The sequence below is a fragment of the Dyella sp. SG562 genome (assembly GCF_011759495.1).
Taxonomy (GTDB): Bacteria; Pseudomonadota; Gammaproteobacteria; order Xanthomonadales; family Rhodanobacteraceae; genus Dyella_D; species Dyella_D marensis.
Window position 1 is genome coordinate 115,343 of record NZ_JAAOYS010000009.1, and the last position, 56,883, is coordinate 172,225.

51 protein-coding genes (2 of these 51 only partly in view) are annotated in these 56,883 nt (G+C 67.1%); 14 read left to right on the forward strand and 37 right to left on the reverse strand.

Translation table 11 applies throughout. From position 1 onward, the window contains the following. Window positions 1–943, forward strand: partial view of a PilT/PilU family type 4a pilus ATPase gene (locus tag FHW84_RS16600; RefSeq protein ID WP_167257090.1) — the 3' portion only. Its footprint begins 173 nt before the window's first position; 943 of the gene's 1,116 nt are visible here — the last part of the coding sequence; its start codon lies beyond the left edge, outside the window; the stop codon is at window positions 941–943. 64 nt (window positions 944–1,007) lie between these two features. Here FHW84_RS16600 and maiA read toward each other — a convergent pair whose 3' ends face one another. Beyond that, entirely contained in the window at window positions 1,008–1,673 is a 666-nt protein-coding gene (maiA, locus tag FHW84_RS16605) for a maleylacetoacetate isomerase (RefSeq protein ID WP_167257091.1), read from the reverse strand. Window positions 1,674–1,831: 158 nt separating this feature from the next. On the opposite strand from maiA, the gene FHW84_RS16610 reads away from it, so the two are divergent. Then, entirely contained in the window at window positions 1,832–2,995 is a 1,164-nt protein-coding gene (locus FHW84_RS16610) for a phosphoglycerate kinase (protein WP_167257216.1), read from the forward strand. 11 nt (window positions 2,996–3,006) lie between these two features. Continuing rightward, window positions 3,007–3,639: an HAD hydrolase-like protein gene (locus FHW84_RS16615; RefSeq protein WP_167257217.1), complete on the forward strand. Its 633-nt coding sequence runs from the start codon at window positions 3,007–3,009 to the stop codon at window positions 3,637–3,639. Between the two features lie 93 nt (window positions 3,640–3,732). On the opposite strand, the gene tkt is transcribed toward FHW84_RS16615, so the two are convergent. After that, window positions 3,733–5,742: a transketolase gene (gene tkt / locus FHW84_RS16620; protein ID WP_167257092.1), complete on the reverse strand. Its 2,010-nt coding sequence runs from the start codon at window positions 5,740–5,742 to the stop codon at window positions 3,733–3,735. A gap of 253 nt (window positions 5,743–5,995) precedes the next feature. On the opposite strand from tkt, the gene FHW84_RS16625 reads away from it, so the two are divergent. Beyond that, entirely contained in the window at window positions 5,996–6,742 is a 747-nt protein-coding gene (locus FHW84_RS16625) for a porin family protein (protein ID WP_167257093.1), read from the forward strand. A gap of 250 nt (window positions 6,743–6,992) precedes the next feature. Then, entirely contained in the window at window positions 6,993–7,583 is a 591-nt protein-coding gene (locus FHW84_RS16630; protein ID WP_167257094.1) for a porin family protein, read from the forward strand. A 136-nt stretch (window positions 7,584–7,719) separates the two neighbouring features. Here the strand turns inward: FHW84_RS16630 and FHW84_RS16635 are convergent, their stop codons facing one another. The 5 genes from FHW84_RS16635 to FHW84_RS16655 form a co-directional block, all read right to left on the reverse strand. After that, on the reverse strand, window positions 7,720–8,724 hold the full coding sequence (locus FHW84_RS16635) for a class I fructose-bisphosphate aldolase (RefSeq protein ID WP_167257095.1): 1,005 nt from the start codon (window positions 8,722–8,724) through the stop codon (window positions 7,720–7,722). A 174-nt stretch (window positions 8,725–8,898) separates the two neighbouring features. Continuing rightward, a complete protein-coding gene (locus tag FHW84_RS16640; RefSeq protein ID WP_167257096.1) occupies window positions 8,899–9,354 on the reverse strand; it encodes an energy transducer TonB in 456 nt (151 codons plus the stop codon). Between the two features lie 78 nt (window positions 9,355–9,432). Further along, window positions 9,433–10,908, reverse strand: coding sequence for a pyruvate kinase (pyk, locus tag FHW84_RS16645; RefSeq protein ID WP_167257097.1), 1,476 nt, complete (start codon window positions 10,906–10,908; stop codon window positions 9,433–9,435). Window positions 10,909–11,235: 327 nt separating this feature from the next. Next, window positions 11,236–12,045, reverse strand: a complete 810-nt coding sequence (locus tag FHW84_RS16650) for a S1/P1 nuclease (RefSeq protein WP_167257098.1) — start codon at window positions 12,043–12,045, stop codon at window positions 11,236–11,238. Window positions 12,046–12,187: 142 nt separating this feature from the next. After that, window positions 12,188–12,658, reverse strand: coding sequence for an OsmC family protein (locus tag FHW84_RS16655; RefSeq protein WP_167257099.1), 471 nt, complete (start codon window positions 12,656–12,658; stop codon window positions 12,188–12,190). Between the two features lie 175 nt (window positions 12,659–12,833). Here FHW84_RS16655 and gap point away from each other — a divergent pair, with 175 nt between their 5' ends. Continuing rightward, entirely contained in the window at window positions 12,834–13,847 is a 1,014-nt protein-coding gene (gap, locus tag FHW84_RS16660) for a type I glyceraldehyde-3-phosphate dehydrogenase (RefSeq protein ID WP_167257100.1), read from the forward strand. A 96-nt stretch (window positions 13,848–13,943) separates the two neighbouring features. Beyond that, on the forward strand, window positions 13,944–14,363 hold the full coding sequence (locus FHW84_RS16665) for a group III truncated hemoglobin (protein ID WP_343203614.1): 420 nt from the start codon (window positions 13,944–13,946) through the stop codon (window positions 14,361–14,363). A 58-nt stretch (window positions 14,364–14,421) separates the two neighbouring features. Here FHW84_RS16665 and tpx read toward each other — a convergent pair whose 3' ends face one another. From tpx to FHW84_RS16695, 6 genes are all read right to left on the reverse strand, one after another. Continuing rightward, complete coding sequence (gene tpx / locus FHW84_RS16670; protein ID WP_167257101.1) at window positions 14,422–14,919, reverse strand: thiol peroxidase; 498 nt, start codon at window positions 14,917–14,919, stop codon at window positions 14,422–14,424. A gap of 77 nt (window positions 14,920–14,996) precedes the next feature. Further along, on the reverse strand, window positions 14,997–17,165 hold the full coding sequence (locus FHW84_RS16675) for a YjbH domain-containing protein (RefSeq protein WP_243868153.1): 2,169 nt from the start codon (window positions 17,163–17,165) through the stop codon (window positions 14,997–14,999). Continuing rightward, window positions 17,162–17,950: a capsule biosynthesis GfcC family protein gene (locus FHW84_RS16680; protein WP_343203615.1), complete on the reverse strand. Its 789-nt coding sequence runs from the start codon at window positions 17,948–17,950 to the stop codon at window positions 17,162–17,164. The genes FHW84_RS16675 and FHW84_RS16680 overlap by 4 nt, the downstream gene beginning before the upstream one ends. Next, a complete protein-coding gene (locus FHW84_RS16685) occupies window positions 17,947–18,528 on the reverse strand; it encodes a YjbF family lipoprotein (RefSeq protein WP_167257102.1) in 582 nt (193 codons plus the stop codon). The genes FHW84_RS16680 and FHW84_RS16685 overlap by 4 nt, the downstream gene beginning before the upstream one ends. Before the next feature lie 107 nt (window positions 18,529–18,635). After that, on the reverse strand, window positions 18,636–19,658 hold the full coding sequence (locus FHW84_RS16690) for a polysaccharide biosynthesis/export family protein (protein WP_167257103.1): 1,023 nt from the start codon (window positions 19,656–19,658) through the stop codon (window positions 18,636–18,638). Window positions 19,659–19,890: 232 nt separating this feature from the next. Then, the gene (locus FHW84_RS16695) at window positions 19,891–20,211 is read right to left on the reverse strand and encodes a hypothetical protein (protein WP_167257005.1); all 321 of its coding nucleotides are present in this window, start codon (window positions 20,209–20,211) and stop codon (window positions 19,891–19,893) included. A 349-nt stretch (window positions 20,212–20,560) separates the two neighbouring features. Here FHW84_RS16695 and FHW84_RS16700 point away from each other — a divergent pair, with 349 nt between their 5' ends. After that, entirely contained in the window at window positions 20,561–21,610 is a 1,050-nt protein-coding gene (locus FHW84_RS16700) for an undecaprenyl/decaprenyl-phosphate alpha-N-acetylglucosaminyl 1-phosphate transferase (protein ID WP_243868155.1), read from the forward strand. A 31-nt stretch (window positions 21,611–21,641) separates the two neighbouring features. Continuing rightward, entirely contained in the window at window positions 21,642–22,385 is a 744-nt protein-coding gene (locus FHW84_RS16705; protein ID WP_167257104.1) for a YdcF family protein, read from the forward strand. Window positions 22,386–22,456: 71 nt separating this feature from the next. On the opposite strand, the gene FHW84_RS16710 is transcribed toward FHW84_RS16705, so the two are convergent. From FHW84_RS16710 to hppD, 19 genes are all read right to left on the reverse strand, one after another. Then, window positions 22,457–23,893 carry a right-handed parallel beta-helix repeat-containing protein gene (locus FHW84_RS16710; RefSeq protein ID WP_167257105.1) on the reverse strand — a complete coding sequence of 479 codons (1,437 nt, stop codon included), beginning with the start codon at window positions 23,891–23,893 and terminating at the stop codon, window positions 22,457–22,459. Window positions 23,894–24,303: 410 nt separating this feature from the next. Beyond that, the gene (locus FHW84_RS16715; protein WP_167257106.1) at window positions 24,304–25,476 is read right to left on the reverse strand and encodes a glycosyltransferase family 4 protein; all 1,173 of its coding nucleotides are present in this window, start codon (window positions 25,474–25,476) and stop codon (window positions 24,304–24,306) included. Window positions 25,477–25,560: 84 nt separating this feature from the next. Then, a complete protein-coding gene (gene asnB / locus FHW84_RS16720) occupies window positions 25,561–27,528 on the reverse strand; it encodes an asparagine synthase (glutamine-hydrolyzing) (protein ID WP_167257107.1) in 1,968 nt (655 codons plus the stop codon). After that, window positions 27,528–28,613, reverse strand: coding sequence for a glycosyltransferase family 4 protein (locus FHW84_RS16725; protein WP_208399832.1), 1,086 nt, complete (start codon window positions 28,611–28,613; stop codon window positions 27,528–27,530). The genes asnB and FHW84_RS16725 overlap by 1 nt, the downstream gene beginning before the upstream one ends. Then, the gene (locus FHW84_RS16730; protein ID WP_167257108.1) at window positions 28,610–29,917 is read right to left on the reverse strand and encodes a hypothetical protein; all 1,308 of its coding nucleotides are present in this window, start codon (window positions 29,915–29,917) and stop codon (window positions 28,610–28,612) included. Before FHW84_RS16730 ends, FHW84_RS16725 begins: the two co-directional genes overlap by 4 nt. Next, window positions 29,914–31,176: a glycosyltransferase family 4 protein gene (locus FHW84_RS16735; protein ID WP_167257109.1), complete on the reverse strand. Its 1,263-nt coding sequence runs from the start codon at window positions 31,174–31,176 to the stop codon at window positions 29,914–29,916. Before FHW84_RS16735 ends, FHW84_RS16730 begins: the two co-directional genes overlap by 4 nt. After that, entirely contained in the window at window positions 31,173–32,642 is a 1,470-nt protein-coding gene (locus tag FHW84_RS16740) for a lipopolysaccharide biosynthesis protein (protein WP_167257110.1), read from the reverse strand. The genes FHW84_RS16735 and FHW84_RS16740 overlap by 4 nt, the downstream gene beginning before the upstream one ends. Beyond that, entirely contained in the window at window positions 32,639–33,889 is a 1,251-nt protein-coding gene (locus tag FHW84_RS16745; protein WP_167257111.1) for a glycosyltransferase, read from the reverse strand. The genes FHW84_RS16740 and FHW84_RS16745 overlap by 4 nt, the downstream gene beginning before the upstream one ends. 4 nt (window positions 33,890–33,893) lie before the next feature. Continuing rightward, a complete protein-coding gene (locus FHW84_RS16750; RefSeq protein WP_167257112.1) occupies window positions 33,894–34,385 on the reverse strand; it encodes an acyltransferase in 492 nt (163 codons plus the stop codon). A gap of 5 nt (window positions 34,386–34,390) precedes the next feature. Then, on the reverse strand, window positions 34,391–35,482 hold the full coding sequence (locus FHW84_RS16755; protein ID WP_167257113.1) for a DegT/DnrJ/EryC1/StrS family aminotransferase: 1,092 nt from the start codon (window positions 35,480–35,482) through the stop codon (window positions 34,391–34,393). Further along, window positions 35,479–36,066, reverse strand: a complete 588-nt coding sequence (gene wbpD / locus FHW84_RS16760) for a UDP-2-acetamido-3-amino-2,3-dideoxy-D-glucuronate N-acetyltransferase (RefSeq protein ID WP_167257114.1) — start codon at window positions 36,064–36,066, stop codon at window positions 35,479–35,481. Before wbpD ends, FHW84_RS16755 begins: the two co-directional genes overlap by 4 nt. Window positions 36,067–36,073: 7 nt before the next feature. Next, window positions 36,074–37,027, reverse strand: a complete 954-nt coding sequence (locus FHW84_RS16765) for a Gfo/Idh/MocA family oxidoreductase (protein ID WP_167257115.1) — start codon at window positions 37,025–37,027, stop codon at window positions 36,074–36,076. Next, on the reverse strand, window positions 37,024–38,070 hold the full coding sequence (locus FHW84_RS16770; RefSeq protein WP_167257116.1) for an NAD-dependent epimerase: 1,047 nt from the start codon (window positions 38,068–38,070) through the stop codon (window positions 37,024–37,026). Before FHW84_RS16770 ends, FHW84_RS16765 begins: the two co-directional genes overlap by 4 nt. Further along, a complete protein-coding gene (tviB, locus tag FHW84_RS16775; protein WP_167257117.1) occupies window positions 38,070–39,347 on the reverse strand; it encodes a Vi polysaccharide biosynthesis UDP-N-acetylglucosamine C-6 dehydrogenase TviB in 1,278 nt (425 codons plus the stop codon). The genes FHW84_RS16770 and tviB overlap by 1 nt, the downstream gene beginning before the upstream one ends. A 339-nt stretch (window positions 39,348–39,686) precedes the next feature. After that, the gene (locus tag FHW84_RS16780; RefSeq protein WP_167257118.1) at window positions 39,687–41,891 is read right to left on the reverse strand and encodes a polysaccharide biosynthesis tyrosine autokinase; all 2,205 of its coding nucleotides are present in this window, start codon (window positions 41,889–41,891) and stop codon (window positions 39,687–39,689) included. Continuing rightward, window positions 41,888–42,352, reverse strand: coding sequence for a low molecular weight protein-tyrosine-phosphatase (locus tag FHW84_RS16785; RefSeq protein ID WP_343203616.1), 465 nt, complete (start codon window positions 42,350–42,352; stop codon window positions 41,888–41,890). The genes FHW84_RS16780 and FHW84_RS16785 overlap by 4 nt, the downstream gene beginning before the upstream one ends. A 299-nt stretch (window positions 42,353–42,651) precedes the next feature. Next, on the reverse strand, window positions 42,652–43,638 hold the full coding sequence (locus FHW84_RS16790) for a fumarylacetoacetate hydrolase family protein (protein WP_167257120.1): 987 nt from the start codon (window positions 43,636–43,638) through the stop codon (window positions 42,652–42,654). 106 nt (window positions 43,639–43,744) lie between these two features. Next, a complete protein-coding gene (gene hmgA, locus FHW84_RS16795; RefSeq protein ID WP_167257121.1) occupies window positions 43,745–45,037 on the reverse strand; it encodes a homogentisate 1,2-dioxygenase in 1,293 nt (430 codons plus the stop codon). A gap of 63 nt (window positions 45,038–45,100) precedes the next feature. Then, window positions 45,101–46,195, reverse strand: coding sequence for a 4-hydroxyphenylpyruvate dioxygenase (gene hppD, locus FHW84_RS16800; protein WP_167257122.1), 1,095 nt, complete (start codon window positions 46,193–46,195; stop codon window positions 45,101–45,103). Between the two features lie 137 nt (window positions 46,196–46,332). On the opposite strand from hppD, the gene FHW84_RS16805 reads away from it, so the two are divergent. After that, a complete protein-coding gene (locus FHW84_RS16805; RefSeq protein ID WP_167257123.1) occupies window positions 46,333–46,860 on the forward strand; it encodes a MarR family winged helix-turn-helix transcriptional regulator in 528 nt (175 codons plus the stop codon). Window positions 46,861–46,927: 67 nt separating this feature from the next. On the opposite strand, the gene FHW84_RS16810 is transcribed toward FHW84_RS16805, so the two are convergent. Both FHW84_RS16810 and FHW84_RS16815 read right to left on the reverse strand, forming a co-directional pair. Beyond that, window positions 46,928–48,448: an oligopeptide:H+ symporter gene (locus tag FHW84_RS16810; protein ID WP_167257124.1), complete on the reverse strand. Its 1,521-nt coding sequence runs from the start codon at window positions 48,446–48,448 to the stop codon at window positions 46,928–46,930. Between the two features lie 219 nt (window positions 48,449–48,667). Then, complete coding sequence (locus FHW84_RS16815) at window positions 48,668–49,516, reverse strand: tryptophan 2,3-dioxygenase family protein (RefSeq protein WP_167257125.1); 849 nt, start codon at window positions 49,514–49,516, stop codon at window positions 48,668–48,670. Between the two features lie 222 nt (window positions 49,517–49,738). Between FHW84_RS16815 and pdhA the strand changes: the two genes are divergently transcribed. From pdhA to FHW84_RS16835, 4 genes are all read left to right on the forward strand, one after another. Continuing rightward, window positions 49,739–50,824: a pyruvate dehydrogenase (acetyl-transferring) E1 component subunit alpha gene (pdhA, locus tag FHW84_RS16820; protein ID WP_167257126.1), complete on the forward strand. Its 1,086-nt coding sequence runs from the start codon at window positions 49,739–49,741 to the stop codon at window positions 50,822–50,824. A 3-nt stretch (window positions 50,825–50,827) separates the two neighbouring features. Further along, window positions 50,828–51,808 carry an alpha-ketoacid dehydrogenase subunit beta gene (locus tag FHW84_RS16825; RefSeq protein ID WP_167257127.1) on the forward strand — a complete coding sequence of 327 codons (981 nt, stop codon included), beginning with the start codon at window positions 50,828–50,830 and terminating at the stop codon, window positions 51,806–51,808. Window positions 51,809–51,962: 154 nt separating this feature from the next. Further along, window positions 51,963–53,348, forward strand: coding sequence for a dihydrolipoamide acetyltransferase family protein (locus FHW84_RS16830; RefSeq protein WP_167257128.1), 1,386 nt, complete (start codon window positions 51,963–51,965; stop codon window positions 53,346–53,348). Window positions 53,349–53,460: 112 nt separating this feature from the next. Continuing rightward, entirely contained in the window at window positions 53,461–53,844 is a 384-nt protein-coding gene (locus FHW84_RS16835; RefSeq protein WP_167257129.1) for a VOC family protein, read from the forward strand. Window positions 53,845–54,266: 422 nt separating this feature from the next. Here FHW84_RS16835 and FHW84_RS16840 read toward each other — a convergent pair whose 3' ends face one another. The 3 genes in view from FHW84_RS16840 to rocF are tightly spaced (at most 53 nt apart) and all read right to left on the reverse strand, a layout consistent with a single transcriptional unit that may run on beyond the window. After that, entirely contained in the window at window positions 54,267–54,596 is a 330-nt protein-coding gene (locus tag FHW84_RS16840; RefSeq protein ID WP_167257130.1) for a hypothetical protein, read from the reverse strand. 53 nt (window positions 54,597–54,649) lie between these two features. Next, a complete protein-coding gene (locus FHW84_RS16845) occupies window positions 54,650–56,020 on the reverse strand; it encodes a tryptophan--tRNA ligase (RefSeq protein ID WP_167257131.1) in 1,371 nt (456 codons plus the stop codon). Window positions 56,021–56,063: 43 nt separating this feature from the next. Then, window positions 56,064–56,883: the 3' portion of an arginase gene (rocF, locus tag FHW84_RS16850; protein WP_167257132.1), read on the reverse strand. The gene runs 95 nt beyond the window's last position; only the last 820 of its 915 coding nucleotides appear in the window; its start codon lies beyond the right edge, outside the window; the stop codon is at window positions 56,064–56,066.

Consider the following 56,883-nt stretch of genomic DNA (forward strand, 5'->3'; position numbering starts at 1 on the left):
CCAGGTGCCCCAGTTCGAGCGCGACCTCGAGCTCAACATGGCGCTGGCGGTGAAGGAAGCCGGCCGTTTCCGCATCAACGTGTTCAAGCAGCGCGGCGAAGTGGGCATGGTGATCCGCGCGATCAAGAGCGAGATCCCGAGCATCGACCAGCTGCAGCTCCCGGGTATTTTCCGCGACCTGATCCTGGAACCGCGCGGCCTGATCCTGGTGGTCGGCGCCACCGGCTCGGGCAAGTCCACCACCCTGGCGGCGATGCTCGACCACCGCAACCAGAACACCTCCGGGCACATCCTCACCATCGAGGACCCGATCGAATACCTGCACCGCCACAAGAAGTCGATCGTGAACCAGCGCGAAGTCGGCCTGGACACGCACAGCTATCACGAGGCGCTGAAGAACGCGATGCGCGAGGCGCCGGACGTGATCATGATCGGCGAGATCCGCGACACCGACACCATGGAAGCGGCCATCTCGTTCTCCGAAACCGGCCACCTCTGCCTGGCCACCCTGCACTCCAACAACGCCGACCAGACGCTGGAGCGCATCCTCAACTTCTTCCCGGAATCGGCGCACAAGAACGTGCTGATGAACCTCGCCCTGAACCTGCGCGCGGTGATCAGCCAGCGCCTGGTGATCGGCAAGGACGGCCGCCGCCTGCCGGCCACCGAAGTGCTGCTCAACACCCCGTTCATCCGCGACATGATCCGCCGCGGCCAGATCCACGAGGTGAAGGAAGCGATGGACCGCAGCCTGCAGGAAGGCATGCAGACCTTCGACCAGTCGCTGTACCGCCTGTACAAGGAAGGCCGCATCGAGCTGGACGAGGCGCTGGCCAAGGCCGACTCGCGCGACGGCCTGGCGCTGAAGATCCGCCTGTCCGAAGGCGGCGGCTCCGAGAGCGCGGAGCTGGTGGGCAACGACCCCTACGGGCTCGGCTTCTAAGCCCTTCCGCGGAACACCGCCATCACCCCGGCGCACGCCGGGGTGATGCGTTTCAGGGTTCGGATCAATCGACCGCCGGCGCGTCCGGCTGAGCTTCCGGCGCGGCACGCTGGAACGCCTCCAGCGCCTGGCAGGCCTCCACGATGCGCCGGATGGTCGGGAACGCCTCCATCGGCAGCTTCCAGCGCACCGCGTTGTAGTGCTGCGGCACCAGGCAGGCGTCGGCCAGGCCGGGCTGGTCGCCGTGGCAGAAGCGCCCGGTCGCCGGGCTGTCCGCCAGTATCGCTTCCAGCGCGCGGAAACCCTCGCCGATCCAATGCCGCGACCAGCTGCCGCGCATCGATTCCTCCACATGCATCTCGCTGCCCAGGTACTGCAGCACGCGCAGGTTGCCCAGCGGGTGCACGTCGCAGGCCAGCAATTGCGCCAGCGAGCGCACGCGGGCGCGGCCGGCGGCATCGGCGGGCAGCAGCGGCGGCGCGGGATGCGTTTCGTCGAGGTATTCCATGATCGCCATGGATTGGGTCAGCACCTGCACGCCGTCCACCAGGCAGGGCACCAGTTCCTGCGGATTGAGCGCGCGGTAGGCCTGCTGGTGCTGCTCGCCGCCGTCGCGCACCAGGTGCACGGGGCGGTTGTCGTAGGCCAGCCCCTTCAGGTTCAGCGCGATGCGCACGCGGTAGGCGGCGCTGGAGCGCCAATAGCCGTACAGCACCCGGTCCGAGCTCATGGATTGGCGTCCTTCCGCTGTCTCAAGGCGGGCCAGGATAACCGCACCGCGGTTTGCATCGTCACCGGACGGGCGGGACAATACGGGGTTCGCGCTCGCCAGGGCGCCCTCTTTCCCACCTTCCAACCAGGAGTTGCGCCGTGTCGTCCTTCCTCCGCATGAGCGATCTTGATCTGCGCGGCAAGCGCGTGCTGATCCGCGAAGACCTGAACGTGCCGATCGAGGACGGGCGGATCACCTCCACCCAGCGCCTGGACGCCTCCCTGCCCACCATCAAGGCCGCCCGCGACGCCGGCGCCCGCGTCATGGTGATGTCGCACCTGGGCCGCCCGAAGGAAGGCCAGTTCGACGCCGAGTCCTCGCTGGCGCCGGTGGCCAAGTGGCTGGGCGACAAGCTGGGCACGCCGGTGCGGCTGGTGTCCGACTACCTCGGCGGCGTCGACGTCGCCGATGGCGAGGTGGTGGTGCTGGAGAACTGCCGCATGAACGTCGGCGAAGGCAAGGACGACGAAGCCCTGTCGAAGAAGTACGCAGCGCTGTGCGACATCTTCGTGATGGACGCGTTCGGCACCGCGCACCGCGCGCAGGCTTCCACCCATGGCGTGATCAAGTACGCCCCCGTCGCCGCCGCCGGCCCGCTGCTGTCGGCCGAGCTGGACGCGCTGGGCAAGGCGCTGGAGCACCCGGCGCAGCCGCTGCTGGCGATCGTGGCCGGCTCCAAGGTCTCCACCAAGCTCACCCTGCTGGAGAACCTGATCGGCAAGGTCGACCAGCTGATCGTCGGCGGCGGCATCGCCAACACCTTTATCGCCGCCGCCGGCTACGGCGTCGGCAACTCGCTGTACGAAGCGGACCTGCTCGACGCCGCCAAGAAGGTGATCGCCGACGCCAAGCGCCGCGGCGCCGAGGTGCCGATGCCGGTGGACGTGGTGGTGGCGCCGGAGTTCTCCGCGCATGCGCCGGCCACCGTCAAGCCGGTGGACCAGGTGAAGGACGGCGAGATGATCCTCGACATCGGCCCGCAGACCGCCAAGAACTACGCCGCGCTGATCGCCAAGGCCGGCACGGTGGTGTGGAACGGCCCGGTCGGCGTGTTCGAGTTCGACGCCTTCGGCAAGGGCACCGAAACGCTGGCGCGCGCGGTCGCCGCGTCCGACGCGTTCTCCATCGCCGGCGGCGGCGACACGCTGGCCGCGGTCGAAAAGTACGACATCGAAAAAGATGTCTCGTACATCTCGACCGGCGGCGGCGCGTTCCTGGAGTTCCTGGAAGGCAAGGAACTGCCGGCCGTGGCCGCGCTCAAGGCGCGCGCAGCCAAGTGAGTTCGCCGCGCATGCTTTGCCTGTTCGACCTGGACGGCACCCTGATCGATTCGGAACTGGGCATCGTCAGCTGCGTGCGGCACGCCTTCGAGCAACTGGGCGTGCCGGCGCCGGCGGAACTGCGCCACTGGATCGGCCCGCCGCTGCGGCACAGCTTCGCGCCGCTGCTGGACCACGACCCGGCCCTGGTGGAAGCGGCGGTGGAGCATTACCACCAGCGCTTCCATGCCATCGGCTGGCGCGAGCACACCGTATATCCGGGCATCGAGGCGATGATCCAGCGGCTGCGCGATGCCGGCCACGAACTGGCCATCGTCACCAGCAAGCCGGAGCGGCATGCGACGCCGATCGTCGAATCGTTCGCGTTCGCCGATGCGTTCACCCGCCTGTACGGCCCGGATCCGAGCAGCCCGCACAGCGAGAAGGCTTCGATGATTGCCGCGGCGCTGGCGGATTTCGGTGCGGACCCCGAGCAGACCGTGATGATCGGCGACCGCCATTTCGATATCGACGGCGCGGTGGCCAACCGCGTACGCGGCATCGGCGTGCTGTGGGGCTTCGGCAGCCAGGAAGAACTGGAACAGGCCGGCGCGCACGTACTGGTGAATGAGCCGTCGCAACTGGGCGACCTGCTGGCGGCGTGACGCTGCCGCGGCGGACATAAAAAAACGCCGCGGCATGCGGCGTTTTTTAATCGCTCACCGGGAAGGCCGCGGCCTTCCCGGTGCATCGATGGCTCAGCGGATCGTGCGCTTCACCGCGTCCACCACGTGCGACACGGTGAACCCGAAATGCTCGAACAGCTGGCCCGCCGGCGCCGACGCGCCGAAGGTGGTCATGCCCACCACTTCGCCGTCCAGGCCCACGTACTTGCGCCAGAAGTCGGCGGTCGCCGCTTCCACCGCCACGCGCGCACGGCACCAGCCCGGCAGCACGCCTTCGCGGTATTCCAGCGGCTGCTCGTCGAACAGCTCGGTGCAGGGCATCGACACCACGCGCACCGCGATGTCCTGCTGCGCCAGCGTGCGCGCCGCTTCCATCGCCAGCTCCACTTCCGAGCCGGTGGCGATCAGGATCGCCTTGAACTTCGTGTCCTGCGGGTCGGACAGCACGTAGCCGCCGCGCGCGATCTCGGCCACCTGCTGCGCGCTGCGCTGCTGGTGCTTGAGGTTCTGGCGCGAGAACACCAGGCACGACGGCGCGCCCTTGCGCTCGATCGCCAGCTTCCACGACACCGCCGATTCCACCGCGTCGCAGGGACGCCACAGCTGGTTGTTCGGGATGTAGCGCAGGCTGGCCAGGTGCTCCACCGGCTGGTGGGTCGGGCCGTCTTCGCCCAGGCCGATCGAGTCGTGGGTGTAGACGTGGATGGCGTGCGCCGGGATCAGCGCGCTCATGCGCACGGCGTTGCGCGCGTAGTCGGAGAACACCAGGAAGGTGGCGTCGTAGGGAATGAAGCCGCCATGCAGGGCCAGGCCGTTGGCGATGGCGGTCATGCCGAACTCGCGCACGCCGTAGTACACGTAGTTGCCCTTGCCGTCGGCACTGTTGCCGTTGCCGGCATCCAGGCTGCCCTTCCACTTGGTGAGGTTGGAGCCGGCCAGGTCCGCGGAGCCGCCGATCAGTTCCGGCAGCAGCGGGCCGAACGCATCGAGCGCCATCTGCGACGCCTTGCGGCTGGCCACTTCCGGACCTTCCGCCTGCAGCTTGGCGACATAGGCGGCGGACTTCTCCGCCCAGTCGGCCGGCAGCTCGCCGGCGAGGCGGCGCTTGAACTCGGCGGCCAGTTCCGGATGCGCGGCGGCGTAGGCGTCGAACGCGGCGTTCCACACCTTCTCGCGCTCGGCGCCGGCGGCCTTGTGGTCCCAGCCGGCGTAGATGTCGGCGGGGATCTCGAACGGCGCGTAGTGCCAGCCGAGCTGCTCGCGTGCGGCGGCGATTTCGTCCTTGCCCAGCGGCGCGCCGTGGCTTTCTTCCTTGCCCTGCTTGTGCGGGGCGCCGAAGCCGATGATGGTCTTGGCGCAGATCAGGGTGGGCTTGTCGGACTGCGCAACGGCCTGCTCGATCGCGCGCTTGATGTCGTCGGCGTTGTGGCCGTCGATGTGGCGGATCACGTTCCAGCCGTAGGCCTCGAAGCGCTTGGGCGTGTCGTCGGTGAACCAGCCGTGCACTTCGCCATCGATGGAAATGCCGTTGTCGTCGTACACCGCCACCAGCTTGCCCAGGCCCCAGGTGCCGGCGAGCGAAGCCACTTCGTGCGAGATCCCTTCCATCAGGCAGCCGTCGCCGAGGAAGACGAAGGTGCGGTGATCGACGATCTCGTGGCCCGGACGGTTGAAGTGCGCAGCCAGCACCTTCTCGGCCAGCGCGAAGCCCACCGCATTGGCCAGGCCCTGGCCCAGCGGGCCGGTGGTGGTTTCCACGCCAGGGGTTTCGCTGGCTTCCGGATGGCCGGCGGTCTTCGAATGCAGCTGGCGGAAGCGCTTGAGCTCGGCCATCGGCAGGTCGTAGCCGGTGAGGTGCAGCAGGGCGTACTGCAGCATCGAACCGTGGCCGTTGGACAGCACGAAGCGGTCGCGGTTGAACCACTTCGGGTTGGCCGGGTTATGGCGCAGGAAGTCGTTCCACAAGACCTCGGCCAGGTCGGCCATGCCCATGGGCATGCCCGGGTGGCCGGACTTGGCGGCCTCCACGGCGTCCATGGCGAGGGCGCGGACGGCGTTGGCGAGTTCGCGGCGGGTGGTCATCGGGGGGTCTCCGGAGGGAAGGCGGCGGCGAAAAACGGTGATTGTCGCCGATCCATGCAGGGCTGTCGCCCGCTTCACCCCGTTCCAACGGTCTTAACTCGGCCTTAATTTATGCGGTCGCAATACGGAAACCCTTCAGTCCCGGGCCGCTCTAATCCGGGGCATGGCTGGCAAGGCCATGTGCGGTCGCAGGCGCCCCCCTTCCCCCCTGTCGGCGATCGCTCCCTAAGAAAGGAAGAAGAGGAGTATTCCCATGAAAAAGTCCCTACTTGCCCTCGCTTTCACCAGCGCCAGCATCATCGGCGCCCCTGTCCTGGCTCAGGACAGCACCAGCACCACCTCGGCCGCCCCGGCGGGCGGCAACTACCTGCCCAGCCAGCCGGTCGGCAGCGGCAACTGGTTCATCGGCGCCAACGTCGGCCGCACCAATGGCGGCGATAACGGCGGCTTCGGCAGCGGCAACGGCAGCGGCTTCAATTTCTTCAAGGGCGAAAAAGGCCGCCGCACCGGTTACGGCGTGCTCGGCGGCTACCGCTGGAAGGCCGGCCAGGATCTGGGCCTGGGCCTTGAGGCCGGCTACGCGGACCTCGGCAACTACCGGGTGAAGAACGTCTTCAATTCGCAGGACGTCAACCAGCGCAGCACCACCAACGCCCTGCGCGGCTGGCTGCTGGGCGTGAACGGCCGCATCAACCTGCTGCCGCAGTGGTACATCAGCGCCCACGGCGGCTATTTCCGCGCCAATGACAACGGCAACAACTACAACAACAGCATCGGCCAGGACCTGGGCCTGACCAGCGGCGGCCGTCCGGGCCGCGGCAGCTGGTACGGCGGCGTCGGCACCGGCTGGGACATCACCGAGCAGGTCAGCCTGGGCGTGAACTACGACTACTTCCACGCCAACGCCGGCAAGATCAAGAACACGGCCACCGGCGAGGTCACCCAGGGCCTGAAACGCTCCACCGGCATCGTGTCGCTGAGCGGCGAATACCGCTTCTGATATCTGGGATCACCGCAAGCCCGGTTGAAAACGGGCGCCTCTGGCGCCCGTTTTCTTTTGTCATCAATAAGTTAAATGTGCCCGAACTCAGCCATAAATCTTAACTTTGCCTTAATACTGAACTCATCGGTATTGAATCTTTTTGGGGCGATTCCCATCTAAGCCTTGTGAAGCCGAGACCCCTCGGCCACGCGGTGCCCGGCCCTTCCCCCAACGGCCGCCACCGTTCTTCCATAACAGGAGACTCTCCATGAAGAAGACGCTGCTCGCCCTCGCTTTCGCCACCGCCGGCCTGATGGCCGTTCCCGCCTTCGCGCAGAACGCGCCGTCCGACAACGGCGGCTGGTTCATCAACGGCAATGTGGGCCGCACTTCGATCAACAAGGGCCCGTACGACGACCACGACACCGGCTACGCCCTCAACGGCGGCTACCGCTGGTCGCTGGCCCCTAACTTCGCGCTGGGCGCCGAGGTCGGCTACAACGACCTGGGCAACATCCACCCGAAGAACCTGTTCAACAGCAACCCGGTAGTGGACAAGGGCAAGACCCAGCTGCACGGCTGGACCGCCGGTGTGAACGGCCGCTTCAACATCGACCAGAACTGGTATGTCGGCGCGCGCGCCGGCGTGTACAGCTGGAAGGGCCACGGCCTGAGCAATGACGTGAACCCGGTCCGCAAGAGCCTGGACGACACCAGCTGGTACGCCGGCGCGGGCTTTGGCTACAACTTCAGCAACAACATGAGCGTCGGCCTGAACTACGACTACTTCGACGCCAAGAAGAACAAGGTGGACCTGAGCACCGACATGGTGTCGGTGAGCGCGGAATACCGCTTCTGAGTAAGGCAAGTCGCACGTCTTCGGACTGGCGAGCGTAACAGCGGGAGGGCGCCGGAAGGCGCCCTCTTCGCTTGTCGGAACCATGAAAAAAGGCGCCCTCGGGCGCCTTTTTTCTTTATCGCATTGGCCCGGAAACTCAGCCGTTCCACTGGCCCAGCGCGGCCAGGCCGTTGTCCCTGGCGCGGGCAAGCACGGTCTTCTGCGCTTCGCCGTAGTTGGCCTTCATGTCCTTGGCCCACAGCTTGAGCGCGGCCTGCTGCATGGCGCGGCCGTAGGAGAACGACAGCGGCCACGGATGCGGACCCATGCGGTTCATGGCGTTGAGGTGCGCGGTGGACTGCTCGTCGGTCTGGCCGCCGGACAGGAACACGATGCCCGGCAGCGTCGCCGGCACGGTGGTCTTCAGCACGCGCACGGTGGCGTCGGCGACTTCCTCGACCTCGGCCTGCTCTTCCGCGTCCTTGCCCGGAATGACCATGCTGACCTTCAGGATGGTGCCTTCCAGCAGCACGTTCTGCTCGTACAGCGCGTTGAACAGGCTGCGCAGCACGGCTTCGTGCACTTCGTAGCTGACTTCGATGCTGTGGTCGCCGTCCATGATCACTTCCGGCTCGACCATCGGCACCAGGCCCGCCTCCTGGCACAGCGCGGCATAGCGCGCCAGCGCGTGGCAGTTGGCTTCGATCGCGGTGGAGCTGGGGTTGTCCTCGGTGATGTTGATCACCGCGCGCCACTTGCAGAACTGCGCGCCGAGCCTGGCGTATTCCTGCAGGCGCTCGCGCAGGCCGTCCAGGCCCTCGGTCACCACGTCGCCCGGGAAGCCGGCCAGCGGCACCGGACCCTTGTCCACCTTGATGCCGGGGATGATGCCGTTCTTCTTCATCACCTCGGTGAACGGCACGCCGTCTTTGGTGGACTGGCGCAGGGTTTCGTCATAGAGGATGGCGCCGGAGATGTGCTCGCTCAGGCCCGGAGTGGTGAGCAGCAGTTCGCGGTAGGCGCGGCGGTTCTCTTCGTTGTTCTCGATGCCGACCGCTTCGAAACGCTTCTTGATGGTGTTGGTCGACTCGTCGATGGCGATGATGCCCTTGCCGGGCGCGACCATCGCCAGGGCGATGCTTTCAAGATCTTCGATGCTCATGACGACTCCGTGGAACGCGGGGACGGCCCTTGGCCGCGTTGGTAATGGAGACCATCCCGTCGCCGGGCGGCCAAGCCTAAAGGGCGCGAGTATAGCCGGATCGGCGCACGGGAACGCCCCGCCTCCGGTGGAGACGGGGCGTTTGGGGGCTTCGCAGCGTGGCGAAAACCGCTTTTAGGCCTGGTCGTAGCCGGGCAGTCGGCAGGCGTCGGTGACTTTCTTGGCCGCGGCCTTGTCCTCGGGCAGGTTGAAGCCCACCACGTAGTAGGTCGACACAGGTTCCTTCTTGCTGCCGTTGTTGAGCGAGGGGCCGTATTCGAAACGCTTGACCACGCTGAGCGCGGCCGAACCGAGATCGCTCTTGGGTTCCACCTTCTTGATCGCCGCGTCCTGCGGCTTGCCGTCGGTGCCGATCTCATAGGTCACGGCCACGCAGCCGGGCTTGTCCAGGTTCTGCCCGCTGTTGGGCACGTCGGCCTGCACCGAGCCGAAATTCAGCAGGATCCAATACGTGGGAAGCTGCTCGGGGCCGACCCTGCGCGCCTGCGACTGGGCCAGCGCCGGCATGGCGGCGGCCAGTGCCAGCGCCGTCGCGGCAGCCAGCGACAGGGAACGAAGCATCGTGTTCATGGAGCCGACTCCTTGGGGACGTGGGTGTGGCTGGCAGTGTAGCCCTGGCGCCGCGCGGCGGTGCAGCCGCGCCCTGCGTCAGAGATCCTGCAGGCTCTCCACCACGCCGTCGGCGCCGACCGACAGCAGCTTCAGCGTATTGGTGCCGCCGCCACGGCCGATATGGTCGCCATGGGTCATCACCACGCGGTCGCCTTCGGCCAGCTTGCCCTGGCTGAAGAGCAGGCGCACCGCTTCGCGCGCCGAGGCCGCGGTGGTCTGCGAGCTGGCGTGGGTGAATTCCACCGGCTGCACGTCGCGCAGCATCAGCATGCGGCGGCGCGCGTCGGCGAACGGCGACAGCGCATAGATCGGCACCGCGCTGCGATAGCGCGACAGCCACTGCGCCGTGGCGCCGGATTCGGTCAGCGCCACCAGCGCGCGCACGCCGACCTGGCTGGCCAGCAGCATCGCGGCCAGCGCGATGGCCTGGTCGGTGCGGTCCAGGCGATGGCCGGCGGTGGCGAGATCTTCCTTCGGCTCGAACTGGCGCTCGGCGCCCAGGCAGATGCGGCGCAGCGCGGCCACGGCTTTATCCGGATGCGCACCGGCGGCAGATTCTTCCGAGAGCATCACCGCGTCGGTGCCGTCGATCACCGCATTGGCCACGTCCAGCACTTCGGCGCGGGTCGGAATGGGCGAGCGCACCATCGACTGCAGCATCTGCGTGGCGGTGATCACCGCGCGATTGCGCTGCACGGATTCGCGGATGATCTTCTTCTGCAGGCCCGGCAGCTCGGCATCGCCGATCTCCACGCCCAGGTCGCCGCGCGCCACCATCACCACGTCGGACGCGTCGATGATTTCGCCCAGCACGGGGATGGCATCCGCGCGCTCGATCTTGGCCACCAGCGAGGCCTTGCCACCGGCTTCTTCCAGCAGGCGGCGCGCCAGTTCCATGTCGGCGGCGGAACGCACGAAGGACACGGCGAGAAAGTCCGCGCCGATTTCGGCAGCGAGCTTGATGTCCGCCTTGTCCTTGTCCGACAGCGCGGACACCGACAGGCCGCCGCCCTGGCGATTCAGACCCTTGCGGTCGGACAGGCGCCCGGCCACCAGCACGCGGCAGCGCACTTCGGCGCCGACCACGCTTTCCACCGTCAAAGCCACCAGGCCGTCGTCGAGCAGCAGCACGTCGCCGGCGCTCACGTCCCTGGGCAGGTCGTGGTAGCTGACGCCCACGCGGCTGTTGTCGCCGGCCGGCGCGCCGGGGCTGCAATCGAGCACGAACTCGTCGCCCACCTTCAGCTCGATCGGGCCGTTGGCGAATTTCTCGATGCGGATCTTCGGGCCCTGCAGGTCGGCCAGCACGCCGACTTCGCGGCCCAGCTTCTCGGCCGCCACGCGGACCGCATTGGCGCGGGCGCGATGGTCGTCGGGCTGTCCGTGGGACAGGTTGAGGCGGACGACGTTGACGCCCTCCGCGAGGATTTTCTCGAGCATCCCGGGCACGTCGGTGGCGGGGCCGAGGGTGGCGACGATCTTGGTGCGGCGCAGCGGAGTTTCGTTGGTCATCGTTCGAGGCTAGCAGAACTGCCTCGTTGCGCCAGAGGGTCGAAGGGCCAGTTTCAGAAGGCTGCAGGACGTCCTGCCCGGAGCACCCTTGGCGTGGTCTACCACTGTCTAAAGTGGTATCACGAGCCGGAGACCACATGAGTCCTCAGCCATACAACTGGTATGCCATATGGACGTCCAGATGGCCCCCGGGTGGAATGCGCCGAAGCGTACCGCGAACCTGTTCGCGAGGACGTCCGAACGCCCCATCCGGGCACCCTTTGCAAGCCCTCAAACCGCCGCAACGCGATGCGGAAATCGATTCTGCATCGCAACAAAAAAGACCGGTCAGCGCGCCAGCGCGCGGTTCAACACCTCGGCCAGCCGCACGCCGGCCACACGCAACTGGCGCTCCGCCAGCGGCAGCTCGGCGGCCACGTAGGCGTCGTCGATCTTGTGCCCGTCGGGATAGATGTCGCGGCTGGCCGCGCAGGATTGCTCGGCCCACTGCGCATAGACGTTGTCCTGCGGCGCGATCGCCGCCGGCATGGCCTCCGCCGGGCGCGCGTCCAGTTCCTGCGCATACGCCCGCCAGTCCTTGCCGTGGGTGCCGAGCAGGCCGGAATCCCACACGCTGTGCAGGTTGGTGCCCTTGCCCTGGAACTGCACCTGGTAGGCATTGCCGCCCTTGTCGTCGCGGTTGCCGGCATGCAGCGGCTGGTGCACGTCGCCGACGAAATGCACCACGAACTTCAGTGCTTCCAGGCGCGCGGCATCCGGCTGCGTGCGGTCGGCCAGCACCGCCACGTAGCGATCGAGGCCGCCGACCACGCACTGCCCGTTCGCGCAATCGCGCGGCGGCACGTAGACACAGTCGTCCGCGCGGAAGTTGATGTAGTGCAGCTTGCTGGTGGCCTTGGCCAGGTCGGCGCGCGTGTCGTCGCCGCGCAGTTCGTCGGCCCAGCTGGCGATATCGGCCAGCGACCTGGTGTTTTCCGGCGCCAGCAGGCGCTCGACTTCGGCCTCGGCGGCCGGGCTCAGGCGCCGCTGCGCCAGCTCGGCCACGATGGCGTGGCCCTGGCGCCCCCAGGCGTGGACGGCGGGTGCAACGGCGAGCGCGGCCAGGAGGCCGGCGAGGAAGCGTCGGGAAGTCTGCATGTCGTTCAATTTGAGTTGATGGGAATCGATGGGCGCGCAGGCCGGAGCGGACCGCGCAAATAATTCAATTTGAGTTGAAGAAATCGCCCGGACCGTGCGCGATGGCGCGGCGAGCGGCAAGGAACCCGCCGCGCAACGCGCCTCAGCCCGTCGCGGCCTTGTGCAGCAAGGTGCCCGCGGCATCGCGCACGCTCACGTCGACGGCGATGCCCTGCCGCACGCTCTCGGTCACCGTGCAGAAGTCCTCGAACTGCGCGAGCGCGCGGTCGACGTGGGCCAGGTCCGCCTCGGCCTGGCCCAGGTCCAGGTCCACCGCGATGCGCGCCACGCGCCAGCGCCCATGCTCGTTGCGCGCCAGCGTGGCGCGGGCCTTGGCGGCGAGCTGGCCCGGCTCGTTCTTGTACTTGCGCAGGGCGAACAGCAGGCTGGCGGCTAGGCAGTTGGCCACCGACACGGCCAGCATGCGGGTGGGATTGGGGCCGGCGCCCTGGCCCAGCGGCGGCAGCTCGTCGGTGAGCAGGTCCGGTGCGGAGGTGTTGTCGAAACGCACGCGGAATTCGTAGCCGGACATCTGTTCCAGGCTGATCTCGATGGTCTGCTGTTCGTCGCTCATGGCCTGGCCCCCGGGTGCTTCGACATCTTGGATAAGGCTCGCGAGCCTACCCCACATGCACGCCCTATGAACCGTGCCGGATGAGATGGCCCCGCTTTCCAGCTAACATTAGGGTTCTTTGGCGGCCGGGTCCGGCCGCCGCTGCCCCGCCATCATCTCCGGAGGACGCTGTCCCATGGCCATCAAGGTCGCCATCAACGGTTACGGTCGCATCGGCCGCAATGTACTGCGCGCGCTGTACGAGTCCGGTCGCACCGACGAATTCCAGATCGTCGCGATCAACGACCTCGGCGACGCCGAGACCAACGCCCACCTGACCCAGTACGACACGGCGCACGGCCGTTTCCCGGGCACCGTGTCGGTGGACGGCGGCGACCTGATCGTCAACGGCGACCGCATCAAGGTCTGCGCCGAGCGCGACCCGTCCAAGCTGCCGTGGGGCGACCTGGGTGTCGACGTGGTGCTGGAATGCACCGGCCTGTTCACCTCCAAGGCCAAGGCTGGCGCGCACATCGCCGCCGGCGCCAAGAAGGTGATCATCTCCGCCCCGGGCGAGAAGGACGTGGACGGCACCTTCGTGTTCGGCGTCAACGACGACACGCTCACCGCCGCGCACCAGGTCATCTCCAACGCCTCGTGCACCACCAACTGCCTGGCGCCGCTGGCCAAGGTGCTGCACGAGAAGATCGGCATCGTGCACGGCCTGATGACCACCATCCACGCCTACACCAACGACCAGGTCCTGACCGACGTCTATCACAAGGACCTGCGCCGCGCCCGCTCGGCCACCATGAGCCAGATCCCGACCAAGACCGGCGCCGCCGCCGCGGTAGGCCTGGTGCTGCCGGAACTCAACGGCAAGCTGGACGGCTTCGCCATGCGCGTGCCGACCATCAACGTGTCGGTGGTCGACCTGACCTTCGTGGCCAAGCGCGCGACCAGCCACGAAGAGATCGACGCCATCGTCAACGAAGCCGCCAACGGCAAGCTCAAGGGCATCCTGGCGGTGAACAACAAGCCGCTGGTGTCGGTGGACTTCAACCACAACCCGGCCTCGTCCACCTACGACTCCACCCAGACCCGCGTGATGGAAGGCACCCTGGTCAAGGTGCTGAGCTGGTACGACAACGAGTGGGGTTTCTCCAACCGCATGCTCGACATGACCAAGGCGCTGATGGCCGCGAAGTAAGCGCCAGTGCCCTGTTGAACGGAAAAAGCCGGGCCTTGCCCGGCTTTTTCTTTGCGTCGACTTGCCGCACGGCTGCCGCCAAGGCGGCGATTTATCATGCCAGGCATGGAACGCCACGCCTCCATCGACGAACGCAGCCTCGCCACCCTGATCGACCGCTTCTACGACAAGGTGCGCGCCGACCCGGCGCTGGGCCCGGTCTTCAACGCCGCCGTGCACGACTGGGACGATCACAAGCGCATCCTGGTGTCGTTCTGGTCGTCGGTCACCTTAGGCACGCAGACCTATCGCGGCTCGCCGATGTCGGTGCATCGCCAGCAAGCCGGCATCCGCGGCGAGCATTTCGAGCGCTGGCTGGAACTGTGGCGGGAGACGGTGCGCGAGCTGTTCGAGGATGCCCCCGCCGCGCGGATCATCGGCAATGCGGAACGCATCGGCAGCAGCCTGCGCATGGGGCTGGGACTGCAGGAACGCCGAGGGGCCAAGCCGCTCGGGATTCCCATCGTCAATCAATAAACGATCGGCGTAGGTTGGGGTTCGCCTGCGGCTCACCCCAACCTACGGGTTGCGTACGTCAGAGCACCTTCAACGCCGCATCGTAATCCGGCTCGTGCGCAATCTCGCTCACCAGCTCGGCATGCAGCACCTTGTCGTTCTGGTCCAGCACCACCACCGCGCGCGCGGCCAGGCCGGCCAGCGGGCCCGAAGCCAGCGCCACGCCGTAGTCGCGCAGGAATTCCGCGCCGCGCAGGGTGGACAGCGTCACCACGTTCTCCAGGCCTTCCGCGCCGCAGAAGCGCGCCTGCGCGAACGGCAGGTCGGCCGAGATGCACAGCACCACCGCGTCCTGCAGCGTGGCGGCCTGCTCGTTGAAGCGGCGCACCGAGGTGGCGCAAGTCGGCGTGTCGATGCTGGGAAAAATATTCAGTACCTTGCGCTTGCCGGCGAACGAGGACAGCGCCACGTTCGACAGATCCTTGGCAACCAGCGTAAATGCCGGCGCCTTGTCGCCAGTCTTAAGAAAGCGGCCATCGACCTGGACCGGATTGCCTTTGAGCGTAACCGTGGACATATGAATCTCCTGGATGAAAGGGCCGCCCAGTAAACCACGCGGCGGCGCCTTCCATCCATGCCCGGCCGTCCGGCCCGTCAGTCCAGCGACTTCTCCAGGTTCTTCTCGAACAGATCCGGGTCGCGGTCGCTGGTCATGTCGTAAAGGTTATAGCGCCGGTACAAGCGCGCGCCGCCGTCGCGCAGCAGCGGCTCCCACATGAAGCTGGCGCGCGAGCGGCTGGAGTGCGGCAGCAGCAGGTCGAACGGGATCGAGAAATAAATGCCCTTGTCGAAACTGCCCTCGCCCGTCTGCGTGCCGGACTTGTTGGTGATGGTGGCGTAGGCGCCCATGCGCACGCCGTTGTCGAACTCGCGCGACACGTCGACGGTGACGCCATAGTCCTTGGCCAGATAGCGGCCCACGCTGGCGGCGATGGTGACGTCGTGGAAGCCGGTATTGAAGTACAGCGTGGCGTTGCCCGTCACCGTCTTGTAGCCGCGCAGCGCGAAGTCCTGGCGGAAGCCGCGCTGGCGCACCCAGTTCATATCGACGCCGAACGCCCAGCGCTCGCCATACGGCCGGTACAGCACTTCGCCGCCCACGCCCGCGTACATGGATTCCAGCATGCCGCCATACGCCATGCCGAACAGATCCGGCCCCAGCACCTTGGTGCCGGTGAGCTGGAAGTTCGGCATGGTCACGTCGGAGGTGGTGAGGTACTGGCGGATATTGGTGCGCACGCGCGGCAGCAGGCTGGGCGCGGTGTAGGTGAACTTGTCGTAGTTGTTGAGCAGGTTCGCGCTCACCACGCCGTCCCACCACAGATTGCGCGAGAAGCGATACGTCGCGTTGCCGTTGGCGGTGAACTGGTACAGCACGAACGCGTTCGGCCCGCCCAGGCTCTGCTGGTAGCCCAGCGACACGCCGCCGTCGAAACGCTTCGGCGGCTTGGTGTAGAGCGTCACCTCGTCCTGCTGCCCCGGCGGATTCTGCTCCGCGCTGCGGCGCAGCTCCTGCATGTCGATGCGGTGATCCAGCGCGTCGATAAAGCGCGGGCGATGGATGCTCTGCTCCGCCAGCGGCATGCCGTAGTTCTCTTCGCCCACGGTGAACCAGTCGATGCTCTGGTCCACGCGGTTGTCGAGAATGCGCGCGGTGCGGCCCAGCGTGCGGCTGGGATAGAAATACGCACGCGGCTCGCCATGCACCACCAGTTCGGAACCGCGCCGGCCGATGCTGGTGACGTCGATGCCCGCGTTCTGGCCCAGCGCCTTGGCCAGTTCGTCCCAGTCCAGCTGCTCCGGCGCCTTGCGCTCCATGGCCGCCGCGCCCTGCGGTGGATCGGGCGTGGTGGCCAGTCCGCGCACCGGCTCGGGCGCGGGATCGTCGGTCTTGCGCGGCTCGAAATGTTTAGCCAGGTTGGTATGCAGCGTAAGCGTGGCCATGACCTTGTCGCCGCGCTCGAAACCGAGCGACAGATCGACGTTGTCGTTGACCCGGTACATCGCCGCGACATTGATCGGCGAGCGCTGCTTGAACTTGTTGCCCAGCCCTTCGTGCTTGTAGTTGTTGCCGTCCAGCTCGACCTTCAGGCGCAGCTTGTCCAGCGGCGTCTGGTATTCGATGCCGCCGATAAATGCCGCCGGTCCGCGGAAGTAACGCAGCGTATTGAATTCGCCGCCCTGCTGATTGGTATTGCCGGCGCGGTTGTCGAAACCGCTCCAGGCCCAGCCGAGCGGGCTCTTGATATCGCCGCGCGCACCCATGTTGCCCCAGGCCAGGCCGGCGGTGACGTCGACCGGCCCGAAGCGCTTGCTCGCCACCACGTATTCGCTGCCGAACAGGCCGGTACCGCCGATATCGCGTCCGCCCACCGCCACCGCGGGGCGCCAGCGCGTCTCGTCCCACAGGCGCAGCTTCAGGTCGATCGATTTGTCTTTGTAGCTCTGGTGTCCGCTCAGGCCCACCGGGCCGTACAGGCGGTTGCTCACCGACGAGTAGCGGAACGTGCCTTCGATCCACGGCAGCGGCTGCAGCGAGAGGTTGTAGTGCGTGTACGGATACGTGCGCGATGCGGTGAAGGCCAGGTCGCCTTCGTCCGCCATGCGCGCCGTTGGCGTCTGGATCAGGCCGACTTCGCCGTAATCGTTGCGCGTATAGCCCGGTGCCGACTGCGCATGCAAGGCGCCGACGATGCATTGCGACAGCAGCAGGCTGGCCGGCAACATCACGCATCCGCTGCGCCAGCTGAGGCGAGCGGTCATGGCAGCACCCCGCCATCCAGCGGCTGGGTGGCGATGAAGTCCGCCATCTCGCGGCCGAACACGGCATCGGCCGCGCCGGCGGTGAGGCGGCTGTCGAGCGGCACGTAGACGATGGCGCCGGGCGCCAGCACCATCGGCGCGCTTTCGTTCCACAGCGCGATGCCCAGCTCGAACACCTTGCCGTCCGGCTGGATCACATAGAGGAAATCGCGATCGGCCATCTGCGTGGCGCAGGCCTTGACGTACTTACGCGCATCCTGCAGCGCCACGTGCGGCAGCTCGCAGGATTTCCGTACCGCGCCAACCACGCGTACCGTCGAAGGACGTTGCGGATAGTTAAGCGTGTCGCCGTCTTCCAGCGGCAGGTCGTCCGCATCGTCCGCATAGAGCGCGCCGGGATCGAGCGTGCGCACCACGCGGCGTCCGGTCACCGGCATCGCCTGCAGCCACTGCCGCAGCTTCGCGCTCAATTCAGCGAGCGGCGCATTGCCTTCGCGCCTGGCCTGGTCCGCCACTGCGCCGAGTTCGTACAGCAGGCCAGCCTGCAAACGCATCTGCTCCAACTGCCTGGACTTCTGCGTCCAGCTCGCGCCGAGCACATAGGCCTCGGGCCGCACCTGCGCCGCCGTCGCCGCATCGCCCAGGCGCGCATTGCCGTTCAAGGACTGCACGCCCGGCCGATCGACCTGTCCGGAAACGCTGACGGATACCGCCATCGCATGGATCGGCCAGGCAACGCCCACGAACAGGCACAGCAGCCATCCGGGCAGGCAGGCGACCCTCACGTTCGCGCCTCGCGGTACGGGCGCAGCTGGATCAGCTCCAGCGCCTGGCCGGGCGCGACATGCTGCCGGCTCTTCCAGATAAAACCGTCGGCGGGATCGACCCAGTAGCGGTTCGTCACATCGAAGCCTGCGCCGTCGGCGCGCACGTGCTCGTCGTAGCGGCGCAGCTGGCGCACCTGGCCGAGGATGTCCACGCTCTCGACACCCTTCGGTTCGAGCTGCGCAACCGCGGTGATGCCGTAGCGATAACCCGGCGACCAGTCCAGCACGCGGCGGTACTCGATCGGCGCCTGCACGTGCTGCAGGCCCGACGCAAATGGATTGCCGCCGTCGAAGGCGACGTGATCGAGATTCGCCTCCAGTCCCACCGTCCGCACCAGCACGCCGTTGCGCAGGAATACCGCCTGCCCATCGTGCCCGTACCAGCTTTCCAAGCCGCCCTGCACGCTGGCCAGCAGCAGGATCGCCTCGCCACCCGGTGCATTCACCTGCAGCTGGTAATACGGCTCGGCCGCCACCGACGCCGCGGTGGGATGCACGTCGGTGCCGCCGCCGACGGCCTGGCGGATCGTATCCACGCTTCCCAGCGATACGTCAGTGCAGCCGGCGACGATCCAACTCGCAGCCGCCAGGGCCGCGAGGCGGAGCGAAGCTCGCCACGGGAAGCTCGTCATGTGCGCATACCTCAATTGGTGAGGTCGTTCTTAGCCGAAGCCGCGTTGGTCACGATGCCGGACAGCGGCAGCAGCTGCGAGAGGAAACGGTTCCAGCGCGTCACGCCCGCGGGGCCAACGAACACCACGTCGCCGGGATGCACGGAGAACTGCGAAGCCATCGCGAATGCCGCGGGCGATTTCGCGTCGAGCTGGTAGATCGTGGCGGGCGACTTCTCCATGTCCTCCACGCCGCGGATCACGTAGACCGCATTGCCCTTGGAGGTGGTCTCGTTCAATCCACCGGCTTTGCCCAGCGCCTGCGACAGGCTCATGTCGCTGGTCTTGAACGGCAAAGCCGCCGGACGCGTCACCTCGCCCACCACGTAGACCTCCTTGCGATCCGCATAGGGAAGGAAGATCTGGTCGCCGGGCTTGAGCCACACATCGCCCAGCTGGTGATTGCGCGCGAGCGCGTCGAGATCCAGGTGGTAATCGCGTCCGTCGCGCGACAGCACCAGGCCGGAGAGATCGGCCTGGTCGGTATTGATCTGCGCCGTGCCCACCGCCTGCGCAAGGCTCAGCGGCGTCACCGTCACCGGCAGCGGATCGGTCTTGACGAAGGCGCCGCGCATGGTGATGCGCTGCGCGCCGTAGCTGATCACGCTCATGTCGACCTGCGGGTCCTGCACGTACTTGGCCAGGCGCTGCGAGATCTCTACGCGCAGTTCTTCCACCGTCTTGCCGGAAGCCTTGACCACGCCGACGTAGGGATAGAACAGCGTGCCGTCGGCGCGCACCACGCGGCCGTTCGCGCTGGGCAGCTGCTGCGAACCTGCGGGCGATGTGAGCTCAGGGTGGTCCCACACCGTGATGTAGAGCGAGTCGCCCACGCCGATGCGGTAAGCCTCCGGCTGGTAGTTGCGCAACTCGTCGGGAAGGGTGGCCAGCGGATTGGATGCTTTGTCCATCGCCAGCAATTTCGGCGTGATCGGCACCAGCTGATAGCGAGCCGCGTCGATCGAGCCTTGGCGCGAGAAGTCGGTCGCGCTCATGTGCTGGCCTGGAGCCCAGAAACAGCCGTGCAGGGTCAGGGCGGCACATGCCAACAACAATGCCCGTCGCTTGTTCATCCGTAGAGCCCTTCGATTATCGCGAACGCCGGCGGTGCGGCGAACTTGGATCCTCGGCCCCCTACCGATGACGTGAGACGTGCCGGCCTGCGTGCCGCGCGGGCTGCAGGCCGAGCGACGCGTTCGTTTATGCGAACGCGTCGTTAAGAACTAATCAATGCGTACCCGTGGTGCCCGTGGTGCCGGTGCCGCCGGTACCCGTGCCGCCCGTACCGGTGCCGCCGGTGCCTGCAACGGCCGCTGCGGCTGCCGCACCCGGACCCGCATGGCTGGCCTTCATGCTGCCGTGCGCGGCGCCCTTGGCGCTCTTGGGCGAGATCAGCTGCGCCGGCGTCGCGGGCTTGGCCTGCTGCTGATCGATGAGCTGGTTCACGGTGGTCGGCTGCTGCTGTGCGTTCTGCGCGTTCTGCGCGAAAGCGGTGCTGGCCAGAAGCAGGGCGGAGGTCGCTGCGATGGAAGCGGCAAGAAGTTTCATGAGCATCCTCTTCGGTGCGTCGCGTGATGGCGGAGATGCGGAGAGTGAAGCGACTGGACTGTAGCTTCGTTCGTGCGTGAATGACTGAACCAACACCAACCCACATTGAGAAAAATCTACTGGACGTTCACTTACATCGCTTAGAGTTGCCCTTCGCCGCGAAGAGCTTCGATACATCTGGCTCATCTCCGTCGCGGGTTCGTGATGTCGCGCAAGCTTTTCGCTGTTGCGACTCGCTCGATCAGCTTCTTGTCATCACCGCTTCGCAGAAGCGAGCGATGATAGGCGACGCGTGACGCTCCATTCGACGCGAGCCATCCCCACTGGATTGCCCCGAGGAAGCCACGATATGCAAGACACAAGAACGATGCTCGCCTGCGCTGCGGCTTTGTTCACCTCTGCCGTGGCGATTGTCGTTCTGCGCCGCCTGGCGGAGCCGCTCGGCCTGCTGGACCGCCCCAGCGACCGTAAGCAGCACCAGGGCAGCGTGCCGCTGGTAGGCGGCCTGGCGATGTTCTGCGGCGTCTTCGTCGGCGCCTGGTGGTACGGCGACGCCACGCAGATGAGCCGCATGCTGCTGACCACGGCCGCGGGCCTCACCATCATGGGCTCGCTGGACGACCGCCACGAGCTCAGCGTGCGCACGCGCCTGATCGTGCAGACCCTGGCCGTGTTCGTGATGATTGGCAGTACAGACGTCTATATCCGTTCGCTGGGTACGCTCAACGGCGTTCAGCTTCAGCTGGGCCCGCTCGGCATCCCGGTCACCCTCATCGCGGTGATCGGACTGCTCAACGCGTTCAACATGATGGACGGCATCGACGGCTTGTCCGGCAGCATGGGCCTGGTCGGCATCGGTTCGATCTTTGCGTTCCATCACGGTGGCGTCACGCTGGGTGTCACGGTTCTGATCGCCATGCTCGGCGCGGCGATGATTCCCTACCTCGCCGCCAACCTCGGCCTGTTCGGCCGGAAGATCTTCATGGGCGATGCCGGCAGCACGGTGCTGGGCTATCTGCTCGGCTGGGCGCTGATCGACCTTAGCCAGAGCCCGGGTTCTGACCTGCTGCCCACCGACGTGCTGTGGTGCGTGGCCCTGCCCGCGCTCGACACGCTGGCGGTGATGTGCCGCCGCATGCGCAACCACCAGTCGCCGTTCAAGCCGGACCGCGGCCATATCCACCACATCCTGCTGCGCACCGGCCTGAGTCCGCGCATGACCCTGCTGGTGCTGGTGATCGCCTCGATCCTGCTGGCCTTTATCGGCCACCTGATCCACGACTACGGCCAGCTCGCCAGCCTGGGCCTGTTCGGCTTCCTGCTGCTGACCTACATCGTGTGCACCACGCGCCGCTCCACCATCGCCGCCAGCCAGGCGGTGCAGCAGCGCGGGCAGTGACGGGGGCGCAGGCCAGCGCCTCCGCCGCGCCATGTACGTGTTCGACCTGGTCAACCTGAGCATCAGCCACCCGATCACCCAGGCGTGGCTGCTCGGCGCCATCGCCCTGCTGTGCATCGTGCTGCGGCGCTACCGGCTGGGCCTGGGCATCGCCGCGCTCGCGCCGCTATGGCTGCTGCTGTGCGCGACGCCCGCGTTCGCGCACGGACTGCAGCGCTGCCTGCAAGGCCAGTACGCCACGCAGGCCGCGGTGGACTACCCCAGGGCGGATGCCATCGTGGTGCTCGGCGGCGAAGCGCTGGCTGACGAGAAGGACAGCTGGCGCGATGAAAGCGGCGACGCCATCGCCAACAGCCGCGTGGGCTTCGGCTACCTGCTGTTTCGCGCGAGCCGGGCGCCGCTGGTGGTGCTTTCCGGTGAGAACGATGCGAAGCGGATGGCCGCGATGCTGGAGCGCCAGGGTGTGCCACCGTCTGCCGTGCGGCTGGAAACCGCGAGCCATACCACCTATGAGAACGCGCGCAATTCCGCGGCGATCCTGCGCGGCGACGGCGCGCATACCGTATTGCTGGTCACCTCGCCCGAGCATATGCCGCGTGCGGCGGCAAGCTTCGAGAAACAGGGCCTGCATGTGATTCCCGCGCCCGCACTACTACCTCCCATGCGTGCGCCGGGCAACGATTGGGAGCCGCGGCGTGCGGTGTTGTGGGATGCCTCGCACACCTTGCACGAATACATCGGCTTGTGGGTCTATCGACTGCGCGGGTGGGCGTAGGTTGGGGTGACAACCCCAACGTTGCGAGGCGCATGAAGTGGGCGGTGTTGGGGTTGTCACCCCAACCTACGTCAAGGTTTACCGCCGAACTCCACCGCCGCCCCATTCGCCACCCGCGGCACTCCCGCATCCACCTTGTTGTCGTACTCGAACGATTGCGCATCCAGCCGCACGTCGCCCTTGCTCAGCTGCAGCTTCTTGCCGGTGCTCAGGAAGGCCATCGGCACCGGCCTGCCCGTGGCAAGCGTGCGCGTGCGCCGCACCGTATTGCCCGAGATCACCACCGAACCGATATGCCGCGCGCTGTCGGCCGACTCGTCCTCGGAGAAGTTGATGCAGGTGCCATAGATATCGCTGAAGGTATTGCCGGCCACCACCAGTCCGCTCACCCCAAGTACGCCGATCGCACCCATCTGCGGACGGACCCCGATAAACGTATTGCCGGTGATCACCGCATTCACCGCATTGCGGCTGCGCGCCGACGCCATGTCGCCCAGCCGGATCGCGTCGCCGCCCGGCCCGTTGCCCGGCGGCGAGCGCTCGAAGATGCAGCCCATCACGCGCGCGCCGCTCAGGCCCTTGATCGCCAGGTCGGTGCGCACCGAATTGAGGAAATGGCAGTTGCGCACGGTGAGGTTGTCCGGCGTGTCGGCCGCGGTCTTGGGCCGGGTCGAGCTGTCGATGCCCCAGTAGCAATTGCGGAACTGGCAATCCAGCACCTGCCAGTTACCGATGTTGCCGCCCTTCTGGTGGCCGTTGAAGAAGGTGATGCCGGCGGTGTTCACCGTGTCGATGTCGATGAAGTTGCAGCGCCGTATGGTCACGTTGCGGTACACGCTGAAGTCGTGATCCGGCTCGAAATCGATACCGCCCACCGAGCGCGACAGCTTGGCATTGCCGATATTGCGGAAGGTGCAGTTCTCCACCAGCAGGCCGTCGCAGTCGATGATCGACAGGCCGTTGCGATTGTCCTTCACCGCGCCGTCGAAGATGCAGTCGCGCACGGTGACCCGCTCGTTGTGCCGCTCGGTGTTGGACTTGGTGCCCGAGCCCACGTACATGCCGTCGCCACGGAAGCCGAAGAAGGTCATCCGCTCCACGGTCAGGTCCGAGGTGGCGTTCACCGCCAGCAGGTAGTAGTACTGCGCATAACCGAACTCGCCCACGCGGCCGTTGAGCTTCAGGTCGTGCAGGTGGATGTCGCGCATATTGTCGGCCACGCGCGGCGTACCGCCGTCCTTGATGTAGGTGGCCAGCATGAATTCCGAGGCCAGCGTATCGTCGAAGGAGCGCAGCTCGCTCGAGGCGCCCTCGCCGTACAGCTCCAGCCCCGAGCGCAGGTTGATCTGCTTCACCGGATAGACGCCCGCGGGAATCAGCACGCGGCGCGAACCGTCGATGGCCTTCTGGATGCCAGCAGTGCAGTCGTAGCTGCTGCGCCCCGCGCGGATCGCCGCGTGCTCTTCCTTGGGCAGGAAGTCCAGTACGTTCGCCGGCGTGTCGGGCATGTCGATGTTCCTCGAAGCTGATCGCTGCTGGCCGCACGTCGAGACATGCGCATTCATCGGCTTCCCCCGGAACGCTTAGTTTAGGGATACGCGCAGGCGCGGGGTTTACTCGCGCATGAATCTATTCCTTGCGATCCGGACGCAGGAAGATGCAAGTTTTTTTTCGACCATCTAGCGACGCCCTTTCATCTCCCTCTCCCCTCCGGGGAGAGGGTTGGGGTGAGGGGCCGGGCGGAGCGAAGAGCTGAAGGTCGATACAAGCTCAAAAGCTCTTCTTCTCTTCGTAGAAGCGTCACCGCAAGCACCCGCCCCTCATCTGCCTGCCGGCATCTTCCTCGCTCCTCAAAGCCGGGCACATCCCTGTGCCCTCCCCGCGTGCTCCCCGGAGGGGAGAAGAGTTCGGTAGGTGGCTACGCAACGCGCCGCTGCGCCACAGGCTCGTCCACCGGCATCGCCAAGGGCCCACACAATTCGCGATACACATCCACGGTCCGCCGGATCACAATCCGCTCATCGAATTCCGCATGCGCCTTCGCCCACGCCGCCTCGCCCAGACGCCGCGCCAGCGCCGGATCGTCGTGCAAGCGGCGGATCGCATGCGCCAGCGCCTTCGCATCGCGCACCGGTACCAGCAGGCCATCGACGCCGTCGCTGACCACTTCGCGGCAGCCGGGCACATCGGTAGTGATCAAAGGCTGCGCACAGGCCGCCGCTTCGATCAGCGTCTTGGGCAGGCCTTCGCGATAGCTGGGCAACGCAACCACATCCACCGCGCCGAGCAGGTTGGGCATGTCTTCCACATGGCCCAGCCAATTGATCACGCCCTCGTTGACCCAGCCGCGCACGGTCTCTTCCGGCACCGCCGCGGGATTGCCGGGATCGGGCGTGCCGGCGAGCATGAATTCGATACGCCGCCCTTCGGCCAGCAGCTCGCGCGCCGCGGCGACGTATTCCTCCAGGCCCTTGTCCCACAGCAGTCGTGCCGCGACGAGCACACGCAACGGCCCGCCCGAACGCTCGCCGCCGCGCTTGACGAAGCGCCAGCAGTCCACGCCCGAGCCGCGCACCAGGCGGATGCGCGAGGGATCGACCAGCCCCGCGCGCTCGAACAGCGCCACGTCGTCGCTGTTCTGCAGGATCAGCCGCGCGCCCTCGCCGTCCAGCGCCAGCCGCAGCAGCGCGCGCACCACCGGCCGCAGCGCACGCGCCTTCAGGTCGTTGCTGGTGAACACATAACCCATGCCGGCCACCGCGTTGACGCGCGCACGCACGCCGGCCAGCCGCGCCGCCAATGAGCCATACACCGCGCACTTGATGGTGAAGCCATGCACCAGCGACGGCCGCTCGCGCTTGAGCAGCTTCGCCAGATAGCGCAGCAGCGCCAGCTCGCGCAGCGGATTGAGGCTGCGCCGCTCCATCGGCACCGGCTCCCAGCGCAGGCCGAGCGCGCGCAGCTTCTCGCCATAGGGGCCCGGCGGCGACAGCAGCAGCAGCTCGTGGCCGGCCTTATGCAGCGACAGCGCCAGCGAGCGCCGGAAGTTGTAGAGATACCAGTCGGTATTGGCGAACAGGACGATCTTCATGGGATGGCTTGCCGCTCCGGGGATAAGGGTCGCTCGCGCGGCTGCGCCACAGGCGGCGCATGCGCCTTCCTGCCGTGGCCGCGTTCATGCCGTTTCCCCCTGTTCGGCGCCCAGCCAGGCCTGGAACATCAATACGTTCCACAGCTGGTGCTGCCAGTTGCGCTTGCCGCTCAGATGTTCCTGCCAGACGCGCCGGATCGGCGCGTGGCGCAGATAGCCCTCGCGGCGCAGGCGTCCTTCGTCGAGCAGGCTTTCCGCCCAGTCGCGCAAAGGTCCGCGCAGCCAGCTGTCGAGCGGCACGCCAAAGCCCTGCTTCGGGCGTTCGATCAATTCCTTCGGCACATGCCGGTACAGCACCTGGCGCAGCAGCCACTTGCCCTGGCCGTCGCGGATCTTCAGATGCAGCGGCATGCGCCAGGCCAGCGAGACCACGCGCGGATCGAGCAGGGGCACGCGCGTCTCCAGGCTGTTGGCCATGGCCGCGCGGTCCACCTTCACCAGGATGTCGTCGGCCATATAGGCCTGCGCATCCATCGCCATCATCCAATGCTCGAAGCTGTCGGTCTGCGGCCAGGCCTGCGGATCGGTCAGCAAGGTCGCCGGTTCCGCCGCGCCGTGCACGAGGTGTTCCGGCTCGCTCCACTGGCTGGTGAGCTGGTGGAAGAACTGCTGCCCGCTGGAAAGCGCGAGCACGCCGGCCAGCTTCTGCGCCTTGTCGCCCGGCGTGGCCACGTGCATGCGCTTAGGTAAAAGCACGCGGGCGCGTTCGTACCACCTGTCCCAGGTGGCCGGCGGCACCGCGCGCAGGGCGCCGGCGGCGGCGTGGCGCACGAACGACGGCAGGCGTTGCATGCGTTCCCACACCCGCCGCGCGGCGAGGTAACGGTTGTAGCCGCCGAACAGCTCGTCGCCGGCATCGCCGCTGAGCGCGACGGTAACGTGGCGGCGCGCCAGCTGGCTGACCAGGTAAGTGGGAATCTGCGAACTGTCGGCGAACGGCTCGCAGAACATGCCGGGCAGCTTGGGGATCACCGCCAGCGCATCGTCGGGCCGCACGTACAGCTCGGTGTGCTCGGTGCCCAGGTGCGCGGCCACTGCCTTGGCATGCGTGGCTTCGTCGTAGCCGTCCTCGCCGAAACCGATGGTGAAGGTCTTTACCGGGCGGCTGCTCTGCTTCTGCATCAGCGCGACGATGGTGCTGCTGTCGATGCCGCCGCTCAGGAAGGCGCCCAGCGGCACGTCCGCCAGCATCTGCGCGCGCACGCTCTGCGCGATCTGCGACTCCAGCGCGTCCACGGCCTCCTGCTCGCTGCCGAAGAACGGCTCGGCCATGCCTTCGGCGACCACGTCGTTGTAGCGCCAGTACGGCTGCGGCTCCGCTTCGCGCGGACCGCCCGCCTGCAGCCGCAGCACATGGCCCGGCCGCAGCTTGGCCACGCCGCGGTAGATGCTGTACGGCGCCGGCACGCAGTTGTGGCGCAGCAGCAGGGTGAGCGCGTCGCGGTCGACGTCGGGGCGGAAACCCTCGTACGCCTTCAGCGCCTTCAGCTCGGAACCGAACACCAGCGCCTCGCCCTGCCAGCCGTAGTACAGCGGCTTCTCGCCCAGGCGGTCGCGCGCCAGCGCGAGGCTGCGGTCGCGGCGGTCCCACAGCGCCAGCGCGAACATGCCGATGCAGGCCTTGAGCGCGGCTTCCAGTCCCCACGCGGCGATGCAGGCCACCAGGGTTTCGGTGTCCGAGTGGCCACGCCATGCCGGCGCGTTGCCTTCGGCGGCCAGGCGTGCGCGCAGGTCGAGATGGTTGTAGATCTCGCCGTTGAACACCGCCGTATAGCGGCCGCACGCCGAATGCATCGGCTGATGCCCGGCCGGCGAGAGATCGATGATCGCCAGGCGCCGCTGCGCCAATGCGATGCCGGAAGCCTCATCGGCCCACACGCCGCCGTCGTCCGGGCCGCGATGCAGCAGGCGCGCGGTCATCGCCAGCGCCTGGCGCTCCAGCCGCTCGCGCGGCGCACCGGCGGGTATCCACAATCCGGCGATGCCGCACATCAGCGTGCCTCCGCGTTGCGCAGCACGTCGGCCAGGCGCGGGGCCTGCGAGGCGAGGCTGTAATGGTCTTCCACCCGGTGGCGGCCGGCGCGGCCCTGGCGCGCGCGCAGCTCGGGGCTGCCGATCAGCTGGCGCAGGCCCTGGCGCCAGTCCTCATCGTTGGAGGCGAGAAAGCCGTTGTCGCCGTGCCGCACGATGTCCGCGTTGACGCCTACGGGCGAGGCGACCACCGGCAATCCGCAGGCCATGTACTGGATGATCTTGTAGCCGCACTTGCCGCGTTCCCACGGTCCGTCGCGCAGCGGCATGATGCCGACGTCCATATGGGCGATCAGCTCGGCTTCGGTTTCCTCGGACCAGGGCAGCACGTCCACCGCCACGCCCTCGAACTGCGCCGCCACTTCGGGCCGCGCGCCGACCAGCAGCACGCGTGCCGCGCCGCCGGCGCACACGTCCATCAGCACGTCGCGCAGGTCCAGGGCGTAATGCTCGGTGGCCGGCGAGCCGATCCAGCCGATCACCGGCTGCGCGCGGCCGCCATGCTCCACCGTGTCGTAGCGCAATTCGTCCACCACCGTGGGGATGATCTCCACCCGGCCCGCCTTGGCCTGCTCGGCGCGCGCGGCGAGGTACGGATTGCCGGCGATCACGCAGGCGGAGCGCGCCATCACGCGGTCGATCTTGCGGCCGAGCACGCGGCGCACCACGGGGCTGGGCGAGAGATCGTACTTGTGGAACAGCGCGTCGTCGTAGTCCACCACGTAGGGCCGCGCATGGCGCGACAGCAGCGCTTCCAGGCCGTAGGGCAGGTACGGAAACAGCTCGCCCTCGATCCAGGCCAGGTCGTGGTCGCTGTTGCGCATCAGCTCGGCGATGCGCCGGCCGTAATAGCGCCACGCGGTGTACCTGGTCGCCTGCGGGCGCCCGCCGTAGAGACCTTCCAGATACGAATCCGGAAACAGCTCGTGCACGTCCACGTCGATGCCTCGACGTTCCAGCTCTTCCAGGTACTGCAGGCTGCGCAGGCGCGTGCTGGGCCCCAGCCTGGAGTAACGGGCGAACAGGATCACCTTCAGACGCTTCATGCAGGCACGCGCTCCACCCCGGCGGGGTATTCCACGAACAGCGCCACCAGCGGGATGGTGTACATCCACTGGAACGCGAACGCTTCGATATAAGGATTGGTATTGGAGGCGATGAACGCGGCCACGAAGGCGCTGAACAGGAACTTGTGGTGCGGCGGCAGCTGCCTGGCCCTGGCCAGGCGCAGCACGCGCACGATGTAGACGAAGAACGGGAACGCATACACCGCCGCGCCCAGCAGGCCCACGCGGTAGATGGTGGCCAGCCACACCAGCTCGTAGCGCCACGGGTATTCGGCGCTGCTGACGAAGCTCACGCCCTTGCCGTGGCCCGCCCCGATGCCGCCATTGTCGAGAATGCCCTGGAACAGCGAACCGGCCATGCCCACGCGCGAGGTGCCGCCGCCGGAGCTGATCTTGTCGGCGAAGCTGTCGTAGATCACGTCCAGGCGCACGCTGGTATAGGTCTGCAGCAGCACCACCACCGCGACCATGCCCACCAGCATCGGCAGGCCCACCTTGATCATGCGCGACAGCGGCGAGGTCAGGCTGCGATGGAAGCCGAGCGTGCGCGGCGCCAGCAGGCGCCCCAGCACCCAGCCCACCGGAATGGCCAGGATCAGCGCCGAACGGCCCGAGGTCACCGCGCAGACGAAGATCATCGCCAGCACCGCCATGCGCAGCAGGCGGCTGCGGATCAGTTCGGGCGAGCTGTAGAAACCGCCCGCCAGGAAGATCAGCGAGCCGTACACGTGCATGATCGCGCCGGCGAAGCCGCCCTGCAGGTTGATGTTGGCCTGCCCCTTGAAGAAGAACGACACGGCGTCCGCGCCGTAGTGGAAGTACAGATAGAAGTACAAGGCCACGCTGGCGCAGGCGAACACGGTGAGGATCGCGAACCAGTCCACCAGCCGCTCCGGCCCCGGCGCACGCATCAGCCCCGCGGCCACCAGCATCCACAGCAGCGGCGAGAGGATGTAGATCACCAGCATCTGCGCCGCGGCTTCCGGCGGCGCGTCGTTGAGATAGCCGACCGCGGTGTAGATCACGGTCACCATGGCCGTGCACACGTACAGCGCCAGCAGCTTCTTGAAGCCCAGGCCGAAGCGGAAGCCGGGCAGCGCCAGCACCGCGGTCAGGCCCAGCATCGCCGCGGTGGGCACCGGCAGCGAGTTGGGGATCACCACCGCCAGGAACAGCAGGCCGATCGCCGCCAGCAGGAACAGATGCCGTCGCGTGATGCTGCGCTCGCTCATCGGCACCGGGCTGCGCATGCCGCGCATCGAAGGAGAGAGGGACGGATTCATAGGGCCACCATGTCGGCGATCCAGCGATCCAGCACGCCGGCTTGCGCCACCTTGCTGTAGGCGCCGATGTCGCGGCGTCCTTCCGCCGGCGCGGCAATGATCCGGCGCAGGGCTTCGGCGCTTTCGCCGCCGCCTTGCGTCACCAGGGTCTGGCCGGCGCCGGTCTCGGCCAGGATCGACGAGGCCGCGTTCTCCACGCCCGACACGCACACCACCGGCACGCCCGAGGCCAGGTACTCGAACACCTTGCCGGTGGCGCAGCACACGCGGTTGCCGGTAAGCAGCAGCAGGCGGTCGCAGCGCTTCATCAGCTGCAGGGCCAGCCCGCGCCGCACCGGCTTGATGGTGGTGACGCCGAAGCGCGCGCGCTGCAGCGACTGCTGTTCGCGCTCGGTCAGCTCGCCCACGAACAGCACGTGGCGGCGCGCCTGGCCGTCCTCGATCGCGTTCATCAGCGACACGAAGCGGTCCAGGCTTTGCGATGCCGACGCATCGCTGGCGCCGACGCGGCCGAAATGGCCGATCAGCATGGCGCCTGGTGGAATCTGCCGGGCCAGCAGGGCGGCGGCTTCCTGCGCGTCCTCGTCCATATGCGCGGCGAAGTCGTCCGGATCGAAGCCGTTCGGCAGCAGGCCGACGCGCTTGCCCGGATAGCGGCGCCCGAAATCTTCCACCAGCGCGGGACTCACCGAGGTGACCAGGCTGGCCGCTTCGATCACGCGCGCCTCGATCATGCGGCGCGCGGCATCGGCGACGCGGCCGGCGCGGCCCAGCGGCTCGAACACCAGGCCGTCGCGGAAATCCTGGATGCACGGCAGGCCGTGGCGCGAAGCCAGGCTGGATGCGGCGATCAATGCGTCGATCGGCGAGTAGGTGCCCACGGCCACGCAGCGTTCGCCGGCGGCGATGCGTTCGCCGCAGCGGCGGTCCGCCTCGGCCAGCGCATTGACCAGCCACGGGCGGCGCGCGGCGGCGCCGCGCGCCAGCGGCGAGAACGGCAGGGCCGGCACGAAGGCCGAGGCCATGCTCAGCAGCGAGGCGGCCAGCGAGGACTCGCTGCCCACGCAATGCCCCGGCAGCGGAATCACTTCCACCGCGGGCGAGCCGGCCACGACAGGCGCGGCGCCATGCGCGCGCGCCAGCACGTGGACGCGGTAGCGATCCGCGTCCAGGTATTTCACCAGGCCCTTGAAACGCTGCGCCGCCACGTTGCCGGTCGCATGATGGGCCGCGAACAGGAAAAGATTGACCTTGCTCATTGCACTCCATTCCTGCGCAGCTGCGGCGGCACGTTCGCCGCGCGCAACCGCGCACCCTGCATCAGCTTCGCGCCGGCCTGCAGCGCCAGCGCCAGCGAAGGACGGAACCAGGCCAGCGACAGCAGGCCCAGGCCCGCCCACAGCCACAGGAACAGCCCGCGGTGGCGCTCGCCGGACAGCACGAAGGCCACCGCCAGGCCGGTCGCCGCCGAGGTCGCCAGATACAGCCGGGCGCGCGGCACGGGGCGCCACACGCGGCACGAGAATTCGGTGCGCACGATCAGGAACAGCAGGAACGACACCGCGGTGGAAATCGCCGCGCCGCCCGCGCCCAGCCGGGGCACCAGCAGATAGTTGCCCGCCACGTTCAGCGCCGCCGCCAGGAACGAAGCCAGCATCGAATACAGGCTGCGCCGCGCGAGGCTGATGCCCACCGCGGCGCATTCCGACAGCGCATACAGCAGCGGCGGCGCCAGGCTGGCGGCGACGATGTACTGCACGCGGTCGTAAGTCGAAGGCAGCACCAGGGCCAGCACCCAGGACAGCAGGCCGGTGGCGACGAAGATCAGCACCACCGCGGCCAGCAGATGGCCGGTGACCGCATCGATCTTCGCCTGCGCATCGCCTTCGGCGGCCCAGCGGTAGACGGTCGGCGCCCATACGGTGGAGAAGATGCTGGACACGATGCCGGCCGCGGCCGCGATGCTGGCCGCCACCGAGAACACGCCAAGCTCGGTCAGCGTCGACAACTGGCGCAGGAACACCCTATCCATCGCCATCAGCGCCCAGGATGCGACGCCGCCGAAGATCAGCGGAAAACCGAACGCCATCAGCGGGCGCAGCCGCCGCCGGTCCAGCCGCGCCGCCAGCGCCGGCACCCAGGCATGCCGCGTGTTCCACGCATAGGCGAACATCACCGCGACGATCGACAGCGTGTACGCGGCCAGCAGCATGAAGAAGGTGCGCCCCGGCACCGCCAGCGCATACGCCACCACCAGGGCCAGGAACAGCAGCTTCGGCAGCACCTGGCTCATGGAGAAGGCGAAGCCCTTCTCTTCCATGCGCAGGATCACCGACAGGAAGCGCGAGACGAAAGTGGCAAAGATGGAGGCCGCGGCGATCGCGCTGAGCGCGCCGTCGTCCACCGCGAACAAGGCCTGCGACAACAAGCCCGGCGCGATGCCCAGCAGCGCCGCCAGCAGCACGCCCAGCACGACCAGGCCCGGCAGCGCCGCCGCCTTCAGCAACGCGGGCTTGTCGGCGGACTCGTGGTACTCGCGTGCATAGCTCTGATCCAGCCCGAAGGTGAACAGGATCACCGCGAAGTTGGTCGCCACCTGCAGCATGGAGATGCGGCCGATGTCCTCGGCGCTGAAGAACCAGGCCAGCATCGGCAGGGTGACAAAGCCGACCGCCGCCGAACCGAGCGGACCGAGCGCGAAGCCGAGCAGCTTGTTCTTGTTCACTGGCCGACCGCCTTGCGCAGGGGCACGACCACGCGATCGTGCGCGGCGGGCAGTTTCCGGCCCGCCGCCGCTTCGTAGGTTTCGCGCAGGCGAGCCACCACGGCGGCTTCGCCGAAGCGCGCCAGGCAAGCCTGGCGGATGGCCGCTGCGTCGTAATGGCCGATGTTCGCGCGTAGTTCGTGCATGGCCCGCGCCAGTGCGTCGATGTCGTCCACCGGCACCAGCAGGCCGTCGCGCGCGGTGACGATGCCTTCCGGGCCGCCGCAGCGCGTGGCCACCACCGGGCGGCCCATCGCCAGCGCTTCCACGATGGCGACGCCGAAGGTTTCGTAGCGGCTGGGATGCACCAGGGCCTGCACGCGCGCCAGTTCCTCCGCCACCTGCTGGCGCGTCAGCGCGCCGAGGAAGGCGACGCGGTCGGCGATGCCCAGCTGCGCGGCGAGTTTCTCCAGCCGCGCGCGTTCCGGCCCATGGCCGCCGATGCGCAGGCGCACGCCCGGCTCGCTGGCGAAGCCGCGCGCGAAGGCCTCGAACAGCAGGTGGATGCCTTTGTTCTCGTTGAGGCCACCCACGGTAAGAAAAGTGAAGTCGCCGCCGTCCGCCGGCTCGCCCAGCGGGCGCTCGCCGAACGAGGCGTCGACGATGTTCGGCATCACTTCCCACGATCCCGCGTCGGCGCCGAAATAGCCTTCCAGGAAACCACCGAAGGATGCGCTCACCGCAAAGCGCCGCCGCGCCTCGCGCGCCGCCTCGCGGGCGATGCGCGCCTGCGTGCGGCTGACCCGGCCGCGCGGATACATCGAGCTGTGCTCGGTGAGCACGTACGGCACGCCTTCGCGCAGCCAGATCTGCCGCGCCAGCGCGCCGCCGTACAGCGCGGCATGCGCGTGCACCACGTCCGGGCGCCCGAACTCGGCCACGTAGCGCCGATAAAGCTTCAGCCCATGGCGCACCCACCATGCGGCGGCGGCGCCGTGCAGCAGCGGGAACGGATTGACGCCCGGCGAGCGCAGCACCGGCATGCCCTGGTCGAACTCGCGGCGCAGTCCGCGTTCGCCGCCGGCCGGGCCGCGCCAGTGGCGCAGCGAGCGCAGCTGCGGATAGATCACGCCCACTTTGCAGCCATGCCAGTGCAGGGCCAGCGCCTGTTCGCGGAAGAAGCTGCCGCTGATGTCGCCGGGCCGGGCCGGATACCAGGACGGTATGACCAGCACGTGGATGTCGTCGCGGGTGGCAGGCGTGCGCATGGCCTCAGCGCTCCCGGATGACCCGGGCGGGAATGCCGGCGATGATCTGGTTGCCGGCGAAGGACCGGGTCACCACCGAATTGGCGCCGACGATGATGCGGTCGCCCAGCACCACGCCTTCGCGGATAAACACGTTGTCGCCGATCCAGCAGTCGTCGCCGATCACGATGTCGCGCTCGACGTGGCGCAGCGGACCTTCGGCATTGGTGGTCGGCTTGGCCGGGTCGTGCGTGAGCGCCTTGATCGACACGTTGTAGCCGATGGCGCAGCCGCGCCCGATCACCACGCGCGAACCCGGCCCGCAGGACAGGTGCGCCTGGTTGAGATAGCTGTGCTCGCCGATGCGGAAGTTCTCCTTCGGCCCGATCAGCTTGCTGCCCAACCCCACCGTGGCGGAGGCCGCCACGCCCGGGTAGCCGCGCAGGCGCCGCGCATGGCTGCGGCGCTCCGCCCAGTTCACGGAGCCGCTGATGCAGCGGGCGAGCAGGTCAATCACGGCGCCTACCTCGCCGGTACCGCGGCGAGACCCTCGACGATCGTCGCGATCTGCGCCTCGGACAGGTACGGATGCATCGGCAGGCTGAGCACTTCGCGCGCGGCCTGGTCGCCGACCGGCAGCTGCGCGTCCGCGTCGGCCACTGCCGGCTGCCGGTTCAGCGGCACGGGGTAATGCACCACGGTCGGCACGCCGGCTTCCTTCAGCCGCGCCTGCAGCGCTTCGCGCTCCTCCACGCGGATGGTGTACTGCGCATACACGCTGAGGTTGTGCGACTCGACGAACGGCGGCGCTACGCCGGCCTCGCCCAGATGCCGCGCATACGCCGCCGCCACCTGCTGGCGCTGGCGGATCTCCTCATCCAGGATCGCCAGCTTCGGCAGCAGGATCGCCGCCTGCAGCGTATCCAGGCGGCTGTTCATGCCGACCCGCGCGTGGTGGTAGCGGCGGTCCTGGCCGTGCCGCGCGATCTGGCGCATGGCGGTGGCCAGTGCGTCGTCGTTGGTGAACATCGCGCCGCCATCGCCATAGCAGCCCAGCGGCTTGCTCGGGAAAAAGCTGGTGCAGGCGATGGTGCTGAGATTGCAGGAGCGCCGGCCCTTGTAGGTGGCGCCGAAGCTCTGTGCGGCGTCCTCGATCACCGGCAGGCCGTGGCGCGCGGCGATCGCATTGATCGCGTCGGCGTCCATGCACTGGCCGTAGATGGATACCGGCATGATGGCGCGAGTGCGCGGCGTGATGGCCGCCTCCAGCAGCGCCGGATCCATCAGATAGGTATGCGGATCGATATCCACGTACACCGGCCTCGCATGCAGGATCGCCGCCGTTTCGGCGGTGGCGATAAAGGTGAAGCCCGGCATGATCACTTCGTCGCCCAGCCCCACGCCCAGCGCCATCAGCGCGATCTGCAGCGCGTCGGTGCCGTTGGCGCAGCTGATGCAGTGCTTCGCGCCCACGTAGGCGGCGAGCTTTTCTTCCAGCTCCGCCACCTCGGGCCCGAGGATGAACTGCCCGTGCGCGAGCACGCGCTGGATGCCCTCGTCGATCTGCGCCTTGATGCGTGCCTGCTGCGCCTTGAGGTCGATGAAGTCGATCACGCGGTGACCTCCTCGCGCCCGACCCGGCCTTCGCGCAGCACGTAGCGCTTGCCGGTATGCGGGCACAGTGCTTCGCCGGAGCCGCTGAGCGGCAGGTCGAGCTGCTCGCCGTATTCGCTCATCCAGCCGATCTGGCGCGCCGGCACGCCGACCATCAGCGCATAGTCCGGCACGTCCTGGGTCACCACCGCGCCGGCGCCGACAAAGGCGTACTCGCCCACGGTGACGCCGCAGACGATGGTGCAGTTGGCGCCCAGGGTGGCGCCGCGCCTGACCAGGGTGTCGCGGTATTCGTCCTTGCGCTCGATCAGCGAGCGCGGGTTGTAGACATTGGTGAACACCATGCTGGGGCCGCAGAACACACCCTCTTCCAGCGTCACGTTGTCGTACACCGACACGTTGTTCTGCACCTTGCAGCGGTCGCCGATCACCACGCGGTTGCCGACGAACACGTTCTGCCCCAGCGACACGCCCTTGCCGATGCGCGCGCCGCCGCAGACGTGGACGAAATGCCATACGCGCGAGTCGTCGCCGATCTGGGCGCCGTCGTCGACGATCGCGCTGGGATGTTGGTAATAGGCCATAAGCGCCTCAGCCGGCATTGCGTGTGAGGAAGGGGTGGTATTCGCCGCGCAGGCCGACCGGCGCCGCGTGGCGGATATCCGACACCGTGGTGATGGCGCAGCGGTTTTCCTCCAGCCCGAAGCCGCGGCCGGCCAGGATCTCCTGGTAGCTGCGCGTGTGCAGGTCGGTGAAGCCGCCGGAGAACTCGATCTCCTCGCCGTCCACCGTGATGGAGCGGTAGGTGCGCTGGCCGGCCAGGCGCTGCGCGGCGGGCACGTCTTCCACGTCCACCGAGAGGAACCAGCGCACGCGGCCATGCTCGTATTCCAGATAGCCGCCGGCCTTGGTATCGGACAGCTGGTGCACCACGTTCTGCTGCAGTTCGCCGAAGATGAAATGCAGCATGTCGAAGAAATGCACACCGATATTGGTGGCGATCCCGCCGGACTTCTTGGCGTCGCCCTTCCACGACTGCAGGTACCAGTGGCCGCGCGACGTCACATAGGCCAGATCCACCTCGTGCTTGGCGGCGCGCTTGGAGGCACGCACTTTCTCGCGCAGCGCCACGATGGCCGGGTGCAGGCGCAGCTGCAGGATGGTGTTGATCTTGCGTCCGGTGTCCTGCTCGATCTCGCGCAGGCCGTCGATATTCCACGGATTGAGCACCAGCGGCTTCTCGCAGATGGCGTCGGCGCCGGAGCGCATGGCGAAGCGCATATGCGAGTCGTGCAGATAGTTGGGCGAGCAGATCGCCACATAGTCGACGCGCTGCGGATGGCTGGCGCGGCGCATCTTGTCGATATGGCGGTCGAAGCGCTCGAATTCGGTGAAGAAGTCGGCCTCGGGGAAGTAGCTGTCGATCACGCCGACCGAATCGTTCGGGTCATAGGCGGCCACCAGCTTGTTGCCGGTGTCGCGGATGGCCTGCATGTGGCGCGGGGCGATATAGCCGGCGGCGCCGATCAAAGCAAAGTTCTTCATGAAGCGACTCCTGCGACGGCCGCGCGGGGAGCCGCGGCGGGGTAATAGGTTCGATACCAGTCCACGAAGGCCGCGATGCCCTGCTCCACCGACACCTTCGGCCGGTAGCCCACGGCCTCGACCAGGCTGGATACGTCCGCCTCGGTCTCGGGCACGTCGCCGGCCTGCAGCGGCAGCATTTCCATGGTGGCCTTGCGCCCGAGGCACTGCTCCAGCACCTCGATGTAGCGCAGCAGTTCCACCGGCTGCTCGTTGCCGATGTTGTAGAGGCGGTAGGGCGCGACGCCGCTGGTGGCGGGGTCCGGGCGCATGGCGTCCCATGCCTGGTCCTTGCCGGGCACGGTGTCGAGGGCGCGCACCACGCCTTCGACGATGTCGTCGATATACGTGAAGCTGCGCTTATGCCGGCCTTCGTTGAACACGCGGATCGGTTCGCCCGCAAGGATGGCCTTAGTGAACAGGAACAGCGCCATGTCCGGCCGGCCCCAGGGGCCGTACACGGTAAAGAAGCGCAGGCCCGTGGCCGGCATCCCGTACAGATGGGCGTAGCTGTGCGCCATCTGCTCGTTGGCTTTCTTGGTGGCGGCGTAGAGCGTCAGCGGATGCTCGGCGGGGCGGTGCTCGGAGAACGGCAGGTCGCGGTTGGCGCCGTAGACCGAGCTGGTCGAGGCGAATACCAGATGTTCCACGCCATGGTGGCGGCAGCCTTCCAGCACATGCAGGAAGCCGGTGACGTTGCTGCTCACGTACACATGCGGATTGGTGGCGGCATAACGCACGCCGGCCTGCGCGGCGAGATTCACCACGCGCTGCGGGCGATGGTCGGCGAACAGCTTTTCCATGGCGTTGCGGTCGGCCAGATCGGCCTTGACATGCGTATAGCCCGGGAAAGCCTGCACGCGTGCCAGACGCGCTTTCTTCAGGCCCACGTCGTAGTAGTCGTTGAGGTTGTCTACACCGATGACTTCGTCGCCGCGCGCCAGTAGCTTGCGTGCGACGTGCGAACCGATAAAGCCCGCCGTGCCGGTCACCAGGATTTTCATCACAACCTCCCGTCTACCGCCTCGCGCGGCAGTACGTACTTCACGTCGTAGACCACCGACTCGGGCTTGCCGTAGCTGCGGATGCCCGCGGCACCCTGCGAGGCGAACTCGCGATGGCCCACGGCCACGATCACGGCGTCGTACGAGCCGCGCGAGGGATCGCCGATCGTCGCCAGGCCGTATTCGTGCCGGCACTCGTCCGCGTCCACCCAGGGATCGTGGACATCCACCTCGGCGTTGTAGTCGCGCAAGGCCTGCACGATGTCGATCACGCGGGTGTTGCGCAGGTCCGGGCAGTTCTCCTTGAAGGCCAGGCCCAGCACCAGCACTTTCGCGCGCACCGGGTTGATGCCCTTGCGCACCATCAGGCGCACCACTTCACCGGCCACGTAGGGACCCATGCCGTCATTGGTGCGCCGGCCCGCCAGGATCACATCCGGGTGGTGCCCTACTTCCTGCGCCTTGTGCGTCAGGTAATACGGATCGACGCTGATGCAATGGCCGCCGACCAGACCCGGACGGAATGGCAGGAAGTTCCACTTCGTGCCCGCCGCTTCCAGCACTTCGAGCGTGTCGATGCCCAGCTTGTTGAACAGCATCGCCAGGTCGTTCACCAGCGCGATATTGAGGTCGCGCTGGGTGTTCTCGATCACCTTCGCCGCCTCCGCCACCTTGATGCTGCTGGCCTTGTGCGTGCCGGCGGTGATGATGCTGGAGTACAGCGCGTCGACGTAGCTGGCCGCTTCCGGCGTGGAGCCGGAGGTGACCTTGAGGATCGTCGTCACACGATGCTGCTTATCGCCCGGGTTGATTCGCTCCGGGCTGTAGCCGGCGAAGAAATCCTGGTTGAACTTCAGGCCCGAGCCGGCCTCCAGCAGCGGCACGCACACCTCTTCGGTGCAGCCCGGGTAGACCGTGGACTCGTACACCACCACGTCGCCGCGCTTGAGCACCGTCGCCAGCATCTGGCTGGCCTTGACCAGCGGCCCCAGGTCCGGCCGCTTGGCCGCGTCGATCGGCGTGGGCACCGTCACGATATAGACGTTGCGGTCGCGCAGGTCTTCCAGCGCGTCGCTGTAGCGCAGCCGCGTGGCGGACTGCAGTTCCTCGGCTTCCACTTCCAGCGTCGAATCTTTTCCGGCACGCAGTTCTTCCACCCGCGCGGTGCGGATATCGAAACCGACCGTGTCGTACTTCTTGCCGAATTCCACGGCCAGGGGGAGGCCGACGTAGCCCAGGCCGATGACGGCAATCTTGGCATTGATCACTTGCTGCATCCGATCTTCCAGATAGTGGCGGTCCGGCGTCTTAGCCTGTGTCGATGGACCGTGAAGGGGAGAGCCTCTCGGCTCGGCTGCGAACACAAGAGCCACGTACTGTGGCAAGCGCTTCTTTACTCACACCTGAAGCACGACGACGCGTACGCGACGCATTTCAGATACAGCGAAACGCATCAACGTTTAGCCGTCCAAACGTCCAGATGTTCGCCTGCGCTCTTGACAGGCTCATGAAGCGTGACGGCCAAATTCACGACGCGCATCGCAAATCCGCTCGCGCGCAACACCGCCATTCATGCGCGGGCGGAGCCATCGCGGCTCCGCTCGCGCGTCCGCTGCTTACGTGCCGTTCTTGTATTCGTAGTAGCCGTACGAGTAGTAGCCGCTGCTGCGGCGCTCGACCGCGTTGAAGATGGCGCCCTTGATCTCCACGCCGTTCTGCGCAAAGCGCTGGCGGGCCAGGGCGATTTCGCGCGCCTGATTGAGGCCGAAGCGCACCACCAGCAGGCAGGTGCCGGCCATGTGGCCGATGATCGAGGCATCCGTCACCGCCAGGATCGGCGGCGTATCGATCAGCACCAGGTCGTAGCGCGGCATCAGCTGCTCCATGACCTCGGCGAAACGCTGGTTCATCAGCAGCTCCGACGGGTTCGGCGGCACCTTGCCGCGCGCGATGTAGTGCAGGTTTTCCAGCGAGGCCAGCGGGCGGATCGCCGTGTCCACGTCGATCTGGCCGGAAATCAGTTCGGACAGGCCGTTGTTCGGCCGTCCACCCATCACCTTGTGCAGCGTGCCCTTGCGCATGTCGCCGTCGATCACCAGCACGCGCTGCCCGGCCTGCGCCATCACCGCGGCGAGGTTGGCGGAAACGAAGGTCTTGCCGGCCTCCGGACTGGAGCCGGAGATCATCAGCACATTGTTCTTCGCCTCCATCCGGGCGAAATGCAGGCTGGTGCGCAGGCTGCGCAGGGCCTCGGTGGCCAGATCCGCCGGCGAACTGATGGCCAGCAGATGATGCCTGCCGTCGCCGCGCGCGTGGTCGGACAGGCCGATCTCGTGCTCGGTCGGGCTGACCGGCACCGAGGCGTAGACCGGCAGGCCCAGCTGCTCGATCACCGAGGGCTCTTCCACGCCGCGGTTCAGCATCTGGCGCACGAACACCAGGCCGAAGGCGAGGAAGGCGCCGACAAACGTGCCGCCGAACACCACCAGCACCTTCTTCGGCTTCACCGGGCTGGTGACGTCCACCTGGGCGTTGTCGACGATATGCACGTTGCCGACCTTGCCGGCGCGCGCGATGTCCAGCTGCTGCGCCTGGTTGAGCAGGCCGGTGTAGGTCTGGTTGCTGACTTCGACGTCGCGGGTGAGCTTGAGCAGTTCCTGCTGGGTGTCGGGCAACACGCCGACCTGCTTGTCCATGTCGCTCTTCTGCGCCTCCAGCTGGCCGATCTGCTGCATCAGCGCCTTGTAGGCCGGATGCGCCGGCGTGAAGCGGCGCTGGATGTCGGCCTGCTGCATGCGCAGCTGCTGGATATTGGCCTCGACCGCCACGCTCTGGTCCAGCAGCGCCTTGGTCTGCATGGTGATGTCGACCGACTTGGCCTGGATCTGGAACGCATTGAGCGCGGCCTGCGCCCGGTCCAGGTCCTGCCGCACCTTGGGCAGCTGTTCCTGCACGAACTTCAGGCTGTTGGCCGCTTCGGCCGCGTTCCATTCCACGTTCTGGCGCACGTACCACTCGCTGACGCGGTCGAGCAGCGACACCGCGAGCCTGGCGTTGGCGTTCTGGTACGAGAGGCCGATGATGCCGGAGTCCTTGCCCTTCTCGGTGGCCTGGATAGCCGTCTGCAGCTGGTTGATGGTGGTGAGCGCGCGCTCGCGCCGCACGTCGAAGCGCGTGCCGGGATTGGCCTTGAGCACGCCGACCTGGAAGGTCACGCCGTGGCCGGTGGCGATCTGGCCGGGCGCGCCCTGCAGCAGTTCGTCGCCGTCGGGACTGAACAACGTGTACGCGCCGTTCTCGCCGGCGATCAGCGTCATGGTCTTGCCGAGCAGGTCGTCCGGCACTTCGATGCGCTGCAGCTCCAGCTTCGAGCCGCCCCAGTCGTAACGGTTGAAACCGAGCAGCGGGCTGGCCAGTTCGCCAGGGTTGGCCGAAGCGAAGCGCCGCGCGATGCCGGTGCCGATCAGCGGGAAATGGCGCGCCGACACATTGATGTCGAGCTTCAGATCGTCCACCGCCTTGCCGATCACCGCGCGCGAGGTGATCAGCGCGATCTCGGTGTTGGCCTGCGAGTTGGACGCACCCAGCGTCTGGCTCAGTGCGCTGATGCCGGGCAGTTCGGGCACTTTCTGTTCCACCTGCACCATCGCGTCGGCCTGGTAGATCGGCGTGGCGAGCAAGGCGTAGGCGAGGCTGCAGGCGAGGAACAGGCCGGTGATGGCGAAGATCAGCCACTTGTTGTCGACCAGCGTGCCGAGAATCGCACCGAGGTCGAGTTCTTCGTCATTGCGCTGCTGGGTAACGGGGCGGGGATCGGTCATGAGGAGGCCGCTCTGGAGAAGGAGGGGGTCAGATACGGCTGCCAGCGCGCGATGGCCTGGTCGATCAGTCCGTAGACATGCTCGAAGGCCGGGCGCGATTGCCCGTACGGGTCTGGAATCTCCTTTTCACCTAGCCACTTGCCGAGCAGGAGCACTTTCCCGCTGGCCTCGGGCGCGAGGCGCGCAATGCGGGCGGCATGGCTTTTCTCCATCACCAGCACGAGGTCCACCTCGTGCAGCATCGACGGCTGCAGCTGGCGTCCGCGATGCGCGCTCGCATCGATGCCGTGCTCCGCAAGAAGCGCAGCCGCCGTGGCGTCCATGGGATGGTCTTCGAGCGCGCCCAGGCCGGCGCTCGATATCTCGAGCGAGGCATCGCACAGGCGATCCCTCAACAGGTATTCGGCGGTGGGGCTACGGCAAATGTTGCCCACACACACAAGCAGGATACGTTGGAACACAGCGTTGCCTGACTCTGCAAAAAGATGTGGAGGCCGCGCAATACGCGAACCCGAAACCGACATCCCCCTGTTTCGTCAAACCACTTCTGCCGGACGAAAACCGGGTCGATAGTAGAGGAATGTTCCGATGCGATGGCGAGAATCGCGTCGCGATCGTGCGCACTCGTACAGCCCGCGTTAGGGGACGGGTTATATGTCTCTACATTTCCTGAACATGCAGCGCACATGAAAAGAGCCTGCAATGCAGGCTCTTCTGTGAAGGTTCCGTGTCCAGCTCGTGTCGAACGAGCGACGCCGTATCAGTGCGCTGGCGACGCAATAAGTTGCTCGATCGCACCGAAGATCGACACGTTGTCGCGATCCGTCACGTCGATGCGGATCACGTCGCCGTACCTCAGGAACGGTGTGCTCGGCTTGCCGTCGCGCAGGGTTTCGACCGTGCGCTGCTCGGCCAGACACGAAGCACCCTTGCCGGTATCTTCGTTGGCGATGGTGCCGGAGCCGACGATGGTCCCCGCGGTGAGCGGACGCGTCTTCGCCGCATGCGCCACCAGCTGCGCGAAATCGAACTGCATGTCGACGCCGCATTCGGCTTCGCCGAACCAGGCGCCGTTGATCCAGGTGCGCATCGGCAGATGCAGCTTGTCGCCATGCCATGCGTCGCCGAGTTCGTCCGGCGTGACGAACACCGGCGACAGCGCCGAGCGCGGCTTGGACTGCAGGAAGCCGAAACCCTTGGCCAGTTCGTTCGGAATCAGGCCGCGCAGCGAGACGTCGTTGACCAGGCCGACCAGCTGGATGTGCTGCGCGGCCTGCGCGGGCGTCGCGGCCATCGGCACGTCGTCGGTGATGACCACGACTTCGGCTTCGAGGTCGATGCCGTAGTCCTCGCTGGGCACCAGCACCGGATCGCGCGGCGCCAGGAAGCCCGCGCTGGTGGCCTGGTACATCAGCGGGTCGACGTAGAACGACTCCGGCACTTCGGCGCCGCGCGCGCGGCGCACGCGCTCGACGTGCGGCAGGTAGGCGCTGCCGTCGACGAATTCATAGGCGCGCGGCAGCGGCGCGGCCAGCGCGGCGACGTCGAGCGCGAACGCGCCCGCCGCGGTGCCGGCCTGCAGCTCGGCGTACAGCGCGTTCAGGCGCGGCGCGAGGTTCGACCAGTCGTCCAGCGCCGCCTGCAGCGTCGCGGCGATGCCGCTGGCCTTGACCGCGCGCGACAGGTCGCGGCTCACCACGACCAGGGTGCCGTCGCGCCCGCCTTCCTTGAGACTGCCCAGTTTCATAGCTTCGCTCCGATCGCCGCGCCTTCAGCGGCAGCGTTCAACATTAATCGATGTGGGGATGGCTGCCCATGCGCGCCTGCGCGCGCGTGGGGTCAATGCACGCGGATCAGCCGGGCTTGAAGTGCTTGCGGATGCCCTGCCAGCACTCGTAGTAGTTGCCTTGCAGCTGCGGCGCTTCCAGCGCCTGCCGGGTCGGCCGGATCACCTTGCGCGTCTCGAACATGAAAGCCATGGTGCCGGTGAGGTGATCGGGCTTGCTCACGTCCGCGGCCGAGGCCTTCTCGAAGCTCGCCGCATCCGGGCCATGGCCGCTCATGCAGTTGTGCAGGCTGGCGCCGCCCGGCACGAAGCCGCCCGCCTTGGCGTCGTAGGCGCCCTGGATCAGGCCCATGAATTCGCTCGCCACGTTGCGGTGGAAATACGGCGGGCGGAAGGTGTGCTCGGCCACCAGCCAGCGCGGCGGGAAGATCACGAAGTCGACATTGGCCGTGCCGGGCGTGTCGCTGGGCGCGGTCAGCACGGTGAAGATCGACGGGTCCGGATGGTCGACGCTGATCGAGCCCACCGTGTTGTAGGTGGTGAGGTCGTACTTGTAGGGCGCGTAGTTGCCGTGCCAGGCCACCACGTCGAGCGGCGAGTGGTCGATCTTCGCGGACCACAGCGAACCCTGGAATTTCGCGATCAGCTCGAAGTCGCCTTCGACGTCCTCGTACGAAGCATGCGGCGTGAGGAAGTCGCGCGGCAGGGCCATCGAGTTGGCGCCGATGGGGCCGAGGTCCGGCAGGCGCAGCAGCGCGCCGAAGTTCTCGCATACGTAGCCGCGCGCCTCGCCGTCCGGCAGCTCCACGCGGAAGCGCACGCCGCGCGGGATCACCGCGATCTCCAGCGGCGCCACTTCGAGCACGCCCAGCTCGGTGCACAGGCGCAGGCGCCCCTGCTGGGGCACCAGCAGCAGCTCGCCGTCGGCGTCGTAGAAGAAGCGCCCCTGCATGGAGCGGTTCGCCGCATATATATGTATGCCGCAACCGGCCTGCTCGCCCGCGCCGCCGTTGCCGGCCAGGGTGACCAGGCCGTCGACGAAGTCGGCAGGCTGCGCCGGCATCGGCCACGGGTCCCAGCGCAGCTGGTTGGGCGTGGCCGGGGCTTCGTCGAAACGGTTATGGAAACGCTCGTGCGCCAGCGGCTCGAACGGCCGGTGCATCGACGCCGGCCGGATCCGGTACAGCCAGCTGCGCCGGTTGCTGTGCCGCGGCGCGGTGAACGCACTGCCGGACAGCTGCTCGGCATACAGCCCATGCGCCACGCGCTGCGGCGAGTTCTGCCCATGCGGCAGCACGCCAGCGACGGCTTCGGTGGCGAACTCGTTGCCGAAGCCGGATTGGTAGCCCTTCGTTTCCATCGATCGCACCCGTTGCTTGTCCGAGTATGCCCCTCCCCCGCCGGGGGAGGGATTGGCTACTTTTTACAGCACGCCCCGGCGCATCTGATCGCGCTCGATCGATTCGAACAGGGCCTGGAAGTTGCCTTCGCCGAAGCCCTCGTTGCCCTTGCGCTGGATGATCTCGAAGAAGATCGGGCCGATGTTGTTCTGGGTGAAGATCTGCAGCAGCTTGCGCTGCTTGGTCTCCGGGTCGGCGTCGATCAGGATCTTGTTCCTGGCCAGGCGCGGCACGTCTTCGCCGTGGTTGGGAATGCGCAGGTCGATCACGTCGAAGTAGGTGTCCGGCGTGTCGAGGAAGGCCACGCCCTTGGCGCGCATCGCTTCGACGGTCTCGTAGATATTGTCGGTGAAGCAGGCGATGTGCTGGATGCCTTCGCCATGGTACGCATCGAGGTATTCGTTGATCTGCGACTTCGGATCGCTCGACTCATTCAGCGGAATGCGCACGATGCCGTCCGGCGCGGTCATCGCCTTGGACACCAGGCCGGTCTTGGCGCCCTTGATGTCGAAGTAGCGGATCTCGCGGAAGTTGAACAGGCGCTCGTAGTAGTCGGACCACTTCTGCATGTTGCCGAAGTAGAGGTTGTGCGTGAGGTGGTCGATGAAGGTGAGGCCGAAGCCGGCGGGGTTCTGCTCCACGCCCGGGATCGGCGCGTAGTCGCCGTCGTAGATGCCGCCCTTGTCGCCATAGCGGTCGACCAGATACAGCATGCAGTCGCCGATGCCCTTCACCACCGGGGCGTTCACCGCCTTGCTCGCTTCCTTCTCGCCCACCGCCTCGCCGCCATTGGCCAGCACCTTGGCGTAGACCTCGGCGGCCGGCTGCTTGAAGCGGATGGCGAAGCCGGCGGCGCAGGGGCCGTGCTGGGCGGCGAAGGCGGCGGCGAAGGAATCGGGGTCTTCGTTGACCAGGAAGTTCACCCCGCCCTGGCGGTACACCGTGATCGGGCGGCGCTTGTGCTTGAGCACCGCGGTGAAGCCCATGCGGGTGAACAGGTCGTGCAGCTCGGCGCCGCGGCCGGCCGGGGCGGCGAATTCGACGAATTCGAAGCCGTCGATGCCCATCGGGTTCTCGAAAGTGGTCACCTGCATGCCAAGATTGGGCTGCGCGCTCATGGGGTATCTCCTGGTCGGAATGCCTGGGGGCGAGGTGGTTCGCTCCGCCGGTCGCGGCACCTGAAAAGGATGCGACCGCCGGTATGACCCGAGCGTTATAGTTACATGTGAAACCATTTGCAAGGAGTGGTGCAGCAGTGCCCGCCGATCAACAACACGTCCACCCGTCGGACCACGCCCCGCTGGAGCTCGAACGCTTCCTGCCCTACCGCCTGTCGATCCTGTCCAACACGGTCAGCCAGGGCATCGCCGACGACTACCAGGCGCGCTTCGACCTCAGCGTCACCGAGTGGCGGGTGATGGCCGTGCTGGCCCGCTTCGAAGGGCTTTCCGCCCGCGAGGTGGCCGAGCGCACGGCCATGGACAAGGTGGCGGTCAGCCGCGCCCTGGCCCGGCTGGTCGAGGCCGGCCGGGTCAACCGCGGCACCCACGAGGGCGACAAGCGCCGCTCCGTACTCGCCCTGAGCGAAGCGGGCTGGGAGGTGCACGACGTGGTGGCGCCGATGGCGCGGGCGCGCGAGCGCGAGCTGCTGGCCAAGCTGGACGCGGACGAGCAGGCCTGGCTGTCGCGCATCCTGGACAAGCTGCTGGGCCCGCCGGTGCCGCCTCGAAGCGGGGAACAGGGAACGGGGAACAGGGAACGGGAAAGCGCGGCATCGGCTTGAAGGCTTGGAAAAAAAGAGGCGGCATGTGCCGCCTCTTTTTTTTGTTCCCCGTTCGCCGTTCCCCGCCTTACTTCACCCCATGCATCAGCCGGTTGATCAGCGGCGCCACCGCCAGCAGGATCGCCGCCGCGATGCCCAGCAGCCAGAAGCTGAAGGTGAAGCCGCTCAGCGCCGAGGCCACCGTCATGCCGGTGGTGCCGCTGACGTGGCCGGCGAAGATGCCCGACAGGTTGTTGCCGATGCCGGTGGACAGGAACCAGCCGCCCATGGCCAGGCCGACCAGGCGGCTGGGCGCCAGCTTGGTCACCATCGACAGGCCGATCGGCGACAGGCACAGCTCGCCCACGGTCTGCAGCACGTAGACCACCACCAGCGGCCAGAACGGGATCAGGCCCTTGTCGTCCACCAGGCTGGACAGCGCGTACATCAGCGCCACGAAGGCCACCGCATTGCCGAGCAGGCCGAAGCCGAACTTGCGCGGGATGGAGGGTTCCAGCTTGCGCTTGTCCAGCCAGCCCCACAGCATCGACATCGGCGGCGCCAGCAGCACCAGGGCCAGCGGCGCGACGGACTGGAACCAGCCCACCGGGAACTCCCAGCCGCCGAACATCTTGCGGTCGACGATGTTCTCGGCCAGGAAGTTGAACGAGCTGCCGGCCTGTTCGTAGAACATCCAGAACAGCACGTTGAACACGAAGATCACCAGCATCGCGATCACGCGGTCGCGCTGCACCTTGCCCTCGCGCACGCCGTCGATCATCAGCAGCACGCACAGGCCCACGAACAGCGCGCTGAGCAGCCACTGCAGCACCACGGCGCCGGCCTTGGCCATCACCAGGTAGACCAGCGGCACCGCCACCAGGCAGCCGATCAGCACGTAGACCACGCGCATGCGGCTGGCCTGGTCCGGCAGCGGACGGCCGACGCCCTTGAGCTGGCGGCGGCCGAACCAGAACCAGAACAGGCTGAACAGCATGCCGATGCCCGAGGCCAGGAACACCAGCTTGTAGTTCTGCTGCATCGGGGTGTCGGTGAAGTAGCTGGCCAGCCAGCCGGTGAGCAGCGGCGAGGCCAGCGCGCCGGCGTTGATGCCCATGTAGAACAGGGTGAAGCCGCGGTCGCGGCGCGGGTCGCCCACGCCGTAGAGCTGGCCCACCATCGAGGAGATGTTCGGCTTGAACAGGCCGTTGCCGACGATGACGGTGGACAGGCCCAGCAGGAAGATGTCCTGGTTGGGCAGCATGATCATGAACAGGCCGGCCGACATCACCACCGCGCCGACCAGGATCGAGCGCTGGTAGCCGATGACCTTGTCCGCCACGTAGCCGCCGAACACCGCCGCCGCATACACCAGCGCCAGGTAGGCGCCGTAGGTGCGGCTGGCGAAGGCCTGGCCGGTGGGGCTGCCGCCGAAGAACTCCGCCACGATGTACAGCGTGAGCGCCCAGCGCATGCCGTAGAAGGCGAAGCGCTCCCAGAACTCGGTCATGAACAGCATCCACAGCGGACGCGGGTGACCCATGGTCTGGGGGTAGTCGGGCACCGTCGGCGCCGCCGACGTATGAGAAGCCGTGGTGGTATCGGTCATGCGATCCCCTGTTGTGCAGGCATGTCGAGCTGGAAAAAATGTACTGATCCGCACATCGCGTACAGACCGGAAATTCAAAACCCGCGACATGTAACCGGCCCGGCGCCGCGCCGTCAAATGCGGCGCAACATCTTGCGGAAAGCCCGGCAAGCCATGATCCGAAAGTGCGGATCGCAAAAAAAGCGGCTTTGCCGCTTTTTCAGACCACGCCGCCTCGGCTCAGGTGCCCAGCACCGTCCGCACGTCCAGCAATTCGGGGAAAAACTCCAGTTCCAGCGCTTTCTTGAGGAAGGCCACGCCCGACGAACCGCCGGTGCCGCGCCGGTGGCCGATGATCCGCTCCACCGTCTTCATATGGCGGAAGCGCCACTGCTGGAACTGCCCTTCCACGTCCACCAGCTGCTCGCACATGTGGTACTCGGGCCAGAATTCCGCGCGGTTTTCGTAGATGCGCTTGAACACCGGCAGCAGGCCGTCGTTGCGCTGGTGCGGCTGGGTAAGGTCGCGCGCCAGCAGCTCGGCCGGCACGGCATGGCCGCGGCGCGCGAGATAGGCCAGGAATTCGTCGTACAGGCTGGGCGCTTCCAGCACCTCGCGCAGCGCGGCCTGCGCCACCGGGTCGTAGGCGAACACCGCCAGCATCTGCGCGTTCTTGTTGCCGAGCAGGAATTCGATCTGCCGGTACTGCAGCGACTGGAACCCCGAGGAAGAACCCAGGATGTCGCGGAATTCCAGGTATTCCGACGGGGTGAGCGTCTCCAACACGCCCCACTGTTCGTACAGCTGGCGCTGCACCTGCTTGACCCGCGCCAGGATCTTCAGGCACGGATCGATGTCGTCCTTGTGCAGATGATCGATGGCCGACTTCAACTCGTGAATGATCAGCTTCATCCACAGCTCCGCCACCTGGTGCTGCACGATGAAGAGCATCTCGTCGTGATGCGGCGGCTGGCTCAGGGGCTGCTGGGCGGACAGCAGCGCGTCCAGCCGCAGGTAGCCGCCGTAGGTGAGCCGGCCCTGCAGGTCGGTCTCGATCCCGGCTTCCAGGTCGCGCCGATTGTCGGTCATGACGTTCCGATCACAGGTAAAGCACGCATGTTACCTGGGTTTAACGCAAGCCCCCCAACCCTCGCTACATGCTGCACCGTGCCTTGCGGCGCAACATGCCCGCCTGCTTCAATTGCCGTCTTGTCAGGGCCCTACAGGCGCGCTTGACCCCACTGGATGGGTCGCCGCCGGTCCGCAACTCCCTCACCCCGTTTTCGTCTTTACTCACTCCCGGAGCGAGTCGTGTCCATCGCCGCCAAGTTCGAAATCGAATACCTGCAGTATCTCGATGCCGAGGGCAACCAGGTCCGTGACGACCTGCCCGCCTTCGCCAAGGACCTCGACCACATGGTCGAGCTGTACAAGCTGATGCTGTCCACCCGCGTGTTCGACGCCAAGTCGGTGGCGCTGCAGCGCACCGGCAAGCTCGGCACCTATGCCAGCTGCCTGGGCCACGAGGCCGCGCACGTGGGCATCGGCAGCGCGATGAAGCCCGAGGACGTGTTCGCCCCCAGCTACCGCGAATACGGCGCGCAGCTGTACCGCGGCGTGCAGCCGCGCGAGGTGTACATGTACTGGGGCGGCGACGAGCGCGGCAATGACTACCAGAAGGAACCGGCGCGCCACGACTTCGCCTGGTCGGTGCCGATCGCCACGCAGTGCCTGCATGCGGCCGGCTCCGCGCTGGCCTTCAAGATCCGCAACGAGAAGCGCGTGGCCGTGTGCACCATCGGCGACGGCGGCTCGTCCAAGGGCGACTTCTACGGCGCCATCAACATCGCCGGCGCGCAGAACCTGCCGATGGTGGCGGTGATCGTGAACAACCAGTGGGCCATCTCGGTGCCGCGCAAGATCCAGTCCGGCGCGCCCACGCTGGCGCAGAAGGGGATCGCCGCGGGCCTGTTCTCGATCCAGGTGGACGGCAACGACATCATCGCCGTGCGCAAGGCCATGGAAGACGCGCTCGACCGCGCCCGCAACGGCGAGGGCGGCAGCGTGCTGGAACTGGTCACCTACCGCCTGTCGGACCACACCACCGCCGACGACGCCCGCCGCTACCGTGGCGAGCAGGAAGTGAAGGACGCCTGGGCCAAGGAGCCGATGAAGCGCCTGCGCGCGTGGCTGGTGGCCAGGAAGGTATGGGACGACGCCAAGGAAGAAGCCTGGAAGGCCGAGTGCGACGAGTGGATGGACAACGAGGTCAACGCCTACCTCGAGACCAAGACCCAGCCCGTCACCGCGATGTTCGACTACACCTTTGCCGAAGTACCGGCGGACCTCGCCAAGCAGCGCGACCTCGCCCTTTCGCTCGACAAGAAGGCCCACTAAGCCATGGCACAGATCACTCTTATCGAAGCCGTCACCCAGGCGCTCGCCTATGAAATGGCCCACGACCCGAGCGTCGTGGTGCTGGGCGAGGACGTCGGCGTCAACGGCGGCGTGTTCCGCGCCACCCAGGGCCTGCAGGAGAAGTTCGGCGAGCTGCGCGTGCTGGACACCCCGCTGGACGAAACCACCATCGCCGGCGTCACCGTCGGCATGGCCGCGCAGGGCATGAAGCCGGTGGCCGAGGCGCAGTTCGAAGGCTTCATCTATCCGATGATGGAGCAGATCGCCTGCCACGCCGCGCGCCTGCGCAACCGCACCCGCGGCCGCATCACCGTGCCGGCCGTGTGGCGCGCCCCGTGGGGCGGCGGCATTCGCGCGCCGGAGCATCACTCCGAGGCGAACGAGCACCTGTTCACCAACATCCCCGGCCTGCGCGTGGTGATGCCCTCCTCGCCGGCGCGCGCCTACGGCCTGCTGCTGGCGGCGATCCGCGATCCGGATCCGGTGATGTTCTTCGAGCCCAAGCGCATCTACCGCCAGTACAAGGAAGAAGTGCCGGACGACGGCGAGGCGCTGCCGCTGGACGTGTGCTTCGTGCTGCGCGACGGCACCGACGTCACCATCGTCACGTGGGGCGCGCAGGTGAAGGAGGCTCTCGAAGCCGCCGACGAACTGGCCGCCGAAGGCATCAGCGCCGAAGTGATCGACGTGGCCACGCTCACCCCGCTCGATTTCGACACCATCGCCGAATCGGTGCAGAAGACCGGCCGCTGCGTGATCGTGCACGAAGCCCCCAAGACCGCCGGCTTCGGCGCCGAGATCGCCGCGCGCGTGGCCGAGGAATGCCTGTACGAGCTGCTGGCGCCGGTCGAGCGCGTCACCGGCTACGACACGCACATTCCGCTGTTCCGCCTGGAAATGAAGTACATGCCCAGCACCGAGCGCGTGGTCGAGGCGGCCAAGCGCACTTTGGCGGCGAGCTGACGCTCGCCTGCCTGAGAAAGGGAATAGAGAATGGGGAACAGGGAATAGGAAAAGCGGCGCCCCACAAACTTGTCACGCGCTGCTTTTCCTATTCCCTGTTCTCTATTCCCTATTCCCGCATCACACCCCTTCAAGCACTCCGGACCTCACACTCATGGCCGACATCAAGACATTCCACCTGCCCGACCTCGGCGAAGGCCTGCCCGACGCCACCATCGTCGAGTGGCACGTGAAGGAAGGCGACTACATCAAGCTCGACGCACCGCTGTGCTCGATGGAAACCGCCAAGGCGGTGGTCGACGTGCCCTCGCCCTACACCGGCACGGTGAAGAAGCTGTACGGCGCGCCGGGCGACATCATCGAGACCGGCGCCGCGCTGGCCGACTTCGAACCCGATCCGAACGCCAAGCAGCGCGCCGAGGCCGAAGCCACCGGCCACCACCACGGCCCGAAGAAGAGCGTGGGCAGCCCCGCGCCGGACAACGCCGCCAAGGTGGTCGCCTCCGACGAAGGCGGCGAAGTGGAAGCCAAGGGCGAGCGCGAGGACGAAGGCACCGTGGTCGGCGCCATGGTCAGCGGCAACACCGTGCACGTGGAGCAGGTCAGCAGCGCCGGCGGCGTGAAGGCCGTGCCGGCGGTGCGCGCACTGGCCAAGAAGCTCAAGGTCGACCTCACCCGCGTGCGCGCCACCGGCGCCGACGGCGTGGTCACCCTGCAGGACGTGAAGACCGCCGCGGCCAATGGCTCCGCCCCGCTGGGCGCCGCGCCGGCGCGCGCCGTGCCGGCTTCGGCCGGCCGCCACCTGGCGCCGGAACTGCCGGAGCCCGGTCCCGCGCCGTCGCGCACCGCCGTGTCGCTCGCCGGCAAGCCGGTGCGCACCGCGCCGCCGAGCGTGCAGGCCAGCGGCCAGCCGGAACAGCTCAAGGGCGTGCGCCGCAATATGGCGCGCGTGATGGCCGAGGCCCACGCCAACGTGGTGCCGACCACCCTGGTGGACGACGCCGACCTGCACGCCTGGATCGGCAAGCAGGACATCACCGCCCGCCTGATCCGCTCCATCGTCGCCGCATGCAAGGCGGTGCCGGCGCTCAATGCCTGGTTCGACGGCAAGAACCTCACCCGCACCCTGCATCCGCACGTGGACATCGGCATCGCCGTGGACACTGACGACGGCTTGTTCGTGCCGGCCCTGCGCAATGCCGACGTGCTGGACGGCGCTGGCGTGCGCGCGGCGATCAAGCGCCTGCGCTCGCAGGTGGAAGACCGCTCGATTCCCGCCTCGGAATTGAGCGGCTACACCATCAGCCTGTCCAACTTCGGCATGTTCGCCGGCCGCTATGCCACCCCCGTGGTGGTGCCGCCGACCGTCGCCATCATCGGCGCCGGCAAGCTGTGCCACGACGTGGTGGCCGTGATGGGCGGCATCGAAGTGCACCGCCGCATGCCGATCAGCCTCACCTTCGACCACCGCGCCGCCACCGGCGGCGAAGCCGCACGCTTCCTCAAGGCGCTGCTGGACGATCTGTCGCTGCCGAACTGAGGCTTTGCGATGGATGGAAAGAAAGGCGCCGCGAGGCGCCTTTCTTTTTGCTTGAGGGAAGCTCCACATCGCCGCGCCTATAGTGCGGCGAGCCTCATGCGGAGACCACGCCATGCACCACAGCCGCCTCAGCACCCTCGTCATCGACTGCCAGTCCGTCGACCTCAAGCAAGCCACCGATTTCTGGAGCAAGGCCCTGGGCAAGCCCATCGTCACCTACGATTCGGAAGGCGACGGCCAATACGCCGAACTGGCCACCCTGGCCGACGAACCGATCATCCTGCTGCAGCGCGTGGAACATGAGAGCCGCGTGCACCTGGATATCGAAACGGACGACATCGAAGCCGAAGCCACGCGCCTGGAACAGCTCGGCGCCAAGCGTCTGGAATGCGTGCGCGGAAAATGGTGGGTCATGCAGGCCCCAAGCGGCCACCGCTTCTGCGTGGTGAAAAGGCAACGGGAGCAGTTCGGGCCGCATTTGAACAAGTGGGAGTGAGCCGGGCCATTGCCGTTAGCTTCACCTTCTCGCTCCGCCCGGCCCCTCACCCTGCCCTCTCCCCGGAGGGGAGAGGGGTGATGGCGTGAGGCATGCAGGAACGAAGAGCAGAAGCTGGCGCCAGTCCTTGAACATCCTCTTCGCCACGGCACGTTGAAGCAGCCGCTACGTAAACGCACTGATGTTTCGTGTAGACCCAGGTTAATCAAGTTACCGCAGCCGCTCACCGCTCCTTCTAGTCGCGTCGCGAGCCTTTGACTTCAGGCCATTTCTCTTTGGTTACTTTCTCTTTGGGCCAGCAAAGAGAAAGTGACTCGGGCGCCGGCAGGCGTCCGAAATGCCCGCTGCATAAGCGGCCAAATCGCGACAACCGCCCCTAGTCGCTACTGGATCCCGGCCTACGCCGGGATGACGAGCAAAAATCAGTCGACGCGCCCGCGTCCCCAAATCAGCGCACGCAACAACAGCGCCACGACCAGCACAGCGACACAGGCGCCATACCCATACAACGCCGGCAACACCTGCTGCCAAATCGCCCCGCTAGGCGGCCCAAACTGCCCAACCGAGGGCACCACCGCCGCCTCAAACCCGGCAACCGCCGACCACCCAGCCGCCCCCGCGGCAGCGATCACCGCCAGAAGATCGAACGCCCGCCGCGCCTTAGTGCGCGGCAGACTCTTCGGATAGGCCCAATAAGCCCACCCCAAAATCAACAACCAAGGCGCCAGCAACAAAATCGCGAGATAACGCATCAGTCAGATCACCCCAGGAATCGTTTCATCGCCCCGCGTGACCCACCACGCGCTCACTCCTGCACGGACAGCTGATCCAGCGCCTCGCGCAACCGCTCCAGCGCCGCATCGCGGGCCGCCTCATCGCCATACTCCGGCGTGCTGCCGACAAACTCGCCATCCAGTTCCAGATGCAGCGCACGCGGCTGCACCTGCAGCACGGCCGCGGTAGCGCCAGGACCCTTCAGCTTCTTCTGGCAGGCACCCGCCGCCTTCGGATCGGCGAACGACTTCGACAGCAGCAGCTCCTCGCCCTCAGCGGAGAACAGGCGGAAACGGAAGCTACCATCGGCCTCGCGGAAACTGGCGAAGCGCGGCAATTTGCCCGCCCGGCCTTCGGCCTTGCCGGCCGCCGGCGCGGGAGCCGCCGCCACCGCGATGCCCGAACGCAGGCCGATCGCATCGCGCAGTTCCGCGATCTTCGGCCCCGCAATGGCGCGTGCCTTCAGCGCACCCTCGCGCAGAATCGCTTCGATGCGCTCGGGCTTCGACATCAGCTCGTCGTAGCGCTCGCGCATCGGCGCCACGTCCGCCTCGATGCGTTCGAACAGCACCTGCTTGGCCTCGCCCCAGCCGATGCCGTCGAGCAGCGCCTGATGGAAGGCGCCGGCTTCGGCCTCGGTGGCGAAGGCGCGGAAGATGGTGAACAGCGAGGAGCTGTCCGGGTCCTTCGGCTCGCCCGGCAGGCGCGAGTCGGTGACGATGCGCATGATGCTGTCGCGCAGATGCTTCCGGCCGCCGGCGAACAGCGGAATGGTGTTGTCGTAGCTCTTGGACATCTTGCGGCCGTCGAGCCCGGGCAGCGTGGCCACCTGTTCCTCGATCACCACTTCCGGCAGCACGAAATAATCGCCGCCGTAGATATGGTTGAAGCGCTGCGCGATATCGCGCGCCATCTCGATGTGCTGGATCTGGTCGCGCCCCACCGGCACCTTGTGCGCGTTGAAGGCGAGGATGTCCGCCGCCATCAGCACCGGATACATGTACAGGCCGGCGGTGACGCCCGCATCGGCGTCCTCGCCCGCGTCGGTGTTCTTGTCCACCGCCGCCTTGTACGCATGCGCGCGGTTGAGCAGGCCCTTGGCGGTGACGCAGGTGAGGAACCAGGTGAGTTCCGGAATCTCCGGGATGTCCGACTGGCGGTAGAAGGTGACGCGATCCGGATCGAGCCCCGCGGCCAGCCACGTGGCGGCGATCTCCAGGCGCGAGCGCTCGATGCGCGCCGGGTCGTCGCTCTTGATCAGCGCGTGGTAGTCGGCCATGAAATAGAACGCATCCACTTCCGGACGGAGGCTGGCGGCCACGGCGGGGCGGATCGCGCCGACGTAGTTGCCCAGGTGCGGCGTGCCGGTGGTGGTGATGCCGGTCAGTACACGGGTTCGCATGTATATCTTCTTCTTGTCGTTATCGGGCTCGGCGGAATCGGGCTCAGCGGATCAGCGTGGATTTGCCGAACAGCGATTCGACCAGGTCCACCGCCAGCTTGGCGGTCTGGTTGCGCTTGTCGAAGGCCGGGTTCAATTCCACGATGTCCAGCGAGGCGAGGCGGCCGGTGTCGGCGATCATCTCCATGCACAGCTGCGCTTCGCGGTAGTTCGGGCCGCCGCGCACGGTGGTGCCCACGCCCGGCGCGATGGCCGGGTCGAGGAAGTCCACGTCGAAGCTCACGTGCAGATGGGTGTCGGCGTCGACGCCTTCCAGCGCTTCTTCCATCACGCGCTTCATGCCGGATTCGTCGATCTGGCGCATGTCGAAGATGCTCACGTGCGCCTCGCGCACCAGGCGCTTCTCGCCTTCGTCGACCGAGCGGATGCCGATCTGGCGGAACACGTCCGGCGTGGTCGCCGGCTTGCTGCCGCCGAGGCCGGTGAGCTCGTCCGGACCCATGCCGCACAGGCAGGCCACCGGCATGCCGTGGATATTGCCGGAAGGCGTGATCTGGGCGGTATTGAAATCGGCGTGCGCATCCAGCCACAGCACGCGCAGCTTCTTGTTCTGCTCGCGGCAGTGGCGGGCCACGGCGGTGATCGAGCCGATCGCCAGGCAGTGGTCGCCGCCGAGCATCACGGGCAGGCGGCCCAGGCCCAGTTCCGCATAGATCGACTCGTACACCGCGCGGTTCCACTCCACCACGGCGGACAGATGGCGATAGCCATCGCGCGGCGGTTCCCACGGATTCAGCGGCCCCTGCAGATTGCCGCGGTCGACCACGTCGATGCCGCGCGCTCTCAGCCGCGCCTGCAGATTG

What these genes read in the sequence shown, in the direction of transcription:
- FHW84_RS16845 (WP_167257131.1), bottom strand. Translation starts at nt 56,020, where the DNA reads ATGCGAACCCGTGTACTGACCGGCATCACCACCACCGGCACGCCGCAC.
- FHW84_RS16725 (WP_208399832.1), bottom strand. Translation starts at nt 28,613, where the DNA reads ATGAAGCGTCTGAAGGTGATCCTGTTCGCCCGTTACTCCAGGCTGGGG.
- hppD (WP_167257122.1), bottom strand. Translation starts at nt 46,195, where the DNA reads ATGAGCGCGCAGCCCAATCTTGGCATGCAGGTGACCACTTTCGAGAAC.
- FHW84_RS16710 (WP_167257105.1), bottom strand. Translation starts at nt 23,893, where the DNA reads ATGCCCGACACGCCGGCGAACGTACTGGACTTCCTGCCCAAGGAAGAG.
- FHW84_RS16675 (WP_243868153.1), bottom strand. Translation starts at nt 17,165, where the DNA reads ATGACCGCTCGCCTCAGCTGGCGCAGCGGATGCGTGATGTTGCCGGCC.
- FHW84_RS16825 (WP_167257127.1), top strand. Translation starts at nt 50,828, where the DNA reads ATGGCACAGATCACTCTTATCGAAGCCGTCACCCAGGCGCTCGCCTAT.
- FHW84_RS16665 (WP_343203614.1), top strand. Translation starts at nt 13,944, where the DNA reads ATGCCAGGCATGGAACGCCACGCCTCCATCGACGAACGCAGCCTCGCC.
- FHW84_RS16615 (WP_167257217.1), top strand. Translation starts at nt 3,007, where the DNA reads ATGCTTTGCCTGTTCGACCTGGACGGCACCCTGATCGATTCGGAACTG.
- wbpD (WP_167257114.1), bottom strand. Translation starts at nt 36,066, where the DNA reads ATGGCCTATTACCAACATCCCAGCGCGATCGTCGACGACGGCGCCCAG.
- maiA (WP_167257091.1), bottom strand. Translation starts at nt 1,673, where the DNA reads ATGAGCTCGGACCGGGTGCTGTACGGCTATTGGCGCTCCAGCGCCGCC.
- FHW84_RS16700 (WP_243868155.1), top strand. Translation starts at nt 20,561, where the DNA reads ATGCAAGACACAAGAACGATGCTCGCCTGCGCTGCGGCTTTGTTCACC.
- asnB (WP_167257107.1), bottom strand. Translation starts at nt 27,528, where the DNA reads ATGTGCGGCATCGCCGGATTGTGGATACCCGCCGGTGCGCCGCGCGAG.
- pyk (WP_167257097.1), bottom strand. Translation starts at nt 10,908, where the DNA reads ATGACCAACGAAACTCCGCTGCGCCGCACCAAGATCGTCGCCACCCTC.
- tpx (WP_167257101.1), bottom strand. Translation starts at nt 14,919, where the DNA reads ATGTCCACGGTTACGCTCAAAGGCAATCCGGTCCAGGTCGATGGCCGC.
- FHW84_RS16650 (WP_167257098.1), bottom strand. Translation starts at nt 12,045, where the DNA reads ATGCAGACTTCCCGACGCTTCCTCGCCGGCCTCCTGGCCGCGCTCGCC.
- FHW84_RS16630 (WP_167257094.1), top strand. Translation starts at nt 6,993, where the DNA reads ATGAAGAAGACGCTGCTCGCCCTCGCTTTCGCCACCGCCGGCCTGATG.
- FHW84_RS16690 (WP_167257103.1), bottom strand. Translation starts at nt 19,658, where the DNA reads ATGAGCGCGACCGACTTCTCGCGCCAAGGCTCGATCGACGCGGCTCGC.
- FHW84_RS16835 (WP_167257129.1), top strand. Translation starts at nt 53,461, where the DNA reads ATGCACCACAGCCGCCTCAGCACCCTCGTCATCGACTGCCAGTCCGTC.
- FHW84_RS16635 (WP_167257095.1), bottom strand. Translation starts at nt 8,724, where the DNA reads ATGAGCATCGAAGATCTTGAAAGCATCGCCCTGGCGATGGTCGCGCCC.
- FHW84_RS16610 (WP_167257216.1), top strand. Translation starts at nt 1,832, where the DNA reads ATGAGCGATCTTGATCTGCGCGGCAAGCGCGTGCTGATCCGCGAAGAC.
- FHW84_RS16810 (WP_167257124.1), bottom strand. Translation starts at nt 48,448, where the DNA reads ATGACCGATACCACCACGGCTTCTCATACGTCGGCGGCGCCGACGGTG.
- FHW84_RS16840 (WP_167257130.1), bottom strand. Translation starts at nt 54,596, where the DNA reads ATGCGTTATCTCGCGATTTTGTTGCTGGCGCCTTGGTTGTTGATTTTG.
- FHW84_RS16780 (WP_167257118.1), bottom strand. Translation starts at nt 41,891, where the DNA reads ATGACCGATCCCCGCCCCGTTACCCAGCAGCGCAATGACGAAGAACTC.
- FHW84_RS16830 (WP_167257128.1), top strand. Translation starts at nt 51,963, where the DNA reads ATGGCCGACATCAAGACATTCCACCTGCCCGACCTCGGCGAAGGCCTG.
- FHW84_RS16695 (WP_167257005.1), bottom strand. Translation starts at nt 20,211, where the DNA reads ATGAAACTTCTTGCCGCTTCCATCGCAGCGACCTCCGCCCTGCTTCTG.
- FHW84_RS16715 (WP_167257106.1), bottom strand. Translation starts at nt 25,476, where the DNA reads ATGAAGATCGTCCTGTTCGCCAATACCGACTGGTATCTCTACAACTTC.
- gap (WP_167257100.1), top strand. Translation starts at nt 12,834, where the DNA reads ATGGCCATCAAGGTCGCCATCAACGGTTACGGTCGCATCGGCCGCAAT.
- FHW84_RS16745 (WP_167257111.1), bottom strand. Translation starts at nt 33,889, where the DNA reads ATGCGCACGCCTGCCACCCGCGACGACATCCACGTGCTGGTCATACCG.
- FHW84_RS16815 (WP_167257125.1), bottom strand. Translation starts at nt 49,516, where the DNA reads ATGACCGACAATCGGCGCGACCTGGAAGCCGGGATCGAGACCGACCTG.
- FHW84_RS16790 (WP_167257120.1), bottom strand. Translation starts at nt 43,638, where the DNA reads ATGAAACTGGGCAGTCTCAAGGAAGGCGGGCGCGACGGCACCCTGGTC.
- FHW84_RS16655 (WP_167257099.1), bottom strand. Translation starts at nt 12,658, where the DNA reads ATGAGCGACGAACAGCAGACCATCGAGATCAGCCTGGAACAGATGTCC.
- FHW84_RS16640 (WP_167257096.1), bottom strand. Translation starts at nt 9,354, where the DNA reads ATGAACACGATGCTTCGTTCCCTGTCGCTGGCTGCCGCGACGGCGCTG.
- FHW84_RS16765 (WP_167257115.1), bottom strand. Translation starts at nt 37,027, where the DNA reads ATGAAGAACTTTGCTTTGATCGGCGCCGCCGGCTATATCGCCCCGCGC.
- FHW84_RS16625 (WP_167257093.1), top strand. Translation starts at nt 5,996, where the DNA reads ATGAAAAAGTCCCTACTTGCCCTCGCTTTCACCAGCGCCAGCATCATC.
- FHW84_RS16735 (WP_167257109.1), bottom strand. Translation starts at nt 31,176, where the DNA reads ATGAGCAAGGTCAATCTTTTCCTGTTCGCGGCCCATCATGCGACCGGC.
- hmgA (WP_167257121.1), bottom strand. Translation starts at nt 45,037, where the DNA reads ATGGAAACGAAGGGCTACCAATCCGGCTTCGGCAACGAGTTCGCCACC.
- tkt (WP_167257092.1), bottom strand. Translation starts at nt 5,742, where the DNA reads ATGACCACCCGCCGCGAACTCGCCAACGCCGTCCGCGCCCTCGCCATG.
- tviB (WP_167257117.1), bottom strand. Translation starts at nt 39,347, where the DNA reads ATGCAGCAAGTGATCAATGCCAAGATTGCCGTCATCGGCCTGGGCTAC.
- FHW84_RS16705 (WP_167257104.1), top strand. Translation starts at nt 21,642, where the DNA reads ATGTACGTGTTCGACCTGGTCAACCTGAGCATCAGCCACCCGATCACC.
- FHW84_RS16730 (WP_167257108.1), bottom strand. Translation starts at nt 29,917, where the DNA reads ATGAATCCGTCCCTCTCTCCTTCGATGCGCGGCATGCGCAGCCCGGTG.
- FHW84_RS16770 (WP_167257116.1), bottom strand. Translation starts at nt 38,070, where the DNA reads ATGAAAATCCTGGTGACCGGCACGGCGGGCTTTATCGGTTCGCACGTC.